Source organism: Janthinobacterium sp. FW305-129 (genome assembly GCF_020858115.1).
In the GTDB taxonomy this organism is placed as follows: domain Bacteria; phylum Pseudomonadota; class Gammaproteobacteria; order Burkholderiales; family Burkholderiaceae_D; genus Janthinobacterium.
In genome coordinates this window covers 227,203-270,773 of the sequence record NZ_JACYMM010000011.1, presented here as the reverse complement: position 1 = coordinate 270,773, position 43,571 = coordinate 227,203, and the positions used below count along the sequence as shown (strand labels likewise).

The 43,571-nt window shown below is 63.1% G+C and carries 46 protein-coding genes and 1 rRNA gene (1 of these 47 running past the window's edge); 27 read left to right on the top strand and 20 right to left on the bottom strand.

Annotated elements, in window-relative coordinates:
* The first annotated feature begins 198 nt into the window (after positions 1-198).
* Positions 199-311: ribosomal RNA gene (gene rrf / locus IGS61_RS22475) — 5S ribosomal RNA — on the top strand.
* 60 nt (positions 312-371) lie between these two features.
* Here the strand turns inward: rrf and IGS61_RS22470 are convergent.
* From IGS61_RS22470 to IGS61_RS22455, 4 genes are all read right to left on the bottom strand, one after another.
* Complete coding sequence (locus tag IGS61_RS22470; RefSeq protein ID WP_071325465.1) at positions 372-716, bottom strand: DUF1840 domain-containing protein; 345 nt, start codon at positions 714-716, stop codon at positions 372-374.
* A 180-nt stretch (positions 717-896) separates the two neighbouring features.
* A complete protein-coding gene (locus tag IGS61_RS22465) occupies positions 897-1,442 on the bottom strand; it encodes a hypothetical protein (protein ID WP_230541639.1) in 546 nt (181 codons plus the stop codon).
* Positions 1,443-1,506: 64 nt separating this feature from the next.
* On the bottom strand, positions 1,507-3,027 hold the full coding sequence (locus tag IGS61_RS22460; RefSeq protein WP_230541638.1) for a YifB family Mg chelatase-like AAA ATPase: 1,521 nt from the start codon (positions 3,025-3,027) through the stop codon (positions 1,507-1,509).
* Positions 3,028-3,137: 110 nt separating this feature from the next.
* Complete coding sequence (locus tag IGS61_RS22455) at positions 3,138-3,386, bottom strand: accessory factor UbiK family protein (protein ID WP_035824443.1); 249 nt, start codon at positions 3,384-3,386, stop codon at positions 3,138-3,140.
* A gap of 270 nt (positions 3,387-3,656) precedes the next feature.
* Between IGS61_RS22455 and IGS61_RS22450 the strand changes: the two genes are divergently transcribed.
* From IGS61_RS22450 to IGS61_RS22390, 13 genes are all read left to right on the top strand, one after another.
* Positions 3,657-4,424, top strand: a complete 768-nt coding sequence (locus IGS61_RS22450) for a TorF family putative porin (protein WP_230541637.1) — start codon at positions 3,657-3,659, stop codon at positions 4,422-4,424.
* An 11-nt stretch (positions 4,425-4,435) separates the two neighbouring features.
* Complete coding sequence (locus IGS61_RS22445) at positions 4,436-4,774, top strand: P-II family nitrogen regulator (RefSeq protein WP_010393464.1); 339 nt, start codon at positions 4,436-4,438, stop codon at positions 4,772-4,774.
* An 11-nt stretch (positions 4,775-4,785) separates the two neighbouring features.
* Positions 4,786-6,324: an ammonium transporter gene (locus IGS61_RS22440; RefSeq protein ID WP_329958084.1), complete on the top strand. Its 1,539-nt coding sequence runs from the start codon at positions 4,786-4,788 to the stop codon at positions 6,322-6,324.
* A 204-nt stretch (positions 6,325-6,528) separates the two neighbouring features.
* Positions 6,529-7,827 carry a glutamate--cysteine ligase gene (gene gshA / locus IGS61_RS22435; protein WP_230541636.1) on the top strand — a complete coding sequence of 433 codons (1,299 nt, stop codon included), beginning with the start codon at positions 6,529-6,531 and terminating at the stop codon, positions 7,825-7,827.
* 97 nt (positions 7,828-7,924) lie between these two features.
* Positions 7,925-8,881 carry a glutathione synthase gene (gene gshB, locus IGS61_RS22430; protein ID WP_070289932.1) on the top strand — a complete coding sequence of 319 codons (957 nt, stop codon included), beginning with the start codon at positions 7,925-7,927 and terminating at the stop codon, positions 8,879-8,881.
* 14 nt (positions 8,882-8,895) lie between these two features.
* Positions 8,896-9,300, top strand: a complete 405-nt coding sequence (locus IGS61_RS22425; protein ID WP_029496035.1) for a PTS sugar transporter subunit IIA — start codon at positions 8,896-8,898, stop codon at positions 9,298-9,300.
* 92 nt (positions 9,301-9,392) lie between these two features.
* On the top strand, positions 9,393-9,662 hold the full coding sequence (locus IGS61_RS22420; RefSeq protein ID WP_010393142.1) for an HPr family phosphocarrier protein: 270 nt from the start codon (positions 9,393-9,395) through the stop codon (positions 9,660-9,662).
* Positions 9,663-9,706: 44 nt separating this feature from the next.
* Positions 9,707-11,449 carry a phosphoenolpyruvate--protein phosphotransferase gene (gene ptsP, locus IGS61_RS22415; protein WP_230541635.1) on the top strand — a complete coding sequence of 581 codons (1,743 nt, stop codon included), beginning with the start codon at positions 9,707-9,709 and terminating at the stop codon, positions 11,447-11,449.
* Between the two features lie 133 nt (positions 11,450-11,582).
* Positions 11,583-12,782: a homoserine O-succinyltransferase MetX gene (metX, locus tag IGS61_RS22410; protein WP_268994010.1), complete on the top strand. Its 1,200-nt coding sequence runs from the start codon at positions 11,583-11,585 to the stop codon at positions 12,780-12,782.
* A complete protein-coding gene (metW, locus tag IGS61_RS22405; protein WP_230541633.1) occupies positions 12,779-13,390 on the top strand; it encodes a methionine biosynthesis protein MetW in 612 nt (203 codons plus the stop codon). Before metX ends, metW begins: the two co-directional genes overlap by 4 nt.
* Positions 13,390-14,649, top strand: a complete 1,260-nt coding sequence (locus tag IGS61_RS22400) for an AmpG family muropeptide MFS transporter (RefSeq protein WP_230541632.1) — start codon at positions 13,390-13,392, stop codon at positions 14,647-14,649. The genes metW and IGS61_RS22400 overlap by 1 nt, the downstream gene beginning before the upstream one ends.
* Positions 14,630-15,532, top strand: a complete 903-nt coding sequence (locus IGS61_RS22395) for a M48 family metallopeptidase (RefSeq protein WP_230541631.1) — start codon at positions 14,630-14,632, stop codon at positions 15,530-15,532. The genes IGS61_RS22400 and IGS61_RS22395 overlap by 20 nt, the downstream gene beginning before the upstream one ends.
* A 1-nt stretch (position 15,533) precedes the next feature.
* A complete protein-coding gene (locus IGS61_RS22390; protein ID WP_230541630.1) occupies positions 15,534-16,433 on the top strand; it encodes an RluA family pseudouridine synthase in 900 nt (299 codons plus the stop codon).
* A 6-nt stretch (positions 16,434-16,439) separates the two neighbouring features.
* Here the strand turns inward: IGS61_RS22390 and IGS61_RS22385 are convergent, their stop codons facing one another.
* Positions 16,440-17,216: an exodeoxyribonuclease III gene (locus IGS61_RS22385; RefSeq protein WP_077399376.1), complete on the bottom strand. Its 777-nt coding sequence runs from the start codon at positions 17,214-17,216 to the stop codon at positions 16,440-16,442.
* A 120-nt stretch (positions 17,217-17,336) separates the two neighbouring features.
* On the opposite strand from IGS61_RS22385, the gene pyrE reads away from it, so the two are divergent.
* A complete protein-coding gene (gene pyrE / locus IGS61_RS22380; RefSeq protein WP_077399379.1) occupies positions 17,337-17,999 on the top strand; it encodes an orotate phosphoribosyltransferase in 663 nt (220 codons plus the stop codon).
* Here the strand turns inward: pyrE and IGS61_RS22375 are convergent.
* Both IGS61_RS22375 and IGS61_RS22370 read right to left on the bottom strand, forming a co-directional pair.
* Entirely contained in the window at positions 17,996-18,250 is a 255-nt protein-coding gene (locus IGS61_RS22375; RefSeq protein WP_230541629.1) for a GNAT family N-acetyltransferase, read from the bottom strand. The two genes, pyrE and IGS61_RS22375, sit on opposite strands and share 4 nt — an antisense overlap.
* Positions 18,238-18,981, bottom strand: coding sequence for a sulfite exporter TauE/SafE family protein (locus tag IGS61_RS22370; RefSeq protein WP_230541628.1), 744 nt, complete (start codon positions 18,979-18,981; stop codon positions 18,238-18,240). Before IGS61_RS22370 ends, IGS61_RS22375 begins: the two co-directional genes overlap by 13 nt.
* A 125-nt stretch (positions 18,982-19,106) precedes the next feature.
* Between IGS61_RS22370 and IGS61_RS22365 the strand changes: the two genes are divergently transcribed.
* The 4 genes from IGS61_RS22365 (at position 19,107) to IGS61_RS22350 (ending at position 21,699) form a co-directional block, all read left to right on the top strand.
* Positions 19,107-20,000: a LysR substrate-binding domain-containing protein gene (locus IGS61_RS22365; RefSeq protein ID WP_070311075.1), complete on the top strand. Its 894-nt coding sequence runs from the start codon at positions 19,107-19,109 to the stop codon at positions 19,998-20,000.
* A 21-nt stretch (positions 20,001-20,021) separates the two neighbouring features.
* The gene (locus tag IGS61_RS22360) at positions 20,022-20,888 is read left to right on the top strand and encodes an alpha/beta fold hydrolase (RefSeq protein ID WP_230541627.1); all 867 of its coding nucleotides are present in this window, start codon (positions 20,022-20,024) and stop codon (positions 20,886-20,888) included.
* Positions 20,889-20,983: 95 nt separating this feature from the next.
* Positions 20,984-21,175 (top strand): YqaE/Pmp3 family membrane protein, encoded by a 192-nt coding sequence (locus IGS61_RS22355; RefSeq protein ID WP_230541626.1) that lies wholly within the window; start codon positions 20,984-20,986, stop codon positions 21,173-21,175.
* Positions 21,176-21,234: 59 nt separating this feature from the next.
* The gene (locus tag IGS61_RS22350; protein ID WP_230541625.1) at positions 21,235-21,699 is read left to right on the top strand and encodes a carboxypeptidase-like regulatory domain-containing protein; all 465 of its coding nucleotides are present in this window, start codon (positions 21,235-21,237) and stop codon (positions 21,697-21,699) included.
* A 19-nt stretch (positions 21,700-21,718) separates the two neighbouring features.
* Here the strand turns inward: IGS61_RS22350 and IGS61_RS22345 are convergent, their stop codons facing one another.
* The 6 genes from IGS61_RS22345 to gatC all read right to left on the bottom strand — a co-directional run bounded on the left by IGS61_RS22345 (position 21,719) and on the right by gatC (position 28,032).
* Positions 21,719-22,756 carry an oxidoreductase gene (locus IGS61_RS22345; RefSeq protein ID WP_230541624.1) on the bottom strand — a complete coding sequence of 346 codons (1,038 nt, stop codon included), beginning with the start codon at positions 22,754-22,756 and terminating at the stop codon, positions 21,719-21,721.
* Positions 22,757-22,840: 84 nt separating this feature from the next.
* On the bottom strand, positions 22,841-24,088 hold the full coding sequence (locus IGS61_RS22340) for a M56 family metallopeptidase (RefSeq protein WP_230541623.1): 1,248 nt from the start codon (positions 24,086-24,088) through the stop codon (positions 22,841-22,843).
* A complete protein-coding gene (locus IGS61_RS22335; RefSeq protein WP_230541622.1) occupies positions 24,085-24,468 on the bottom strand; it encodes a BlaI/MecI/CopY family transcriptional regulator in 384 nt (127 codons plus the stop codon). Before IGS61_RS22335 ends, IGS61_RS22340 begins: the two co-directional genes overlap by 4 nt.
* A 191-nt stretch (positions 24,469-24,659) precedes the next feature.
* Positions 24,660-26,201 (bottom strand): Asp-tRNA(Asn)/Glu-tRNA(Gln) amidotransferase subunit GatB, encoded by a 1,542-nt coding sequence (gatB, locus tag IGS61_RS22330; RefSeq protein ID WP_329958083.1) that lies wholly within the window; start codon positions 26,199-26,201, stop codon positions 24,660-24,662.
* A complete protein-coding gene (gene gatA, locus IGS61_RS22325) occupies positions 26,170-27,666 on the bottom strand; it encodes an Asp-tRNA(Asn)/Glu-tRNA(Gln) amidotransferase subunit GatA (protein WP_230541620.1) in 1,497 nt (498 codons plus the stop codon). The genes gatB and gatA overlap by 32 nt, the downstream gene beginning before the upstream one ends.
* Before the next feature lie 63 nt (positions 27,667-27,729).
* Positions 27,730-28,032: an Asp-tRNA(Asn)/Glu-tRNA(Gln) amidotransferase subunit GatC gene (gene gatC, locus IGS61_RS22320; RefSeq protein ID WP_076568266.1), complete on the bottom strand. Its 303-nt coding sequence runs from the start codon at positions 28,030-28,032 to the stop codon at positions 27,730-27,732.
* A gap of 351 nt (positions 28,033-28,383) precedes the next feature.
* On the opposite strand from gatC, the gene IGS61_RS22315 reads away from it, so the two are divergent.
* From IGS61_RS22315 to IGS61_RS22290, 6 genes are all read left to right on the top strand, one after another.
* Entirely contained in the window at positions 28,384-29,427 is a 1,044-nt protein-coding gene (locus IGS61_RS22315; RefSeq protein ID WP_010393186.1) for a rod shape-determining protein, read from the top strand.
* A 108-nt stretch (positions 29,428-29,535) separates the two neighbouring features.
* Entirely contained in the window at positions 29,536-30,582 is a 1,047-nt protein-coding gene (gene mreC / locus IGS61_RS22310) for a rod shape-determining protein MreC (protein ID WP_230541619.1), read from the top strand.
* Positions 30,579-31,091, top strand: coding sequence for a rod shape-determining protein MreD (mreD, locus tag IGS61_RS22305; protein WP_035824494.1), 513 nt, complete (start codon positions 30,579-30,581; stop codon positions 31,089-31,091). The genes mreC and mreD overlap by 4 nt, the downstream gene beginning before the upstream one ends.
* Before the next feature lie 12 nt (positions 31,092-31,103).
* On the top strand, positions 31,104-33,074 hold the full coding sequence (gene mrdA, locus IGS61_RS22300; RefSeq protein WP_230541618.1) for a penicillin-binding protein 2: 1,971 nt from the start codon (positions 31,104-31,106) through the stop codon (positions 33,072-33,074).
* An 8-nt stretch (positions 33,075-33,082) separates the two neighbouring features.
* The gene (gene rodA, locus IGS61_RS22295; protein WP_230541617.1) at positions 33,083-34,198 is read left to right on the top strand and encodes a rod shape-determining protein RodA; all 1,116 of its coding nucleotides are present in this window, start codon (positions 33,083-33,085) and stop codon (positions 34,196-34,198) included.
* The gene (locus tag IGS61_RS22290) at positions 34,198-35,241 is read left to right on the top strand and encodes a septal ring lytic transglycosylase RlpA family protein (protein ID WP_230541616.1); all 1,044 of its coding nucleotides are present in this window, start codon (positions 34,198-34,200) and stop codon (positions 35,239-35,241) included. Before rodA ends, IGS61_RS22290 begins: the two co-directional genes overlap by 1 nt.
* On the opposite strand, the gene IGS61_RS22285 is transcribed toward IGS61_RS22290, so the two are convergent.
* From IGS61_RS22285 to argS, 7 genes are read right to left on the bottom strand one after another with little or no spacing between them, the layout of a single operon-like run.
* Complete coding sequence (locus tag IGS61_RS22285) at positions 35,242-35,940, bottom strand: SPOR domain-containing protein (RefSeq protein WP_230541615.1); 699 nt, start codon at positions 35,938-35,940, stop codon at positions 35,242-35,244.
* Positions 35,934-36,692: a type III pantothenate kinase gene (locus IGS61_RS22280; RefSeq protein WP_230541614.1), complete on the bottom strand. Its 759-nt coding sequence runs from the start codon at positions 36,690-36,692 to the stop codon at positions 35,934-35,936. Before IGS61_RS22280 ends, IGS61_RS22285 begins: the two co-directional genes overlap by 7 nt.
* 4 nt (positions 36,693-36,696) lie before the next feature.
* Positions 36,697-37,500, bottom strand: coding sequence for a biotin--[acetyl-CoA-carboxylase] ligase (locus IGS61_RS22275; protein WP_230541613.1), 804 nt, complete (start codon positions 37,498-37,500; stop codon positions 36,697-36,699).
* 10 nt (positions 37,501-37,510) lie between these two features.
* Entirely contained in the window at positions 37,511-38,272 is a 762-nt protein-coding gene (locus IGS61_RS22270; protein WP_230541612.1) for an SDR family oxidoreductase, read from the bottom strand.
* A 37-nt stretch (positions 38,273-38,309) separates the two neighbouring features.
* Positions 38,310-38,981 carry a thiol:disulfide interchange protein DsbA/DsbL gene (locus IGS61_RS22265; protein WP_230541611.1) on the bottom strand — a complete coding sequence of 224 codons (672 nt, stop codon included), beginning with the start codon at positions 38,979-38,981 and terminating at the stop codon, positions 38,310-38,312.
* Positions 38,982-38,990: 9 nt separating this feature from the next.
* Positions 38,991-39,704, bottom strand: coding sequence for an SPOR domain-containing protein (locus IGS61_RS22260; RefSeq protein WP_230541610.1), 714 nt, complete (start codon positions 39,702-39,704; stop codon positions 38,991-38,993).
* Positions 39,705-39,724: 20 nt separating this feature from the next.
* A complete protein-coding gene (argS, locus tag IGS61_RS22255; RefSeq protein WP_230541609.1) occupies positions 39,725-41,434 on the bottom strand; it encodes an arginine--tRNA ligase in 1,710 nt (569 codons plus the stop codon).
* 375 nt (positions 41,435-41,809) lie between these two features.
* Between argS and rsmB the strand changes: the two genes are divergently transcribed.
* A complete protein-coding gene (rsmB, locus tag IGS61_RS22250) occupies positions 41,810-43,237 on the top strand; it encodes a 16S rRNA (cytosine(967)-C(5))-methyltransferase RsmB (protein ID WP_230541608.1) in 1,428 nt (475 codons plus the stop codon).
* A 97-nt stretch (positions 43,238-43,334) separates the two neighbouring features.
* Positions 43,335-43,571, top strand: the start of a protein-coding gene (locus IGS61_RS22245; protein WP_226939765.1) for a DUF4390 domain-containing protein. The gene runs 270 nt beyond the window's last position; only the first 237 of its 507 coding nucleotides appear in the window; it begins with the start codon at positions 43,335-43,337; the stop codon falls past the right edge of the window.

Sequence of the window (43,571 nt, the reverse complement as noted above, 5' to 3'; positions counted from 1 at the left end):
TATTTGGTGAAACAGCCCCCGGCTGTTCCACCTAGAGAAAAACCCGATCAGCAATGGTCGGGTTTTTTTTCGTCTGGTGGTTTTTCGCCATAAAATCGCCACTTTTACTCCCATCTTCAGGCAAATTCCTATATAATTCGCCTCCTCAGATCTAATGGTTTGCTGCCCCGTCGGGAGCAGGCTGTTGAAAAAGTTATGCCTGATGACCATAGCAAGTTGGTCCCACCCCTTCCCATCCCGAACAGGACCGTGAAACAACTTTGCGCCGATGATAGTGCTGCAACCAGTGTGAAAGTAGGTTATCGTCAGGCTTGTTATATAAAAAAACCCCGCATCAGCGGGGTTTTTTTTCGTCTGTGGCATTCATCGGACTAGATGCCCCAGGTGATGCTTTCGCCTTCCGCCTTGGCCGAGCGCAGCATCTCCATCAGAGGATAGGCGCGCTGCGAAAAATGCACTTTTTGCGCGCGCGCATGGGCACCCGTTTCACCATCTTCCAGGGTTTCCGGCGTATGCGCATCGTGTTCAATGTCATTTTCCGGATGTAACTTGCTTTCCGCGACTTCTTTTTCCAGCAGGGCCAGGGCATCGCCCGCTTCCGCTGGCGTGATGACGCCGCGCGTGGGGTTCTTGTGCAGGATGTCGAGGATGCGCTGGGCATGTTCCTGGTACATCAGCACTTCTGGGGAGGATTTGGATTTGAATGAGATCAACATAAGCGCTTTCTGAAACTTGTTGTTAGTGTCGAAACAATATCACGACTTGAAATGTCGCACAGGCCGTCCGATTGCCCGGATTGCACAATTGCAAGCCGGATAGAGTCATCTGTTGGACAACGCACGTATTTACAAGGGCTGGCTCACCGTGAAAGCAGCTATTTAAGCGATCATTAAGTCTCAATCCAGTTTCACCGAGTCCATGAAGGTGTCGATGGTTTCACGCGACAGTTTGTTTTCTTCACCGAGAATGATGATCTGGAAGATGCGTTTGTCCTGCGCCACAAAACGGCCGACCAGCAGGACAGGCTTGCCTTGCTGCGTCCCCGTCGCCTCGACGCTCAGCGAGCTGCGTTGATGGCTGCCGGCTGCCGTGCTGCTGGCAGCCGAGGCCAGCTTTTCGCTGCGCACGACGCCATTGATATTTTTCAGCAGCGCCGTCTTCATGGCGGGCAGGGCCGCTTGCGCCTGCTCCGTGCTGTCGAGTATGGCACTGCCGATGGCGAAGGTAGCGCCATCGACCTCGCTGGCCGTCATGGTCAGGCTGACTTTCTTGCCATCGAGATCGATTTCGCGCGTCAGCACGGCCGGCTTGCCTGGAAACAGGGCCGTGAACTGGGCGTCAGGGCTGCGATAGTCGCGCCAGTCGAATTTCGGACTGCAGGCGGACAGGATGCTGGCGGCCGCCAGCGTCGCCAGCAAGAGGGAAAGTGATGTTTTTTTCATCAGCAGATGGTAGCAGCGCCGCCAATCGCGCGCAATCGCGCATGTGTGGCGTTCACTGGCAGCCTTATATTTCACGCAGCACGCGGCGGTACTGGATCGCTTCGGCAATATGCGGCTGTGTGATGGCAGGGCTGCCCGCCAGGTCCGCGATACTGCGCGCCACGCGCAGTACCCGGTGATAGGTGCGCGCCGACCAGTGCAGGCGCGTCATGGCGCCATGCAGCAACTGTTCGCCATGTGGCTCCAGGCGGCAATGCTGTTCGATTTCCGTGTTGCTCAGCCTCTGGTTCGCTTTACCCTGGCGTGCCAGTTGCAAGGCATAGGCTGCCGCTACCCGTGTGGCGATCCGCTGCGTGGATTCTCCGGCACCGGCTTGGCGGCCCAGCGCCGCCGGCGGCATGGCGGCCACTTCAATCTGCAGGTCGATACGGTCGAGTAGCGGGCCGGACAGGCGATTGTGATAACGGAGCACGGCGTCCGGCGTGCAGCGGCAACGGCCGGACGCGTGGCCCAGATAGCCGCACGGGCAGGGATTCATGGCAGCGATCAACTGAAAGCGGGCAGGAAACTCGGCCTGGCGGGCCGCGCGCGAAATGCTGATGACGCCCGATTCCATGGGCTGGCGCAGCACATCGAGCACCCGGCGCTGGAATTCGGCGATTTCGTCGAGAAACAGCACGCCACAGTGGGCCAGCGAGATTTCGCCAGGCCGCGGCACGTTGCCGCCGCCTACCAGGGCCACGCCCGATGCCGTCTGGTGCGGGGCGCGGTAGGGCCGCCGCTTCCACTGTTCCACCTTGAAGTGGCCGCCCAGGGAATGCACGGCGGCCGATTCCAGTGCCTCTTCATCGCTCATGGGTGGCAATACGCCAGGAAAACGGCTGGCCAGCATGGTCTTGCCTGCGCCCGGCGGCCCCACCATCAGGACGTTATGGCCGCCCGCTGCCGCCACTTCCAGCGCCCGCCGCGCCTGTTGCTGCCCTTGTACGTCGGCAAAGTCGGGATACGGGAAAGCGGGGACAGTCAGCATGGGCTGGTGGCGCTGCAGGGCTGTCTGGCTGGCATGCGCGGCAAAGTGCGCGCAGACCTCGAGCAGGCTGTGGGCGGGATAGATGCAGGCATCGCTGACCAGCGCCGCCTCGTCCGCGTTCGCCTGCGGCAGGATGAAGGCGCGCGGTACGCCGCTCTTGCCGCGTTGCATGGCAAAGGTCATGGCCAGGGCGCCGCGAATCGGGCGCAACTGGCCCGACAACGACAATTCGCCGGCAAATTCGTAGTGATGTAATTGGTCGCCCGGCAACTGGCCGGAGGCGGCCAGGATGCCCAGCGCGATGGGCAGGTCGAAGCGGCCCGATTCCTTGGGCAAGTCTGCCGGCGCCAGATTGGCCGTAATGCGCCGCGCCGGCATCTCGAAGCCGCAGTTTTGCAGCGCGGCCCGCACGCGGTCGCGCGACTCTTTCACTTCCGTATCGGGCAGGCCGACGATGGTAAAAGAAGGCAAGCCATTGGCGAGGTGGACTTCGACATTCACCTCGGGCGCCTCCATGCCGGCCAGGGCGCGGCTTTTCAGGACTGCCAGACTCATCAGACCCCCTGCACCGCGAACGCGGGCAGTATCAGTCTAGCCCTTGCAACAGTCTGAAGCTTGATGTGTGCCAGCAAGGCTGCCGATTGCGGTGCCTTGCCTGCCCTGCATTAAGCCTTCGGGTCGTTCAGGCGTGTTTCCAGTTCGATCAGGCGCAATTCCAGTGCATCGAGCTTGGCGCGCGTCTTGGCCAGCACTTGTGCCTGGATATCGAATTCTTCGCGCGTGACGAGGTCCAGGCGGGCGAAACCCTGGGTCATCATCGATTTCACGTTTTTCTCGATATCCTTGGCCGGCGAGTTCTCGATGGCTTGGTGGATCTTGCCTTGCAAGTCGTTAAAGAAGGTATTCATGTCCATGGTCAGTCCTTTTATGGTGCGGCATGTGCATCGCACCATTGCGGTGCACAGCAGTGTTAATCTGGTGCGAAAATAGGCAAATCCACAACGCTCCAGCAGCGTATTCCCGCATGCCCAGCGGCTTGCAGGGTATGTATGGACGGAAATGCACCTATCAAGGTGGCAATGTAGCTGGCACGTATTCTGCTAAAGAAGGTATGAACGCTTTGTGATCTCCAGCCAAGATTTTAAACCTCAACCGCTTTAAAAGTTCAATAAAAGGGAATCGCCATGAAGAATCTGTCCAAGAACATGACTTTAGCAGCCGCATTGACGTTGGCCATGACCGCCCTGAGCGGTAGCGCCATGGCCCAGGATGCAGTGGCGGCGCCTGCTGCGGCCGAAGCCGTTCCTGATAACGTGGTGAGCTACAACGTGGCGCTGACCAGCGACTACCGTTACCGCGGCATCTCGCAAAGCCGCCTGAACCCGGCCATCAGCGGCGGTGCCGACTATACCCATAACCCGACGGGCCTGTACGTGGGCACCTGGCTGTCGAGCATCAAATGGATCAAGGACGGCGGCGGCGATACGAACCTGGAATGGGATATCTACGCCGGCAAGCGGGGCGAGTTCAGCAAGGATTTCACCTATGACGTGGGCGGCCTGTATTACTTCTATCCATCGAATGGCTTGAGCACGAATGCGAACACCTTCGAGCTGTACGGCCAACTGGGCTACGGCCCGATGTATATCAAGTACTCGCATTCGACCACGAATCTGTTCGGTGTCGCCGACAGCAAGAACAGCGGCTACCTCGACGTGGGCGCCAACGTCGAGGTGCATGATGGCTACATGCTGAACCTGCATGTGGGGCGCCAGAAAGTCGAGCACAACGATGCCCTCAGCTATAACGATTACAAGATCGGCGTGACCAAGGACTTCGGCATGGCGACCGTTTCCCTGGCGGCCGTCAAAGCCAACATCACGTCGCTGGCACCGAATGGCAAGAATCTGGCGAAATCCGGTCTCGTGCTGACCGTGTCCAAAACCTTTTAAGCGAGACTGCCATGAAAATGATTACCGCAATCATTAAACCGTTCAAACTGGACGAAGTACGCGAAGCTTTGTCGGCTATCAATGTGCAAGGCATTACCGTCACCGAAGTCAAAGGCTTCGGCCGCCAGAAAGGCCACACGGAACTCTACCGTGGTGCCGAGTATGTCGTCGATTTCTTGCCAAAAACCAAGATTGAAGCGGCCGTCGATGACGCCATTGTCGACCAGGCCATCGAGGCGATCGAAGGTGCCGCGCGTACCGGTAAGATCGGCGATGGCAAGATTTTCGTCTACAACCTGGAACAGGTCATCCGCATCCGTACCGGTGAAACCGGCAACGAAGCGCTCTAAGGGGAATATCGATGCGTAAAAATATAACAAAATTGCTAGCTGGGTTTGCCTGTCTGTGTGCGTTTGGCGTCGCCACGCCGAGCTTTGCCGATGCTCCCGCCAAGACGGAGGCGGCCACGACGTCGGCCGTCGCCGCCCCCGCCGTCACGCCCGTGCCTGACGCAACAGCGCCGGCTGCCGCCGCTCCGGCCCCGGCCGCTGCCGCGCCAGCCGCCGCGCCCGTTGCCAACAAGGGCGACACCAGTTTCATGATGATCAGCACCTTGCTGGTGATTTTGATGACCATCCCCGGCCTGGCCCTGTTCTACGGCGGCCTGGTGCGCTCGAAAAACATGCTGTCGGTGCTGATGCAAGTGTTCATGGTGTTCGCGCTGGTGATCGTGCTGTGGTGCATTTATGGCTACTCGATCGCTTTCACGGAAAAAACCGCCTTCTTCGGTGGCTTCGACCGCCTGTTCCTGAACGGTATCTGGGACCCGGCCAAGGGCACGTTTGCCGCCGCCGCCACCTTCAGCAAGGGCGTCGTCATTCCCGAGTTCGTCTTCGTGGCCTTCCAGGGCACGTTTGCCGCCATCACTTGCGCACTGATCGTCGGCGCCTTTGCCGAGCGCGCCAAGTTTGCCGCCGTGCTGGCCTTCGTCGTGCTGTGGTTCACGTTTGCCTACCTGCCGGCCGCCCACATGGTCTGGTTCTGGACCGGTCCTGACCTGATCACCAACGCCGCCACCTCGGCCAGCGAAGCCCTGAAAGCGGGCTGGATCTGGCAAAAAGGCGCGCTGGACTTCGCCGGCGGCACCGTGGTGCACATCAATGCCGCCGTCGCCGGCCTGGTGGGCGCCATCATGATCGGCAAGCGCGTCGGCTACGGCCGCGAATCGATGGCGCCGCACTCGCTGACGATGACCATGATCGGTGCGTCGCTGCTGTGGGTGGGCTGGTTCGGCTTCAATGCGGGTTCCTCGCTGGAAGCGGGCGACGTGGCGGCATTGGCTTTCGTCAATACCTTGCTGGCCACTGCTGCCGCCACCCTGTCGTGGGTATTTGGCGAATGGATCAGCAAAGGCAAGCCTTCCATGCTCGGTGGCGCATCGGGCGCCGTGGCCGGCCTGGTGGCGATCACCCCGGCGGCCGGCTTTGTCGGCCCGATGGGCGGCCTGGTCATCGGCTTGCTGGCCGGTATCGTCTGCTTGTGGGGCGTGAATGGCCTGAAACGCCTGATCGGCGCCGACGATTCGCTCGACGTGTTCGGCGTGCATGGCGTGGGCGGTATCCTCGGCGCCTTGCTGACGGGCGTGTTTGCGGCGCCGCAACTGGGCGGCCAGGGCATCTTCGACTACGTCACCAACAAGATGTCGGCCGACCCGTATTCGATCGCTCATCAGGTGTGGGTGCAGGCGCAAGCGGTCGGTACTACCATCCTGTGGTCGGCGCTGGTCTCCATCGTCGCCTATAAGCTGGTCGACATCGTCATCGGCTTGCGCGTACCGGAAGAAGAAGAGCGCGAAGGCCTCGACATCACCAGCCATGGCGAGCAAGCATATCATGGCTAAATAGCAATGTTCTGGCATGCCCGCGCCCCGGCGCGGCATGTCCGGCTGGAAAAGGCGCCTCATTGAGGTGCCTTTTTTTCGTTGTGGGAATGGAAAAGGTCTTTAAAACAAGGCTTTTGCCCCGATTTGGGGTACTTACACGGTAATATAGTCGGCAGTTCTGTGTGCTTTTTTGAATACTGCACATAATTTAAGGATGTAACTATGGTTCCCCATCTCGTCACGGCCCTGACCGGACCGCTGCTCGACCTCGAAAAAAAGATTCTGGCCGCGACGCCGGCCATTGAGCGCTGGTTCCGCATGGAGTGGCAAGAACACACGCCGCCCTTCTATTGCTCGGTAGACTTGCGCAATGCCGGCTACAAGCTGGCGCCCGTCGATACCAATCTGTTCCCTGGCGGCTTTCATAACCTGGCCACGGAAATGCTGCCCCTGTCCGTGCAGGCGGCCATGGCCGCCATCGACAAGTATTGCCCGGACGCCCGCAACCTGCTGATCGTGCCGGAATTGCACAACACCACGCCGCAATACCTGCAGAACGTGGCGCGCCTGATGCAGATCTTCCGCCAGACGGGGCTGCACGTGCGCTTCGGTTCGTGGTCGCCCGAGATTACCCAGCCGACACCCTTGGCGTTGCCAGATGGCAACATGCTCGTCATCGAGCCCCTCGTGCGCCTGAACAATGGCCGCCGCCTGGGCTTGAAGGATTTCGACCCGTGCACGATCTTGCTGAATAACGACTTGTCAGACGGCATCCCCGATATCTTGCAAAACATCCATGAACAAAGCTTGCTGCCGCCCTTGCATGCGGGCTGGGCCTTGCGCCGCAAGAGCAACCACTACACGGCTTACGATGAAGTGGTGAAAAAATTCGGCAAGATGATCGATGTCGATCCGTGGATGCTCAATCCCTTCCACGCCAAGTGCAGCGACGTCAACTTCCAGGAAGGCGAGGGCGAAGACGCGCTGGCTGCCAGCGTGGACGTGCTGCTGGCCAAGATACGCAAGAAATACAAGGAATATGGCATCAAGGAAAAGCCCTTCGTCATCGTCAAGCCCGATGCGGGCACGTATGGCACGGGTATCATGACGGTACGCGACGCCAGCGAAGTGCGCGACCTGTCGCGCAAGCAGCGCGACAGGATGTCCATCGTCAAGGACGGCAAGGTCGTCACGGACGTGATCATCCAGGAAGGCGTGCCCACGTTTGAAAGCATCAAGGATGCCGTCGCCGAGCCGGTCGTCTACATGATCGACCGCTATGTGGTGGGCGGTTTCTACCGCGTGCACGCGGAGAAGGGCGTGGACCAGAACCTGAATGCGCCCGGCTCGCAGTACGTGCCGCTGGCGTTTGCCCAGCAGCATGCCGTGCCGGACTTGAAGGCCAAGCCGGGCACGGCCGCGCCGAACCGCTTCTATGTGTATGGCGTGGTGGCGCGCCTGGCCTTGCTGGCCGCGTCGCTGGAAATGGAGCGCACGGACCCGAATCCCGAGGTGTATTGATCCCGCCCTGCGGCTCGCCGGGCGCGGTGACCACTGCGCTTGGCGATCTCGGCTAGAATCAAGCATTCCTTATCCAGGCTCCCCGATTGGACGCACCATGAAAATTGCATTCCTTGCCGACCCGCTGGCAGGCTTCAAGACTTACAAAGATTCCACCTTCGCCATGATGCGCGAGGCGGCCAAACGCGGCCACGCCGTGTACGCCTTCGAGCAGAAGGATATGGCGCTGGAAGAAGGCATCGTCACGGCACGGGTCAAACACATCGCGCTGACTGGCGACGAACACGACTGGTACAAGGTCGTTTCCACCGAGGAAGTGCGCCTGTCCGCCCTGGACGCCATCATCGAGCGCAAGGACCCGCCGTTCGACATGGAATATGTGTACGGCACGTATTTGCTGGAACTGGCGGAAAAGCAGGGCGCGCACGTCTTCAACAAGCCGTCCGCCATCCGCGACAACAATGAAAAGCTGGCCATTGCCCAGTTTTCCGAATTCACCTCGCCGACCCTGGTGACGTCGGATGAAGCGCGCCTGCGCGCCTTCCACGCCAAGCACCAGGACGTCATCTTCAAGCCGCTCGACGGCATGGGCGGCACGGGCATCTTCCGCGTCAAGGCCGATGGACTGAACCTGGGCGCCATCATCGAGACCTTGAGCGAAAACGGCGCGCAGACGATCATGGCGCAGCGTTTCATCGCCGACATCGTCAAGGGCGACAAGCGCATCCTCGTCATCGGCGGCAAGCCGGTGCCGTTTTCGCTGGCGCGCATCCCGCAGGCGGGCGAAGTACGGGGCAACCTGGCGGCCGGCGGCACGGGCGTGGCGCAGCCATTGACGGCGCGCGACCTGGAAATCGCAGAAAAGCTGGGCCCGATCCTGGCCGCGCGGGGCCTGATGCTGGTAGGATTGGACGTGATCGGCGACTATCTGACGGAAGTCAATGTCACCAGCCCGACTTGCTTCCAGGAAATCATGCAGCAGACAGGTTTTGACGTGGCTGCCATGTTTGTCGATGCCGTCGAGCATGGCGTTGCGCAAGCGCAGCAGCGCTAGAAGGTGAAATGACTATGGTAGGGATTTTGCTCATGACACATGCACCGCTGGGACAGGCCTTCATCGCCGCCTGCGCGCATGTGTTTCGCGGGCCAACAGAACGTTTTGAAGCCATCGACGTCGTCGCCGACCAGGACCTGGCGGAAGTGCAAAAGCTGGCCTCCGAAGCCATCTGCCGCCTTGATGACGGCTCCGGCGTGCTGGTGATTACCGACGTGAAGGGCGGCACGCCGTCGAACTGCTGCAACAAGCTGGCCGATGCGGGCCGCGTGGAAGTCATCGCCGGCATCAGTCTGCCGATGTTGCTGCGCGCCATCACGTATCGCCGCGACACGCTCGACGTGGTGGTGGAGATGGCGCTGGCCGGTGCGCAAAGCGGCGCCGTGCGCGTCGATAACCGCATCCGCGTGGGCGAATAAGGAAATGCATGGCCGCCGCCCTGAAGGCGGCGGGTTTTATAGGCCAAGATTGTCATCAGCGTAGCGCATTCAGGGATAGAGACCATACAAAAATGATTCAAAAAGAACTCGAAATCATCAACAAGCTGGGACTGCACGCACGCGCCTCCGCCAAATTTACCCAGCTCGCCGCCAAGTTCAAGAGCGACGTCTGGCTGACCCGCAACGCGCGCCGCATCAACGCCAAGTCCATCATGGGCGTGATGATGCTGGCCGCCGGCAAGGGCGCGAAAGTGACCCTGGAAGCCGAGGGCGATGATGAGCAGGCATGTGTCGATGCGCTCACCGCCCTGATTAATGACAGGTTTGGCGAAGGCGAGTAATGCCCGCCGAACGCAGCCGCAGCCGCATTCCGACAGGTCACCCCATGGCATCTTTCACGCTCCACGGCATCCCGGTTTCCCGCGGTATCGCCATTGGCCGCGCGCATCTGCTGGCGCCGGCCGCCCTTGACGTCAAACACTACCTGGTCGCCCAGGAACAGATCGAAGCCGAAGTCCAGCGTTTGCAAAACGCCATCGCCACCGTCCACAAGGAGCTGCAAACCCTGTGGAACGAGCTGCCCAAGGATGCCCCCACGGAACTGGGCGCGTTCATCGACGTGCATGCGCTGATCCTGTCCGACCCGATGATCGCCGAAGCGCCGCTCGACATCATCCGTTCGCGCCATTACAACGCCGAATGGGCGCTGTTGACGCAAATTGATGAATTATCGGCGCAGTTCGACGAAATCGAAGACCCGTATTTGCGCGAACGCAAGGCCGACATCCAGCAAGTGGCGGAACGCGTGCTGAAGGTCTTGCTGGGCACGGAACAGCTGCTGCCGAAGGCGGCCACCGCGGATGAATTGGTGGCGCAGATGATCGTCGTCGCGCACGACATCTCTCCGGCCGACATGCTGCAATTTCGCGACCGCTCCTTCATCGGCTTCATCACCGACGTGGGCGGACAGAACTCGCACACAGCCATCGTCGCGCGCAGCCTCGATATACCCGCCGCCGTCGGCATGTCGCAGGCGTCGATGCTGATCGAGCAGGACGACTGGCTGATCATCGATGGCGACGCCGGCGTGGTCATCGCCAACCCCAGCGCGCTGGTGCTGGAGCAGTACCGCGAGCGCCAGGTGGCCATGCAGCGCGCGCGCAAGAAGCTGGGCAAGCTGAAAAAGACGCCGGCCGTGACCAAATGCGGCACGCCCGTCACCCTGCTGGCGAATATCGAATTGCCCGAGGATTGCGCGTTTGCGCTGGAGTCGGGCGCCAGCGGCGTGGGCCTGTTCCGCTCCGAATTCCTGTTCATGGGCCGCGCCCACAAGATTCCCACCGAGGACGAGCAGTTCGAGGCTTACCGCAACACGGTGCAGTCGATGAAAGGGCGCGTGGTGACCATCCGCACGCTCGACATCGGCGCCGACAAGCCGCTCGACCAGTCCGACCATACGGCCTTGAATCCCGCCCTGGGCTTGCGCGCGATCCGTTACTGCCTGGCCGAGCCGCAATTGTTCCTGACGCAGCTGCGCGCGATTTTGCGCGCTTCCGCCTTTGGCAAGGTGCGCATCCTGATCCCGATGCTGGCACATGCCTTCGAGATCGACCAGTCGCTGGCCATGATCGCGCAAGCGAAGGCCAGCCTGCGCGAGGAGGGCGTCAAGTTCGACGATGCCGTGGAAGTGGGCGCCATGATCGAGATTCCGGCCGCCGCGCTGGCGCTGCCGATGTTCGTCAAGCGCATGGATTTCCTGTCGATCGGCACGAATGACCTGATCCAGTACACCCTGGCCATCGACCGGGTCGACTACGAAGTGGCGCATTTGTACAATCCGCTGCATCCGGCCGTGCTGCAACTGATCTCCATGACGATCGCGGCCGGCCACAAGGCGGGCATCGACGTGGCCGTCTGCGGCGAGATGGCGGGCGACGTGAAGCTCACGCGCTTGCTGCTGGGCATGGGTTTGCGCGAGTTTTCCATGCATCCGGCACAACTGTTGGCGGTCAAGCAAGAGATCCTCAACAGCGACCTGGGCCTGATCGCACCACAAATGCGCAAAATTATGCGTTCGATGGAACCAAATGTGATCGCGGAAGCCGTACAACAGTTGCAGCTCATGTAAACTGTCACCTTAAGCATCAGGACACCTCGCGCGCGGCAAGAGGTGTCCTGATGTTAAAGTTGCAGCACCTATCATCGCGGTGCTGCATCGACCATGGCCCGTGGGGCCGCCTCCCTTTTATAAACCGACACACATGTCATCCATTGGAATCGTTTCGCCGCAAACTATGTGTTTTGCGCAACCCCTGCAGCTGCAAAGCGGCGCATCGCTGCGGGACTATATGTTGATGTATGAAACCTACGGCACCCTGAACGCCGACAAATCGAACGCGGTGCTGGTCTGCCACGCCCTGAACGCCTCGCACCACGTGGCCGGCGTCTACGCGGACGAGCCGAAAAGCACGGGCTGGTGGGACAATATGGTCGGTCCCGGCAAGCCGCTCGACACGGACAAATTCTTCGTCATCGGCGTCAACAACCTTGGCTCCTGCTTCGGCTCGACGGGCCCCATGCACACCAATCCCGCCACCGGCAAGCCGTATGGCGCCAGCTTTCCTGTCGTGACGGTGGAAGACTGGGTCAGCGCGCAGGCGCGCCTGGCCGATGAACTGGGCATCGCCCAGTTCGCCGCCGTGATGGGGGGGTCTTTGGGCGGCATGCAGGCGCTGGCGTGGAGCATCATGTTCCCAGAACGGCTGCGCCACTGCGTGGTGATCGCCTCGACGGCCAAGCTGTCGGCGCAAAACATCGCCTTCAACGACGTGGCGCGCCAGGCCATCCTGTCCGACCCCGATTATCGTGGCGGCGACTTTTATGCGCACGGCGTGGTGCCGAAGAACGGTTTGCGCGTGGCGCGCATGGTGGGCCACATCACGTATCTGTCGAACGATGACATGGCCGAAAAATTCGGCCGCAAGCTGCGCGATGCGGCGCAGACGGGCGACTACAAATTCGGCTTCGGCATCGATTTCGAGATCGAATCGTATCTGCGCTACCAGGGCGACAAGTTCTCCGAATACTTCGACGCGAACACCTATCTGCTCATTACCAAGGCGCTCGACTACTTCGACCCGGCGCGCGCGCATGGCGGCGACCTGGCCAAGGCCCTGTCGGGCACCAAGGCCAAATTCTTCCTCGCCTCGTTTTCCACCGACTGGCGCTTCTCGCCCGAGCGCAGCCGCGAAATCGTCGAAGCGCTGGTGTGCAACCGCCGCCAGGTGACCTATGCCGAAATCGACGCGCCGCACGGCCACGACGCCTTCCTGCTGGAAGATGCGCGCTATATGAACATGGTGCGTGCTTATTATGGCCAGGTATGGAATGACATCAACGTGGGCGCGCCCGCCGCAGTAAAGAACACCGCCGTCCGCCAGGGCGCGAAGGAGACAGCATGACTTTTGACGAATTGAGCGCGCTGCGCCCCGACCTGGCCTTCATCGCCCACTGGGTGCCGAAGAACGCGCATGTGCTGGACGTGGGCTGCGGCGAAGGCGTGATGCTGCAGTACCTGCAAAGCGACAAGGAATGCAGCGGCTATGGCATCGAGATCGCCGACGACAAGGTATTGGCCAGTACTTTGCGCGGCGTCAATGTGATCCAGCAGGACATGGAAAAGGGCCTGGCCATCTTTGGCGACAACAGTTTCGATACGGTGTTGTGCCTGTCGTCGCTGCAGATGATGAAGCAGGTCGAGCCGCTGCTGCGCGACATCGTGCGCGTGGGCGCCGAGGCCATCGTCTCGTTCCCCAACTTCGCCTACTGGCCGCACCGCGTGGCATTGCTGAAAGGCCGCATGCCCGTGTCGAAGTCGCTGCCTTACCAGTGGTACGACACGCCCAACGTGCGCTGCGCCACCATCAACGACTTCCGCGAACTGGCCGAAGAATGCGGCCTGGAAGTGATCGACTGCGTGGCCCTGGCCGAAGGCAAGATGGTCTCCGTGCTGCCGAACCTGCGCGGCGACCTGGCCGTCTTCCGCCTGCGTAAAAAAGCGGTGCATTGATGACCACAAGCCCGGCGCCTGGCTGGCGTTCCTATGCCAATGGCCGCATGCTGGCCGTGCTGGTGCTGGGCTTCAGTTCCGGCCTGCCCCTGTTCATTCTGCTGTACCTGCTGCAGGCATGGCTGGCCAAGTCGGGCTTGAACGTCAAGGCGCTGGGGCTGTTCGCCCTGGTGCAGTTCCCCTACATCTGGAAATTCCTGTGGGCGCCCCTGATGGACCGCTACCGCATCCTGGGACTGGGGCGCCGGCGCGGCTGGATGGCGGCCACGCAAGTGGCGCTGTTCTTTTCCATCGGCGGCATGGGCATGCTGGACCCGCTCACGCAGATCGGCCTGATCGCGGCCGCTGCCGGCGGGGTCGCCTTTCTGTCGGCCAGCCAGGACATCGTCATCGACGCCTACCGGCGCGAAATCCTGTCCGATAACGAGCAGGGCCTGGGCGCCGCCGTCATCGTCAACGCGTATAAAGTGGCGGGCATGGTGCCGGGCGCGCTGTCGCTGATCCTGGCCGACCGCATGCCGTGGCAGCCCGTCTTCTGGATCACGGCCGCCTTCATGCTGCCGGGCCTCGTGTGCACTTTGCTTATCAAGGAACCCACCGTGTACGGCTCGCCGCCGAAGACCATGCGCGAAGCGATTATTTTGCCGTTCCAGGAATTCATCGCGCGCGATGGTTGGCGTAACGCAATGTGGATACTCGCTTTCGTATTACTCTACAAGATAGGCGACAGCATGGCGACGGCGCTGGCGACGAAGTTTTATCTGGACCTGGGTTTTTCCATGACGCAGATCGGCCTGGCCGCCAATACCACGGGTTTCTGGGCCAGCCTGGCCGGCGGCGTGGTGGGTGGCGTGTGGATGCTCAAGCTGGGCATCAACCGGGGCCTGTGGGTATTCGGCGCGCTGCAGGCGATCGCCATTCTCGGTTTCGCCTGGCTGGCGCAGGTGGGGCCGAACACCATGTTATTGAGTGCTGTGATCGGTTTTGAAGCGTTCGCCAGCCTGGGCCTGGGCGCGGCCGCCTTTGTCGCGTTCCTGTCGCGCAGCACGGACCCGCGCTACACGGCCACGCAATATGCCCTGTTTTCCAGCCTGAGCGCCGTGCCGCGCACCCTGATCAATGCCTCGGTGGGTTTTCTGGTCGCGGAATTGGGCTGGTTCTCGTTTTTCATCGTGTGCTTCTTCCTGGCCTTCCCGGCCATGATGATGCTGCCTAAAATCGCTCCATGGAGGTCTGCCAATGGCACCAATATCCCTTAAACGTTACACCATCCTGGCCAGCCTGTGCGCGGCCACCGCGCTGGCGCCCCTGTCCGTCCACGCCCAGCAGGCGACGGTACAGGATGGCATCGAGGTGCGTCCCTTGTCGACTTCGCGCATCTTTGCCGGCGGCGCCGATTTCAATGCACAGTCGAAGCAGCAATATACGCAGCTGGTCAACGAGGCGAAGGAAAAAAATGCGCTGGTGCCCGACAGAGATCCGCAGGTCAAACGCCTGCGCGCCATCGCCCAGCGCATCATCCCGTTTGCGACGCGCTGGAACGAGGCGGCGGCCAGCTGGAACTGGCAGGTCAACCTGCTCAACTCGGACGAGGTCAACGCCTTTTGCATGCCGGGCGGGCAGATCGCTTTTTACAGCGGCATCATCACCAAGCTGAATCTGACGGACGACGAAGTCGCCATCGTCATGGGCCATGAAATTTCGCACGCCTTGCGCGAACACTCGCAGGCGCAGGCCGGCAAGGGCAACCTGGCCGCCGTCGGCGCCAAGCTGGCCGGCGCGGGCCTGTCGGCCTGGCTCGGCGTCGATCCGAATCTGACCAGCACCGCCACGAATATGGCGGCCAAGGGCGTGATGCTGAAGTTTTCGCGCGATGATGAACGCGAGGCGGACCTGATCGGCATGGACCTGGCCGCGCGCGCCGGTTTCGACCCGCGCGCCGGCGTGGTGCTGTGGCAGAAAATGGCGGCAGTAAGCGCGGGCGCGCCGCCCGAATTCCTCTCGACGCACCCATCGGGCAAGGACCGCATCTCGCAGATGAACAGCCACATGGCGCAAGTGCTGCCCTTGTACGCGCGCAGCAAGGGCGTCAGCGTGGATGCCTTGCCGCCGTACCGCAGCAACGCCATCGCGCAGCGCTAGGATGTCGTCCCGTCACGCCGCCGCTCCCTTGCCCATGCGCGACGGCGTGGCGCCCAGCTATCTGTGGTTGCCGGAGGGGCAGTGGCCGGACATGCTCACCTTCCTGATCGAACGCTATCCGCAGATCAGTGCCGCGCAATGGCTGGACCGCATGGCGCGCGGCGAAGTGGTCGATGGCGACGGCGCCGCGCTGGGGCCCGACAGCGCATACCGGCGCGGCATGCGCATTTTTTACTACCGCGAGCTGGAGCGCGAGACGCCGATCCCCTTCCAGGAAGAGATCCTGTTCCAGGATGAGCATCTGGTCGTGGTCGACAAGCCGCATTTCCTGCCCATGACGCCGGGCGGGCGCTTCGTGCAGGAGACCCTGCTGACGCGCCTGAAGAAAAAACTGGATTGCGCCGACCTGACGCCGATCCACCGCCTTGACCGCGAGACGGCCGGCGTGGTGATTTTTTCGCGCCAGATAGCCAGCCGGGGCGCGTATCAAACGCTGTTCCAGCGCCGCGAAGTGCGCAAGACGTACGAGGCGCTGGCGCCCGTGCTGGCGGGCCGCGATTTCCCGTTTACCTACCGCAGCCGCATGGTTGAAGGCGAGCAGTTTTTCCTCATGCGCGAGGAGGCGGGCGAGCCGAATTCGGAAACCGTCATCGACGTGATCGAAGAGCGCGGCGATGTGGTCTTGTACCGGCTGCAGCCGCACACGGGCCGCAAGCACCAGCTGCGCGTGCATCTGGCCTCGCTGGGCATCCCCATCGTCAACGATGCGTTTTACCCGGTGGCGCTGCCGTGCAAGGAAGACGACATGTCGCAGCCCTTGCAGCTGCTGGCGCGCGCCATCGATTTCACGGATCCATTGACGGGCGAGCCGCGCCACTTTGAAAGCCGGCGCAGCCTGTAGCGGTGCTTATGCCTTGAGCGTGTAATCGATGATCAAAGGCGCGTGATCGGAAAAACGCTCGTCCTTGTAGACGCTGACCGTATGCGCCTGGGCGGCGATGCCTGGCGTGGCGACGTGGTAATCGATGCGCCAGCCCACGTTCTTCGCGTAGGCTTGTCCGCGGTTGCTCCACCAGGTGTACTGGTCTTCGCGCTTGTCCAGGCCGCGGTGCACGTCGACGAAGCCCACTTCATCGAAGACGCGCGTCAGCCATGCGCGTTCCTCTGGCAGGAAGCCGGAATTCTTCTTGTTGCCCTTCCAGTTTTTCAGGTCGATTTCGTGGTGGGCGATGTTCCAGTCGCCGCAGATGACCACTTCGCGGCCCAGCGCCTTCAATTCCAGCAGGTGCGGCAGGAACAGCTCCATGAAGCGGAACTTGGCTTCCTGGCGCTCCGGGCCGGACGAGCCGGAGGGGCAGTACACGGAAATGACGGACAGGTTGCCAAAATCACACCGTACATAGCGTCCTTCGGCATCGAATTCAGGGCTGCCGAAGCCGATATGCACGGCGTCCGGCTCCACCTTGCTGTACACGCCCGTGCCGGAATAGCCTTTTTTCTCGGCATAGTGGAAATGGCCATGATAGCCGTGCGGGTTGAGGAATTCCGGCGTCATGTCGGGCAGTTGCGCCTTCAATTCCTGCACGCAGATGAAATCGGCCGTTTGCGTGCCCATCCAGTTGAAAAAGCCTTTTTTGGCGGCGGAGCGGATGCCGTTCAGGTTGGCGGAGATAATTTTTGGCATAGGTCGAGAGTCAATGGTGAGCGCCAGCGGCGCTGGACGGGGCCGGCGGGCGCGGCATGGCGATTGTCTCGCCGCTGCGCGCGGATTAAAATACAGGCACTTTTAAAAAATGAGGCTAATGTGAATAATTTACGCCAGCAGTTTATCGCGTTTTCAGTATCCAAGGGAGTCTTGCGGTTTGGCGAGTTCACCACCAAGGCCGGACGCCAGTCGCCGTACTTCTTCAATGCGGGCCTGTTCCATGACGGCGCCACTCTGGCCGAGCTGGCGCAGTTCTACGCGCAGACCCTGCTCGACTCGGGCGTCGAATTCGACATGCTGTTCGGGCCCGCCTACAAGGGCATCACCCTGGCGTCGGCCACCGCCGTGGCGCTGGCCGGCAAGGGCCGCAACACCTCGTTCGCCTTCAACCGCAAGGAAGCCAAGGACCATGGCGAAGGCGGCACCATCGTCGGCGCCAAGCTGCATGGCAAAGTTGTCATTATTGACGATGTGATCTCGGCCGGCACCTCGGTACGCGAATCGGTGGACATGATCCGCGCCGCTGGCGCCGAGCCATGCGCCGTGCTGATCGCCCTGGACCGCATGGAGCGTTCGGGCCCGGACGGCCAGCTGTCGCCAAGTTCGGCGGTGCAGGAAGTGTCGAAACAGTACGGCATTCCCGTCATCTCGATCGGCAACCTGGACGACTTGTTCGGCTATCTGAACGGCGCTGGCGCCGATCCGGAACTGCTCCAATATAAGGATGCCGTTTCCGCGTACCGCACGCGCTACGGTATTTAAGTCGTCTTTTCCAGCAGCGCCCGCAACCGCGGGTCGCTGCAGGCGGCGCCGGCTTGCGGGTGGCATTGCAGCAGCTGGCGCAGCAGCGCGCCGCCGATGCCGCGCCGCCGGAACGGCGGTTTCACGAACAGCATGTTCACCGTCACTTCATCCGCATGTCTGCTGATATCGAGCATGGCCACCTGCTGGCCGTCGATCCACGCGCACAGCGCGCCGTCCCCTTGCCAGTCTATCCGCATCACGCCAGCCATGGTTTGAGCGCCGCATGCAGGCCCAGGGCGAACAGGCCGACAAAAAAGCATCGCCTGAACACGTGCTGCGCGATGCGCCCGCGCAGCCATTGACCGGCCAGCATGCCGGCCAGCGCCGGCAGCAGCGCATACGCCGATGCGCCGGCCGCACCGAGGCTGAAGTCGCCGTGCAGGGCCAGGCTGGCCGCCAGCGCCACGGTCGATGCCGTAAACGCCAGGCCCAGGGCCTGCACCAGCGCATCGCGCGCCAGCCCCAGTCCCTGCAGATACGGCACGGCGGGGATCACGAACACGCCCGTGGCGGCCGTCACCAGGCCCGTCACCGCGCCTGCCATGAGCCCCAGCCACGCTTCATGCCGCGCCGGCACGCGCAACTGCAGCGAGAACAGGCCCGCCAGCGCATACAGCATCAGCGCCACGCCCAGCGCGACGACGGCCAAGGTCCCGCTGTCGGCCGGCAGCAGGGCGCCGCCCGCCACGGTGCCGGCCATGACGGCGGTCAGCATGGGCCACAAACGGCGCAGCAGCGCGCGCAGGCCGGGGCCGGCCGCCAGTTGCCAGATATTCGTCACCATCGACGGCACGATCAGCAGGGCTGCCGCCTGCACGGGCGGCATGACGAGGCTGAGCGTGCCCATGGCCACCGTCGGCAAGCCCAATCCGACTACGCCTTTGACGAAGCCAGCGACGAGGAAGCTGGCGCCGACGGCCAGCAGGTATGACGTCTCCATTTTTCTATTCCACACTGATTTTGCGTGAATTCTGCGCGCGCTGGGCGGTTTCGCCAAGGTGGATTATTTTGAGTCAGCCTCAGTAAAATACGAAGGCTGGTAAGATGGCGAAAAGGAGAGCCGCCATGCGCTTTGATCTGGTCGATTTGCAGCTGTTCGTCAACGTGGTGGAGGCGGGCAGCCTGACGGCGGGCGCCGCGCGCAGCCATCTCGCCTTGGCCTCCAGCAGCGCGCGCGTGCGCGGCATGGAAGAGATGCTGGGCATGCCCTTGCTGCTGCGGGGCCGGCGCGGCGTGGAACCGACCCCCGTGGGACAGACTTTGCTGCATCACGCGCGCCTGGTATTGCTGCAAATGGAGAAAATGCGCGGCGAACTGGGTGAATTTGCGCGCGGCTTGAAAGGGCAGTTGCGGCTGCTGTGCAATACGGCAGCGCTCAGCGAATTCCTGCCCGAGGCGCTCGGTGCTTTTCTCGACCGCCACCCGAACCTGACCATCGACCTGGAAGAGCGTCTCAGTTACGATATCGTCAAGGCCGTCGCGGAAGGGCTGGCCGACATGGGCATCGTTTCCGACTCGGTCGACATGCGCGGCTTGCAGACGTTTTTGTTCCGCCCCGACCGGCTGGTGGTGATCGCGGCGGCCGACGGCGTGCACCACCGTGCCTTGGGCCAGGACGGCGTCGTCGACTTTGCCAGCGTGCTGGATCACGATTTCATCGGCCTGGCCGACGACAGCGCGATGCAGCAGTACCTGGGCATGCATGCCGCGCGCCTGGGCCGCCCGTTGAAGGTGCGCGTGCGCCTGCGCAGCTTCGATGCCGTCTGCCGCATGGTGGCCAGCGGCGTGGGCATCAGCGTGGTGCCGTTGGCAGCTGCCAGCCGCTGCCAGCAGACGATGGCGCTGCGCTGCCTGGAATTATCCGATCCCTGGTCGGTACGCAATCTGACGATTTGCGTGCGCCAGTTCAGTGAATTACCCCTGTATGCGCGCCAGTTGATCGATCACCTGAAGGCGTGACAGGGCATGACAGGAGCAGCGATGCGTTTTTCAGAAGACAAGATGGCCAGCCTGCGGTGCAGCGACCAGGTCGAGCGGCCCATCCACATCTGGCAGCCCGAGCATCCTCGCGCCGTGATCCTGGCGATCCACGGCGGCATGGCGCATGCGGGCGACTACGTCACGCCGGCGCTGTATTTTCGCCAGCACGGCATCGCCACCGTCAGCTTCGACATGGTGGGCCACGACGGCCAGCGCAAGGTCGATATTCCCTCGTTCGAGGCCTTCCTCGACGATGAAGAACTGTTCCTCGCCTGGGTCAAGCAGGCGTATCCGGGCGTACCGATCTTCGTCATGGGCCATTCCATGGGCGGCCTGATCGCCACCCACCTGGGCTTGCGCCGTTTTGCGGGCGACCCGGCGATCAAAGGCTTCATCATCTCATCGCCGTATTATGTGAATGCGATTCCCGTGCCGAAGGTGCTGCAGATGCTGTCCGGCTGGCTGGCGCAGCGCTTCCCCACGATGAAAGTGCCATTGGGCAACTTGACCATGCTGCTCACGCACGATCAAACCATCACCGCGCGCCACTTCCAGGATGAGCGCGACGGCATCCGTGCCAGTGCCGCGTCGGTGCGCTTCGCCCATGCGCTGACGTCGGCGCAAAAGGCGCTGGCGGGCGGCTTGTCGGGCTGGCGTTTCCCCTTGTTCGCCGTGGTGGCGGGCGACGACAAGCTGGCCGATAGCCGCGCCACGGAAAGCCTGCTGCGCAGCGTGCCCGATGGCTTGCTCGACTACCATTTTTACCCGGCCAACTATCACGAGAACTTCAATGAAGTGAACCGCGAGGCGATCTTTGCCGCCATCCTGGCCTGGATGGAGAAACTGCTGGCACCCGTGCAGGCTTGAGGGCCAGGTATCGCTATAATCGGATTCACTGAATTTACCGTCGGCGCATGCCGGCCCGGTCCCCGCGGCACAGGGGTTTACTCAAGGAACGAACGATGCGCTTGCTGATTGCCCTGTTACTGCCGTGGCTGACCTTTTTTACCATCGGCCGCCCCATTGCCGGCATCATTTGCCTGATACTGCAGATTACCTTGATCGGCTGGCTGCCAGCGACGATCTGGGCCGTGTATTCGCTGAGCCAGTTCAAGACGGACCAGAAGATCGCCGAGGCCATGCGCCGGCGCTAAGCTAAGGCTGGCCTAAGCTGCGCTTCCTATCTTGATTCAACCAACACGAGGAGAGTGAGATGGCACCAGACAGACGCGGTACCTTGACCCTGGCGGCGGCAATGCTGGCCGCCGGGTTGTTGCTGGGAAGTGCGGCGCAGGCGCAAACCGACGGCGCACTGCCGCCCGTGCAGAAGAGCGGGGCGGTGGAGTACCTGAGCGGCGGCATCGGTCTCGAGGAGTCGACGGCCATCAAGAGCGCCAGCCGGCATTGGCCCTTGAGCCTGGTGTTTTCCGTGCAAGCGGCGGGCAAGGCGGAATTTGCCTCCGACGTGAAGCTGGACATACGCGACGCCAAGGGCGCTCCGGTGCTGGACACGACGGCCAGCGGCCCGTTCCTGCTGGCGAAACTGCCGCCGGGAAGCTACAGCCTGCGCGCCACCCTGGCCGGCAAGACGCTGGAACGCAAGGTGCAGGTCAAGGCGGGCAGTTCCGCACGCGTGGAACTGGTCTGGCCGGCGGGAACGAACCAGGGCCGGCCTTGATGCGGCGACGGCAGCCCGATCAGCTGACCGCGAGCACGCGCCCTTCGGCAGCGCTTTGCAGCGCCAGTTCGATCAGGCGTATCGTCGCTGCCGCATCCTCGGCCGCCACGGGCGCCGCTGCGCCATGGCGGATGGCGTCGGCCATGCCCTGGTAAAAGTCCTGGTAGCGGCCCGCCTGCATCTCGAGGTGTTCGCAATGGCCGTCCGGCTGCGTGCCCAGGTGCAGCGCGCCGCGCACGGGGTCCACGCCCCAGCCGGGCTGGCCCGGCCTGCCGCCCGCCTTCAGGGCATCTTCCTGCGGATCGAGGCCGAATTTCACGAAGCTGCCCCGGTCTCCATGCACGGCGAAGCGCGCCGTCGGCGCCTTCACCAGGCAGCCGGCTTGCAGCACCACGCGCAGCCGCTCGTAATACAGAACGATGTGCATGTAGTCGACGGCTTGCGCGCCATCGCGCTGCAGGACGATATCGGCATACAGCTTTTCCGGCTTGCCGAACAGCTGCATGGCCTGGTCCAGCATGTGCGGCCCCAGGTCGTACAGCAAGCCGCCGCCCGGCGCGCCGGATTCGCGCCAGCGCTGGCGGATCTCGGGGCGGAAACGGTCGAAGTGCGATTCGACGCTGGCGATGCGCCCCAGGGTGCCTTGTGCCAGCAGCGCTTTCAGGGTCAGGAAGTCGCCATCCCAGCGCCGGTTGTGATACACGCTGAGCACCAGCTGGCGCTCTTTCGCCAGCGCGATCAGGCTCTGTGCTTCAACGCTGGAAATGGTGAAGGGCTTGTCGACCACCACGTGTTTGCCCGCCTGCAGGGCCGCTTGCGCCAGGCTGAAATGCGCCTCGTTGGGCGCGGCGATGACGACCAGCTCGATGGACGGATCGGCAAACAGTTGCGCCGCATCCGCATACACGGTCGCGTGCGGCCAATCCTTGTGCACGAGCTCCGGCTTGCTGGAGGCGACGGCCGCCAGTTCCAGGGCATCGATGGTGGACAGGACGGGAGCGTGGAAGGTGGAGCCGGCAAAGCCGTAGCCGACGAGGCCGGTTTTGATCTTGTTCATGGCGGGTTCACAGGTGCGTGGAAGAATCCATGATCATACCCGCAAGCGGCGGCGGCAGCGCTGCTGCCTGCCGCCGCGCAGACATTAGTTCAGGCGCCAGACGTATTGCACCTTGACGCTGGCGCTGACAGGCTTGCCGCCAGCGAGGGCCGGCTTGAACGTGCACTTGGCGATGCCAGTGCGCGCCGCTTCGTCGAGGGCCGGATGGCCGCTGCTCTTGACCACGCTCGACCCTTGGACCTTGCCGGTGGCGTCGACATCAAAGGACATGTCGACCGTGCCCGTTTCCTTCGCCTGCAGCGATGCGGCCGGGTAGACCGGTTTGCCGCACACGCCAAAGTCGATGACGGGGCGGCGCTCCAGCACGGGTGCGCTGTCGGCGGCGACGGCCTGGCCGTAGATGCCGAGGCAGGCGCCGGCCAATGCCAGCAGCGGCACCGCCGCCTTCCAGTTCAGGGCTTGTGGTGCGGGGCGCAGCAATCGTTTGATACGTGACATGAGATCTCCTCCGTTGGCCGCCTGGGCCAGGTGGTGGGTTGAGAACTGGAGACGTTCCAGTTCCGAGAGTGCAAGAGCCAGACGCCGCGGTTCGCCCAGTTGTCTTGCTGCGAAATCGTCTGCAATGTGTTCGCGTTCGAGGCGCACGCCGCGTGAAATCCACCAGACGGCCGGGTGGAAGAACAGCAGCGCCTCGATGGCGTTTTGCAGCAGGTTGAGCAGATAATCGTGGCGCCGGATATGCGCCAGTTCATGCGCCAGCAGCGCATCGAGCAGGTGCGGCGGCATGCCGGTGAGCAGCGCCGCGGGCACCAGCACCATGGGGCGCCAGATGCCGGCCGTGAGCGGACTGGCGATGTTGTCGAGCACGCGCAGCCGCACGGGCCGCGTCACGCCGGCATCGTGCGCCATGCCCGACAAGCGCGTTTGCCAGAGGGCATGCGTGGCCCCGTTCTTGCTGGCGCTGCGCGCTATCCACAGCATGCCCAGTGCCATGCGCACGGCCAGCACGGCGGCGCACAAGGCCCATGCACCGACGACGGCGCGCAGCAGCAGGTCCAGGTCTGGCAGGCTGTCGGGTGCCAGCAGGGCGGCGGGCAGCAAGGCGCTGGAGAACAGGGCGCCCGTGGCATCGGCCCCGGCCAGGCGCAGATACAAGCCCGCCGCCGGCCATGCCAGGCAGGCCAACAGGGCGCCGCAACCGACGGCGTAGCGCGCCTCCGGACGTGCATTGCGCAAGGCCCCCCACGCCAGCGCCGTGGCGCAGCCGATCAGCAGCCCTTGCCACAGGAAGTGCAGCAGGGTCCAGCCGAGCGCCGGCACGAAGCCGCTCATGACAGATCGTCCTTGAGCATTTTTTCGATTTCCTCGCGTTCGGCGCGCGACACGCCCGTGCGCAGCGCCGCCAGCACCAGCGCCTTGGCCGAACCGGCAAAGGCCTTCTGCATCAATTCCTTGAGCAAATTCGTTTGCAGGCTGTCCTGCGCCTGGGCCGGCGCATACACGTGCGAACGCTGGCTTTCGTCGCGGATCAGCAAGCCCTTGCCGTGCATGATCTGCATCAGGCGCAGCACCGTGCCATACGTGATGGCCGGCTTGGCCAGCGCCATCGCCTCGTGCACCTGCTTGGCCGTGGCGGCGCCCAGCGGCCACAGCGCCTGCAGCAGATCGAGTTCGGCTGCCGTCGGTTTCGGGATGTCGTGCGTCTTGGCCATGCTGTTTTCCTCTTGCCTGAAATTCAATAAGGCTAGATTAAACCTTGTAGACAAAAATGTATACTTTAATTTTCAAAGCCGCATAAACGTCTTTCAGGCAAGGGATAGAAGCTAGACAAACTTGTTTATGCGCGGATCGTTTAGACGAAAAAAAAGACGCCGCAGCGTCTTTTTTTTGGGGCGAGTGAAAATTATCCCGCCAGCTTGGCCTTCAGCAGTTCCGTCAGCTGGGCCGGATTGGCCTTGCCCTTGGACGCTTTCATGGCCTGGCCGATCAGCGCGTTGATCGCCGCTTCCTTGCCGGCGCGGTACTGCTCCACCGACTTGGCGTTCGCCGCCAGTACTTCATCGACGATGGCTTCCAGGGCGCCCGAGTCCGAGATCTGCTTCAAGCCCTTGGCGTCGATGATGGCGTCGACCAGGTGCTCGTCGCTGGACTTCGCTTCCCACATGCCGGCGAAGACTTCTTTTGCCGCCTTGTTCGAGATCGTGCCGTCGGCGATGCGCTTGAGCATGGCCGCCAGCTGCGCGGCGGAGACGGGCGCCTCGTCCAGGTCCACGCCTTCGCGGTTCAGGGTCGACGATACGTCGCCCATCAGCCAGTTGGCGGCGGCCTTGGCGTTTTCCTTGCCGGCCTTCTCGACCACGGCGACGAAGTAGGTGGCCATCGCTTTCGACTGCGTCAGCACCAGCGCGTCGTAGTCCGGCAGCGCGTATTCGCTGATGAAACGGGCGCGCATGGCGGCCGGCAGTTCCGGCATCGAGGCCTTGACGGTATCGATCCACGCTTGCGAGATGACCAGCGGCGGCAGATCAGGGTCCGGGAAGTAGCGGTAATCCTGGGCGTCTTCCTTGCTGCGCATTTCGCGCGTTTCCTTGCGGTCCGGGTCGTACAAACGCGTTGCCTGCACGACCTTGCCGCCGTCTTCGATCAGCTCGATCTGGCGGCGCACTTCGACGTGCACGGCTTCTTCGATGAAGCGGAAGGAGTTCAGGTTCTTGATCTCGCAGCGGGTGCCGAATTCCTTCTGGCCGACGGGGCGCACGGAAACGTTGACGTCGCAGCGGAACGAGCCTTCCTGCATGTTGCCGTCGCAGACGCCCAGCCACATGACCAGCGAGTGCAGGGCCTTGGCGTAGGCCACGGCTTCGGCGGCGCTGCGGATTTCCGGCTCCGAGACGATTTCCAGCAGCGGCGTGCCGGCGCGGTTCAAGTCGATGCCGCTCATGCCCGCGTAGTCTTCGTGCAGCGATTTGCCGGCGTCTTCCTCCAGGTGGGCGCGTGTCAGGTTCACCGTCTTGGTGACGAATTCGCCATCCTTTTCATAGCCGAAGGTCAGGGCGCCGCCGATGACGACGGGGTCCTCGAACTGGCTGATCTGGTAGCCCTTGGGCGAATCGGGATAAAAATAGTTTTTACGCGCGAAGACCGAGTGCGGCGCCACGGTGGCGCCCACGGCCAGGCCGAAGCGGATGGCGCGGTCGACGGCTTGCTTGTTCATCACCGGCAGCACGCCGGGCAGCGCCAGATCGACGGGGCTGGCCTGCGTGTTGGCTTCGGCGCCGTACTTGATCGGCGAACCGCTGAAAATTTTGGATTCGGTCGTGAGCTGCACGTGGTTCTCAAGACCGATGACGACTTCCCATTGCATAGTGTTCTCGCTTAATTTGGTGGCGCCGCCAGTGGCGGCGCGTTTGTTCTTAGATGCCGGCCGTTGCGTTGCCTGGAGCACGCGTATGCCAGTCCGTCACTTGCTGGAATTGGTGGGCCACGTTCAGCAGCTTCGCTTCGCCAAAGTAGTTGCCGATGATTTGCAGGCCGACAGGGCGCTTGCCATTCTTTTCTCCTGCGCCGAAACCACATGGTATCGACATGCCGGGCAGGCCGGCCAGGCTGGTCGACAGGGTGTAGATGTCGGCCAGGTAGTTCGCTACCGGGTCGTCCGTCTTGTCGCCCAGGTCCCACGCGACGGTCGGCGCGACGGGGCCCATGATGACGTCGCAGACGGCGTTCGGGCCATTCAGCACGGCCTCGAAATCCTGCGCGATCAGGCGGCGGATTTTTTGCGCCTTCAGGTAGTAGGCGTCGTAGTAGCCGTGGCACAGCACATAGGTGCCGACCATGATGCGGCGCTGTACTTCCGGGCCGAAGCCCTGCGCGCGCGACTTCTTGTACATATCCTGCAAGTCCTTGTACTCGGTGGCGCGGTGGCCGTAGCGTACGCCGTCGTAGCGCGACAGGTTCGACGACGCTTCGGCTGGCGCGATCATGTAGTAGGCGGGAATCGACAGGGCCGTGTTGGGCAGCGAGATGTCGACCAGGGTGGCGCCCAGCTTTTCATACTGCGCCAGCGCGCCGCGCACGGCCGCTTCCACATCTTTGGCCAGGCCCTCGCCGAAGTACTCGCGCGGCACGCCGATGCGCAATCCCGTCAGGGGGAGCTCCAGGTCGCGCGAAAAATCTTCCGCCACGCCGCCCTGTTCCGGCGACAGGCTGGTCGAGTCGCGCTCGTCGAAGCCGGCCATGGCGGTTAGCAGCAGGGCGCAGTCTTCGGCCGAGCGGGCCATCGGGCCGCCCTGGTCCAGCGACGAGGCAAAGGCGATCATGCCGAAGCGCGACACGCGGCCGTAGGTTGGCTTGATGCCGGTGATGCCGCAGAAGGCGGCCGGCTGGCGGATCGAGCCGCCCGTATCGGTGCCGGTGGCCGCTGGCGTCAGGCCGGCCGCGACGGCGGCGGCCGAGCCGCCCGAGGAGCCGCCCGGCACGGCCGTCTTGTCCCACGGATTGCGCACGGCGCCGAAGGCCGAGTTCTCGTTGCCGGAACCCATGGCGAATTCATCGCAGTTGACCTTGCCCAGGGTGACCATGCCGGCCGCCTGGAATTTTTCCACCACGGTGGCGTCAAACGGGCTGGCGTAGTTGGCCAGCATTTTCGAGCCGGCCGTCGTGCGCCAGCCTTTCGTGACGAACAAGTCCTTGTGCGCGATCGGCACGCCCGTCAATGGCGTGGCCGTGCCGGCGGCGATGCGCGCATCGGCGTCGGCAGCTTGCGCCAGGGTCAGCGCACGGTCGACGTGCAGGAAGGCGTTCGAGTTGTCCGCTTCGATGCGGTCGAGGAAATGCGTCGCCAGTGAAACGGCGGAAATTTCCTTGTTCTGCAAAAGCGTGGACAGCTGTTTGATGGATTTTGTATGCATGGCGTTTCTAGTTGATTTTATTCGGCGGAAGACAAGCGTATTCGGCGAGGGCGTGAAAGATGCTTATTCGATCACTTTTGGCACGAGGTAGAGTCCATCTTGTACCTTCGGTGCCACGGCCTGGTAGGCGTCGCGGCGATTCGTTTCCGTGGCGACGTCCTCGCGCAGGCGCAGGGCGATATTGTCCATGTGGGCGGCCAGCGGGTGGCTCAGGGGCGCCACGCCATCGGTATTGACGGCTTGCATTTGCTCGGCCAGTGCAAAAATCTTGTTCAATTGGGCCAAAGACGTGACGGCCTGGTCGTCGGCCATTTCAAGTTGGGCCAGGTGGGCGATGCGTTTTACGTCGGAGAGTGTCAGGGACATGGCGAATGGCGCGGAGTGCCGCGCATTAGTATTAAGTTGGCGTTTTGATAAAACGCGGGTATTTACTGCTATTTTGCTCACAAAAATCGAGGAATGCCGCGTAACTCGCGGCTGCAAGAGTCGCACTTTTCCATGGTTTTTGAGCAAATCGCATTCAAATTATAAGGTAGAATGGCGGGTTAATGCGTTGCCGGCGCTGATGGACCGCTGCCGCAGCATAGAAAAGATTGCGCAAGCGCCAAGCGAAACCCGGAAAAATCGCCTTCATGGATTTTCAGGGTGCCTGAAAGCGCCCGCTTTGAAACTCCCCATAAACAGCTTTTGCGCAGCTCGATGCGCTACAGGACACTCATGTTTGGTTTTTTACGCAGGTATATCTCCACCGATCTGGCCATTGACTTGGGCACGGCCAACACCCTTATTTATGTGCGCGGCCTCGGTATCGTCCTGGACGAGCCATCCGTCGTCGCCATCCGCCAGGAAGGCGGTCCGAATGGCAAGAAGACCATTCAGGCAGTCGGCAAGGAAGCCAAGCAGATGCTGGGCAAGGTGCCGGGCAATATCGAAGCGATTCGTCCGATGAAAGATGGCGTGATCGCCGACTTCACCGTGACCGAGCAGATGCTCAAGCAATTCATCCGCATGGTGCACGACTCGAAATTCTTCCGTCCATCGCCGCGCATCATCATTTGCGTGCCGTGCGGTTCGACCCAGGTCGAGCGCCGCGCGATCCGCGAATCGGCCCTGGGTGCCGGCGCCTCGCAGGTGTACCTGATCGAGGAACCGATGGCAGCGGCCATCGGCGCGGGTCTGCCCGTGTCGGAAGCGACCGGCTCGATGGTGGTCGACATCGGCGGCGGCACCACCGAAGTGGGCATCATTTCGCTGGGCGGCATGGTCTACAAGGGTTCCGTGCGCGTCGGCGGCGACAAGTTCGATGAAGCCATCGTCAACTACATCCGCCGCAACTACGGCATGCTGATCGGCGAACAGACGGCCGAAGCCATCAAGAAGGCCATCGGTTCGGCCTTCCCAGGTTCGGAAGTGAAGGAAATGGAAGTCAAGGGCCGCAACCTGTCCGAAGGCATCCCCCGTTCGTTCACCATTTCCAGCAACGAGATTCTCGAAGCGCTGACCGACCCGCTGAACAACATCGTCTCGGCCGTGAAAAACGCGCTGGAACAGACGCCGCCGGAACTGGGCGCCGACATCGCCGAAAAAGGCATGATGCTGACAGGCGGCGGCGCACTGCTGCGCGACCTGGACCGCCTGCTGATGGAGGAAACCGGCCTGCCGGTGCTGGTGGCCGAGGACCCGCTCACCTGCGTGGTGCGCGGTTCCGGGATGGCCCTGGAACGTATGGACAAGCTCGGCTCGATCTTCTCCTACGAATAATCTGACAGAAGGGCCGGAAACCATTCCGGCCTTTTTTTGGTTTTGGCGCCGGCGTCTGACCGGGGCCTGCACGTTGGCGCACTGCGCCTGGCCTGATTATTGGAAGTCATGGAATACAGTCCTCCGCCACTTTTCAAACAAGGCGCTTCCGCCCGCGTCAAGATGATGGTGTTCGCCGGCATTTCTATCGCCCTGTTGCTGGTCGATTCGCGCATGCACGCGCTGACGGCCGTGCGCCAGGCGGTCGGCACCGTGCTGTATCCGGTGCAGATGGCGGCCCTGGTGCCGCGCGACGTGGCGCTGGGCGTCGGCAATTATTTTTCATCGCTGTCCGCCCTGGAAAAACAGGTGCGCGACCTGAAGCACGAACAGATCGCCTCGGCGCAGATCATGCAGCAGGCGCAGCTCAATATCGTTGAAAACAACCACTTGCGCAAGCTGATGGAAGCGCGCGAGCGCGTGCCCGTCAAGACCATGATGGCCGAAGTGCTGTACGACACGCGCGATTCGGCCTCGCGCAAGATCGTGCTCGATCGCGGCATCCAGAACGGCGTGGAACTGGGCCGCCCCGTGATCGACAACCTGGGCGTGGTGGGGCAGGTCACGCGCGTGTTCCCGTTCACCTCCGAAGTGACCTTGCTGACGGACGAAGAGCAGGCCATCCCCGTGCAACTGCTGCGCAATGGCGTGCGCAGCGTGGCTATCGGCCGCGGCAAGTCCGGCACCATGGAGTTGCGCTTCACGGCCCCTAGCGCCGACATCCAGATCGGCGACATTGTCATTACCTCGGGCCTTGATGGCCTGTACCCGGCCGGCTTGGCCGTGGCGCGCGTGACCCTGGTAGAGCGCAATGCACATGGCCCGTTCGGCCGCGTCGTGTGCCAGCCGCTGGCCGGCATCGAACGCAACACTCAGCTGCTCATCCTGATGACGTCGCCCGAGATTCCGCCGCGCCCACCGGCCGAAGAAGTCAAGACGGGCCGCAAGATCGCCGGCAAGATGGCGCCGATCAAGGACCCGGCCAAGGAGCCTGCGGCCGCCGCCGCAACAGCGCCGGCCGCGAAACCGCCCGCCACCCCCGCGCCGAAACCCGCGGCGCCTGCAGGACCTGCACCAGCGCCTGCTGCCGTGCCACCGAAGGAAGCGACACGATGAACCGCCCGCATTACATCCTGCTGCCGGTCAGCCCCCTGTTCATCGGTTTTTCCCTGCTGTGCGCTTTTCTGCTGAATCTGCTGCCATGGGGGCAATTCGTCGGCGTGCCCGATTTCGTCGCCCTGGTGCTGGTCTTCTGGGGCATACACCAGCCGCGCAAGGTCGGCATCGGCGTGGCGTTCTTCATGGGCCTGATGATGGACGTGCACGACTCGACCCTGCTGGGCGAGAATGCGCTGGCCTATACCTTGCTGTCGTATTTCGCCATCATGATGCACCGCCGCGTGCTGTGGTTCCCCATCCTGACGCAGGCGCTGCACGTACTGCCGCTGCTGCTGCTGACGCAGGCGCTGCAATTGCTGACGCGGCTGATCGTCTCGGGCCGTTTCCCCGGCTGGCTCAATTTCATCGAGAGCTTCGTCGCCGTCGCCCTGTGGCCTTTCGTGACGTGGATCCTGCTGGCGCCGCAGCGCCGCGCCGTGGACCGCGACCATAACCGGCCGATCTGACGGGCGCCTGCCATGACCGAACTGAAAAATACCGAGCGCGAACTGCATTTTTTCCGCATGCGCCTGACCATCCTGGGCGCGCTCGTCTTCGTCTGCTTTTCGCTGCTGCTGGCGCGCTTCATCTGGCTGCAGGTGATCAAGCACGAGGACTACGCCACCAAGGCCGAGGACAACCGCATCGCCGTGGTGCCCATCGTGCCCACGCGCGGCCTGATCCTCGACCGCAACGGCGTGGTCCTGGCGCGCAATTACTCGGCCTACACGCTGGAAATCACGCCGTCGAAATTGAGCGCCAGCCTCGATTCGGTGATCGATGAGCTGTCGACACTGGTGCAGATCGACGTCAAGGATCGCCGCCGCTTCAAGAAGCTGCTGGAAGAATCGAAGAACTTCGTCAGCGTGCCGCTGCGCACGCGCCTGACGGACGAGGAGGTGGCGCGCTTCACGGCGCAGCGTTTCCGTTTCCCCGGCGTGGAGGTGCAGGCGCGCCTGTTCCGCCAGTATCCGATGGGCGAGGTGGCGTCGCACGTGGTGGGCTTCATCGGCCGCATCAACCGCAATGAGGCCAAGGCGCTGGAAGAGGGCGAGGACGCGGCCAACTACAACGGCACCGACCATATCGGCAAGGAAGGCCTGGAAAAAAGCTACGAAAAGCAGCTGCATGGCACCACCGGCTATGAAGAGGTGGAAGTGTCGGCCGGCGGGCGCGCCATGCGCACCCTGTCGCGCACGGCGGCCACGCCCGGCAATAACCTGATCCTGTCGATCGACATCGAGCTGCAGAAGGTGGTCGAGGAAGCGTTCGGCGAATGGCGCGGCGCGGCCGTGGCGATAGATCCGGCCACGGGCGACATCCTCGCCTACATCTCCAAGCCAGGCTACGATCCGAACCTGTTCGTCGACGGCATCGACCAGCAAAGCTGGAACGAACTCAATACCTCGCTGGACCGGCCGATGGTCAACCGTCCCCTGTCCGGCACCTACGCGCCCGGTTCGACCTTCAAGCCCTTCATGGCGCTGGCCGCGCTGGAACTGGGCAAGCGCACGCCGAGCCAATCGATTTCCGATCCCGGCTTCTTCATCCTCGGCGGCCACACCTTCCGCGACGACAAGGTGGGTGGCCATGGCACGGTGGACATGCACAAGTCCATCGTCGTCTCGTGCAACACCTATTATTACCAGCTGGGCCGCGACATGGGCATCGACGCCATCCACGACTTCATGAAGCCGTTCGGCTTCGGCCAGCTGACGGGCATCGACCTGAATAATGAAAAGACGGGCGTGCTGCCGTCGACGGAATGGAAGCGCAACCGCTTCAAGACGCCGCAGCAGAAAAAATGGGTGGGCGGCGACACGATTTCGGTGAGTAACGGCTCCGGCTACAATTCCTACACGCCGCTGCAGATCGCCCACGCGACGGCCAACCTGGCCAATAACGGCGTGGTGATGAAGCCGCATCTGGTGAAAATCATCGAAGACGCGGCCACGCGCGCGCGTACCCTGACGGTGCCCAAGGAAAGCTACCGCATCGCGCTCAAGCAGGAAAACATCGACATCATCAAGCGCGCCATGGTGGGCGTGACCAGCGAACAGGGCGGCACGGCAGCGCGCATCTTCACCGGCGTGCAGTACACGGTGGGCGGCAAGACGGGTACGGCGCAGGTGGTGGGCATCAAGAAAAACGAGAAGTACAACGCCAAGCTGCTGGCCGAACGCCTGCGCGACAATGCCCTGTTTACGGCATTCGCGCCGGCCGACAAGCCGCGTATCGCGATCGCCATCGTGGTGGAAAACGCGGGCTTCGGTGCCGGCGTGGCCGCGCCGATCGCGCGCAAGGCGCTCGACTACTACCTGCTGGGCAAGCGCCCGAGCGACAAGGAAAAGGACACCACCAAGGTGCCCAAGGAAGATGTCGACGAAGTGCGCACCCTGGAAGAAATCACCGACGAGCAGGCCGCCCCGGCGCCGCCTGCCAGGCAATAAGGAAGCACATGCCCATTAACGAGAGGCGCTCGCTGTGGCGGCGCGCCAAACCCTACCTGGCGGTGTTCGATCCGCCGCTGATGATCATCATCCTGATGCTGCTGTGCACCAGCCTGCTGACCCTGTATTCGGCCAGCATCGGCATCCCCGGCAAGATCGAGGACCACTTGCGCAACATCCTGCTGTGCTTTTTCGTCATGTGGGTGGCGGCCAATGTCACGCCGCAGATGATGATGCGCATCGCCGTGCCCGCGTATACGGTATCGGTGATCTTGCTGGTGGCCGTGGCGCTGTTCGGCACCATCAAGCTCGGTGCGCGGCGCTGGCTGCATATCGGCGTGATCGACATCCAGCCGTCCGAATTCCTGAAGATCGCCACGCCGCTGATGCTGGCCTGGTTCTTCCAGCACAATGCGGGCGCCCTGCGCTGGAAGTCGTTCCTGATGGCGGCCGTGCTGCTGCTGGTGCCCGTGTACCTGATCGCGCGCCAGCCCGACCTGGGCACGGCGCTGCTGGTGGTGGCGGCCGGCTTTACCGTCATCTTTCTGGCCGGCTTGTCGTGGAAGGTGCTGGCCGGCTTGCTGATCACCTTTGTCTCTTGCCTGCCGATCGCCTGGTCGCACCTGCATGATTACCAGCGCGACCGCGTGATGATGCTGATCGATCCGACCAAGGATCCGCTGGGCAAGGGCTTCCATATCATCCAGTCCATCATCGCCATCGGTTCCGGCGGCATGACGGGCAAGGGCTGGACGCACGGCACGCAGGCCCACCTGGAATTCGTCCCGGAGCGCACGACCGATTTTATTTTTGCCGTATATTCCGAGGAATTCGGCCTGGTGGGTAACTTGATCCTGATGCTGATGTATTTGCTGCTGGTGGGACGGGGGATGATGATCGCCGCCAATGCCCCCAGTTTTTTCACTCGCCTGCTGGCAGGAGCGATAACAATGATTTTCTTTACGTATGCGTTTGTAAACATGGGCATGGTCAGCGGCATCGTGCCGGTGGTCGGCGTTCCCCTGCCATTCCTCAGCTATGGCGGCACCGCGCTGCTGACCCTGGGCGTGGCCACCGGTATCCTGATGAGCATTCAGCGCCACCGCAAGCTGGTGCAAACCTGATGCGGGCGCCTTTCGATACCTTCGCCATGCGCGGGCTGAGCCTGACGATCCTGCTGACCCTGGCCGCCTGCGGCACCACGCCGCACAAGCCCGCATCGAACAACGTGCCGCTGCCGTCCGGCGGCAAGGTCAAGGTGCCGGTGCGCCAGGATCCCACCTTGCCGGTATTGCCGGCGGCCGGTTCCGGCCGTGGCGGCTACTACAAGGACGATGGCCCGGGAGACAATCCGCCGGCCAACCTGCGCGACGTACCCGACGCGGAAGTGCGCAACGAGCCGTATTCGACGCGCTCGAACCGTCCGTATGTCGTCTTTGGCAAGACGTACACGCCGATCACCGACAACGAACCGTTTACGCAGAAGGGCACGGGCACCTGGTATGGCAAGAAATTCCATGGCCAGCGCACCTCGTCGGGCGAAATCTACGATATGTACAAGATGACGGCGGCCCATCCGACCTTGCCGATCCCGTCGTATGCGCGCGTGACGAGCATCGACAGCGGCGAGCAGGTGATCGTGCGCATCAACGACCGCGGCCCGTTCCACGCCACGCGCGTCATCGACGTGTCCTACACGGCGGCGCTGAAACTGGGCTTCCTCGGCAAGGGCAGCCACCAGGTGGTCGTCGAACGCCTGCTGCCGGCCGATATTGATGCCATTCTCGCGGCCCGCGCGGCGCCAAAGCCGGTGCCGTCGGTGGTGGCCATCTCCATCGACACGCCCGTGGAAACGGGTGCCGTGGTGCAGCCGGAAGTATCGTCGCAGATGCTGCCCGTCGATGCGACAGTGGCCATGCCAGCCCCGGCAGCGCTGGCCAGCGGCTTCTATTTGCAGCTGGGCGCCTATTCGCGGGCCGACAATGCGGAATCGGGGCGTTCGCGCCTTGCGCCGTACGCGGCGGCCTTGGGTACCCTGGGCGTGGTGCAGGCCGGTAACCTGTTCCGCCTGTACGGCGGACCGTTCTCCAGCCGCGCCGAGGCGGCACGCGCGGCGGCGAATTTGCCGGAATCGACGGGCATCAAGCCCATCGTGATCCAAAGGTAGTTATTTACAATTGCGCAGGTCTTGTTCCGGGAACTGCGCCTTGATCTTCTCCAGGCGCGTGCGCGTGGCGGCGTCGAGGTCGCGGAACTGGTAGGCCAGCTGCTTGCTGGCGCTGTAGCGGGGGGCGATGCGCGCGCTGTGCACGCCCTGTTTGTTGAGCGATGCCAGCTGGCTTTGCGCACCGCTTTCCGACTTGAATACGCCCAGTGAAATGCCCCAGCGCAGCGGGCTGCTTTCGTTCATGATGAAGTAATTCGTCACGCCCAGCTGCTTCAATTCGCCGGCCTTGCGGTCGGCGCCTTCCTTGCTGCCCTGCGGCGGGATGTACACCATGTAGCTGGAAATGTCCTGGCCGGCCACGTTGCGGCGCGACTGGCGGTCGCCCAGGTCCAGCGCGGCCACTTGCGCCTCGAAGCGGCGCCCGTCGGCCAGCAGGAAATTGCCCACTTCCGTGCAGGCATACGTCGTCGGCGGTGCCGGCACGGCCGCCACCGGCTTCTCCGCCTCTTCGGCGGCCGGCGGCGCGGCGGGCGCCGTGGCCTGCTCCTGCGTCAGCAAGGTGAGCTTGCCCGCCTGCAGCTGGTTTTTCAGGCGCGCCGGTTCGCGCGTCTCCGTGCGAAAACTGCCCAGATAACCCTGGCCGATGGCCAGCACCAGCAGGTTGACGCCGGCCAGCAGCCAGAAGACGAATTTCAGCATACGTGGTTTCCTTGTGTTCCTGGGGCTCCGGCGCGCGCGGCCGCTTGCAGGCCGAGCATGACGATATTGTCCACCAGGTGCAGCGGTACCGCCAGCGCCAGGGCCGGTGCAATGCGCGCTGCGGCGCCGCCCGACAGCAGGCAGGCGCTGGCGCCGTGCATGCGCACGGCCCTTTCGATGGCGCCCGCCTGCGCCGCCAGGCAGCCGGAGAGGATGGCGTCGTCCGTATTGTCGGCAAAGCCGGCCGGCAGCACGGCATCGCTGGCGATGTGCGGCAGCTGCGCCGTATTGCGCGCCAGCGAGCTGGCCATCAATCCCAGTCCCGGCAAGATCATCCCGCCGAGGAAAACGCCATCGGCCGTGATGGCGTCGATGGTGGTGGCGGTGCCGCAATTGGCGACGATGACGGCCTGGCCTGGCGCCAGCGCGTGCGCGCCGATGGCGGCGGCAAAGCGGTCGCAGCCCAGCTGCGATGGTACGCGATAGCCGTTCGTCAGTCCGGCCAGTTGCGGCAGCGAGGCAAAATCGCCGGGGGCCACCGGCAGCATGGCGCGCAGGCGCGTGCCGATGACGGCGCCCGCCACGTTCGACAGCAGCGCCTCGCTGATGGCAAGTGGCGCCCACTGCGCGGCCAGGGTATCGATCTGCGTGTGCGTGACGGCGCCGCTGGCCAGCCAGCCGCCGGCGGCACTATCGGCGGCCACGAGCGCCCATTTGATGCGCGTATTGCCGGCGTCGATCAGCAGCAGCATGCGCTTACTCCCCGGCCAGGCGCAAGGACACGTCGCCGGACATGATTTCCTGCAGGCCGCCATCGGTACGCAGCAGCAAACGGCCCAGGTGATCCACGCCGGCCGCCACGCCTTGCTGCAGCAGCTGGCCGTTGTCGAGGATTTTCACGTGCTGGCCCTGCCATGCGTGCAGTGCGTTCCAGCGTTCCGTAAACGGCGCAAAGCCCGTGTCGTCGAATTCGGCCAGCACGCCGGCCAGGCGGCTGAGCAGGGCCGCCACCAGGGTATTGCGCTCCATCTGCGCCAGCCAGGGCACGGCCGAGACGCTGCGCCCGATCTGCCGTTCCAGCGCATCGGGCATCAAGAGATTGATGCCGCAGCCGATGACGGCCCACACGCCACCACTATCGTTGCCCTGCGCCTGCTGCGTCTCGACGAGGATGCCCGCCAGTTTGTGGCCATCCTTGAGCAGATCGTTCGGCCATTTCAGCTGCACTGGCACGCCCAGCGCCGTCATGCTTTCGGCCAGCGCCACGCCGACGGCCAGCGGCAAGCCGACCAGCCGGTGCAGCGGTCCCTTGAAGCGCCAGGCCAGCGAAAACATCAGGCTGGCGTCCGGCTGCGACACCCACGGCCGTCCGGCACGCCCGCGTCCGGCAGTCTGCTGGCCGGCGATGCGCAGGGTGGGGCCGGCCAGGGTGGCGCAGCGCGCCAGCAGGTCGGCGTTGGTCGATCCCGTTTCGTCGACCACTTCGATGGCAACGTGGGAAGCGCCCGTGGCGCAATGGGCGGCGATGGCCGCGCTGTTCAAGTCTGAGTGCTTCGTCATGGTGATCAGTTCAGTTGCGCGCCTTGTGCGGCGCATTCGCGAAGGCCCGGTCGTAGATGGCATTGGGCAGCGCGCGCAGCAGCTTGGCGACGACGCTCATCTGCCACGGGATCACGCGGTAGCTGTCGCCGTCGGCGATGGCGCGCGCGGCGCGTAGGGCGAATTTTTCGGCCGGCATCAGGAAGGGCATGCGATAGGCGTTATGGCGCGTCATCGGCGTGTCGATGTAGCCGGGCGTGATGGTGACGACCTTGATGCCCGCCGGTTTCAATTCCAGGCGCAGCGATTCGCAGTAGCTGATGACGGCCGCCTTCGAGGCGCTGTAGGCTTCGGCGCCGGGCAGGCCGCGTATGCCGGCCACGCTGCCGATGCCCACCAGGCGTCCGCTGCCCTGGTTTTTCATGGCGGCGATGAAAGGCGCGAAGGTGGCGACGGTGGCCGTGACGTTGATGGCCATCAAACGGGCGAAGGCGTCGAGGTCTTCCGCGTGTTCGCTCAGGGTGCCGTAGGACACGCCGGCGCTGGCGATGACGACGTCGATGCGGCCGGCGTGGGCGATGAAGTCACCTGCCGCGCTTTTCAGGGCGGCGTGGTCGCATACATCGACGGCGTAGGCGCGGTGGCGTTCAGGGTGGGGCAGGGAAGCGATCAGTTGCTGCAGGGTGTCGCCGCGGCGGGCCAGCAAGCCCAGTTGGGCGCCCTGGCGCGCGTACTGCAGCGCCAGGGCGGCACCCAGTCCGCTCGACGCGCCCGTGATGAAAACGCTGTGCATCAGGCGATGCCCGGGCGCGCCAGGGAAGTGGCCATGCTTATTTCTTTTCCGCTTTGGCTTTCGCGACCAGCACGTCCATCACGCTGAGCGCCTGGGCGTTCAGCTGCTCTTCGTTCTTGGCCGACTTGCTGCCCTGGTCGGCCTGCGAAGGCGAGGTGATGTAGCGGCCATCGATGGCGATCATGGGCCAGAACGTGACGTTATAGCCCTGCATCATGGCGTCCGCGCGGCGCACGCGGGCCGAGATACCCATCGAACGGTAGGTGTCGATGAATTTCTGGCGGTCCACGCCCTGTTTGGCGACGAAGTCGAAGACGGCATCGTCGGTGGCCAGGCGGTTGCGCTCCACGTGCATGGCGTGGAAGACGCTGGTGTGCAGCTTGTCGACCAGGCCCATGGCTTGCAGGGTGAAGAACAGGCGCTGCTGCGGCGCCACGCTGTCATCGCGCGACACGTGCACGCGCTTGAAGACGATGTTGTCGCCCTGTTTCTTGACCCAGGCCGCCAGTTGCGGTTCGAGCACGTTGCAATGCGGGCAGTAATAGGCGAAGAATTCCGTCACTTCGATTTTCTTGCCCGATTCCGTCGCCTGCGGCGTGGCCAGGGTTTCGTATTCGACGCCATTCTTCGGCTCGGCCGGCGAGGCCGACGCGCCCATGGCGGCGCCGCACAGGGCGGCGGCCAACAACACCTTCTTCAGAAAACGCATGCTGGTTCCTTATTTTTGGTTGCGGACGACGGCGACATCGATACCGTTTTCAGACAGTTTGGTGCGCGCGCGGTTCATCGCTTCGAGCTGGTTGAACGGTCCGATGCGCACGCGGTGCAGCACGCCGGCATCGGTGCTGCGGTCGCTGATGGCCGCCTCGAAACCGAGCAGCGCCAGTTTGCCGCGCGTGCTTTCGGCGTCCGACATGTCATGGAAGGCGCCGGCCTGCAGATAATAAATCCATTTGTCGCTGGCTGCATCGGCCTTGGCTTCGGCTTTCACATCGGCCTTGGCTTGCGGCGCTGGCGCTGCTGCCGCCGGCGTTTTCGGCGCCGGTTTGTCTTTCAATGTGCCGATCAATTCCTGCAGCGCGTCCGGCGGCGGCGCCTTCGGCTGCTGCGCGGTGGTGGGCGCGGGTGCCGGCGCGGCAGGTTGCGCCGGCGTGACGATCTCGCGCGGCTCTTTGGAGAAGTCGCGCGCCGCTTCCTTGGCCGCTTCCTTGTTGCCGTACATTGGCTTGTTCGGATCGGCGATCTGGCCGGCCGTCGGTTCGGCCGACTTGCCGGCCTTGCCCGACTTGTCGGTGAAGGGCGAGGCGCCCTTGCTGATCACCAGGGCGACCACCACGGCGATGCCCAGGCCGATGACCAGGCCGATGATGATGCCGACCAGGGTATTGCCCTGCTGGCGCCGGGTCGAAGAGAAGCGGGAAGCATGATTCATTGACGATTAGACCTTCGCGATTACATTTTGTTTGGCGCGGACACGCCGATCAGTGCCAGGCCGTTGCGCAATACCTGGCGCGCGGCGATGACGAGGGCCAGGCGGGCCATCTTGACGGCTTCGTCCTCGACCAGCACTTTTTCGGCGAAGTAGAAGCTGTGCAGGTTGGCGGCCAGGTCGCGCAGGTAGAAGGCGACTTGATGCGGTCCCAGTTCGGCTTGCGCGCGCGCCAGCATTTCAGGGTAGGCGGCCAGGGTCGCCAGCAGGGTCGCTTCGGTCGGTGCCGTCAGCGGGGACAAGTCCACGCCAGCGACCGTGCTTTCATCGCCGCCCCAGTTTTCCAGGATGCGGCAGATGCGCGCATGCGCGTACTGTACGTAATAGACCGGGTTTTCATCGGTGGTTTTCAGCGCCACGTCGACGTCGAAGACGAATTCCGTGTCGGCCTTGCGCGAGATCAGGAAGAAGCGCACGGCGTCGCGGCCCTTGGCGATATCGCCGCCGCCCGACCATTCGATCAGGTCGCGCACGGTCACGTAGGAGCCGGCGCGCTTGGAAATCTTGACTTCTTCGCCGTCCTTCATGACGGTGACCATCTTGTGCAGTACGTAGTCGGGGTAGCCTTGCGGGATGCCCATGTCGACCGCCTGCAGGCCGGCGCGCACGCGCGCGATGGTGCCGTGGTGGTCGCTGCCCTGGATATTGATGGCCTGCACGAAGCCGCGCTGCCATTTCACCAGGTGATACGCCACGTCTGGCACGAAATACGTGTAGGTACCGTCCGTCTTGCGCATGACGCGGTCCTTGTCGTCGCCGAAGTCGGTGGTGCGCAGCCACAGCGCGCCGTCCTGCTCGTACGTATGGCCCGCCTTGATCAGGGTTTCCACGGCGCTGTTGACCTTGCCGTCCGCGTACAGCGACGATTCCAGGTAGTAATTGTCGAACTTCACGCCGAAGGCCTGCAAGTCGATGTCCTGCTCGTTGCGCAGGTAGGTGACGGCGAACGGGCGGATCGAATCGATGTCGTCGACGTTGCCATTGGCCGTGGCGGGCAAGCCATCGCTTGCCGAGACCGTCTTGCCGGCCTTGAAGTCGCTGGCGATGTCGGCGATGTAGTCGCCGTTGTAGGCCGACTCCGGCCATTCGGCGTCGCCCGGCTTGAAGCCGCGCGCGCGCGCCTGCACGGAATTGGCCAGGGTCTGGATCTGCACGCCCGCGTCGTTGTAGTAAAACTCGCGCGTCACCTGGTAGCCTTGCGCGTCGAACAGCGACGACAGGGCGTCGCCCAGGGCCGCCTGGCGGCCGTGGCCCACGTGCAGCGGGCCGGTCGGGTTGGCCGAGACGAATTCCAGGATGACTTGCTTGCCGGCGCCTGCCGTGCTGCGGCCGTAGCTGTCGGCCTCGCTCAAGATGGTTTTCACCACGGCCTGCTTGGCGGTGTTTGACACGCGCACGTTGATGAAGCCGGGACCGGCGATTTCCACTGCCTCGATCAATCCCTTGCCGGCCGGGTTGGCCAGCACGGCCGTGACGATGGTTTGCGCCAGTTCGCGCGGATTCTGTTTCAGCTGCTTGGCCAGTTGCATGGCGATGTTGCAGGCGACGTCGCCATGCGATGCATCGCGTGGTCGCTCGAGCACCACGGATGGCGTCAGCGAAGTGCCGGCCAGGACGGGAGCGAGGGCGGCCTGGAACAGGGCGATGATTTCTTGTTTCTGTTGGGCGAGCATGAGCAGGATGGCGGTGGAACCGCGTTAAGAATGAATAGAATGTATCGAAAAGCAAAACGGACGGCCATGACATCGCCGCCCAGACTGCGTTAATTATACTGGTTTGCCGCCGGGAACAATACGCTTGCCGCCAAGCTTCCCGTGCCGGCGCATTTCACGATATTATCAGGACAGCATGCCCATGTTTGTGCACGAAAACATCAGCATGGCGCATTCTGCTTGTATATATGCAGTTTTTTGCCGCAATTTACAGGTATCGCTGCAATCGCTTGGGTCAGAGGGCGCCACAAACGCTACAATCGACCCTTTATTGATGACGCGCGGCCGCGACTTTGCCACCATGCAGCCCGCCGCGCGCAGCCACACCGGATAACTATGAACAAGCGCCCCACGCTGAAATTGAGAACCAAGCCGGCGCCAGGCCAGGCTTCTGCCCCTGCCGCACCGAAATTGCGCCCCAGCTATCATCCTGACCTGAAACCGGTCTTGCAGCCAGGCTTCCAACCCGATTTGCGCACCGACTCGCTGGCGTTTTGCCTGCTGGGCGCCGCCAATGCCGTGGCGCAAGTGCGCACGGGCACGGCCCTGCCGCAGGCGCTGGCCAAGGTGTTTGCGCAATCGAACGCCAGCCCGCAGGCGCGCGGCGCCATCCAGGATATTTCCTATCGCACCATGCGCCAGCTGGGCCGCAGCGAAACCCTGGTCGGCCTGATGACGTCGAAGGCGCCTGAGCCGCCGATGCTGGCTGCGCTGCTGTGCTGCGCGCTGTCCTTGATGTCGGCCGAACCAGGCGAACAGCCGTACGAAGAATTCACCGTTGTCGACCAGGCTGTCACAGTGGCCACCTCGCACCCTGACCTGGCGCACGCCAAGGGCATGGTCAACGCCGTTTTGCGCCGTTTCTTGCGCGAGCGCAAGTCCTTGCTGGAAGCTGCCCTGCAGCAACCTCTGGCGCAATGGAATTATCCACAGTGGTGGATCGACTCGCTGCGCCTGGCTTACCCGCGCGACTGGCAAGCCATTTTGACGGCCGGCAACGCTGTGCCGCCACTGACCTTGCGCGTGAATCGCCGCAAGAGCACGGTCGAGGCGTATCTGGCCGTGCTGGCTGAGGCGGGCATTGCCGCGCGCCAGGTGGGACCGTTTGCCGTGCGCCTGGACAAGCCGATCGGCGTGGCGCTGATCCCCGGCTTCGAGCAGGGCGTCGTCTCCGTGCAAGATGCCGGCGCGCAACTGGCCGCGCCGTTGCTGGACTTGCAGGATGGCATGCGCGTGCTGGACGCTTGCGCGGCACCCGGCGGCAAGACGTGCCACATCCTCGAGCTGGCCGACGTGCAGGTGACGGCCATCGATGCGGACGCCAAGCGCCTGCCGCGCATCGCGGAAAACCTCGAGCGCCTGGGACTGGAAGCCACCCTGAAGGCGCAAGATGCGCAATCGAGCGCCTGGTGGGACGGCCAGCAGTACGACCGCATCCTGGCCGACGTGCCATGCACGGCTTCGGGCATCGTGCGCCGCCATCCCGATATTCGCTGGTTGCGCCGCAAGGGAGATGCGTTCCAACTTGCAACACTTTCCTCCAAAATTCTGGACAACCTGTGGCAGATGCTGCGCCCCGATGGTAAATTGCTGTTCGTGACATGTTCATTGTGGCCGCAAGAGTCCGAGGCACAGGCGGCGGCATTTGCGGTGCGCAATAATGCGACCCGATTGACAGCGCCTGGCCAGCTGTTGCCGACTGGCAGCGCGGAGCAGGACCATGACGGTTTGTTCTATGCGCTATTCCAAAAAAATGCGGCTTGAGCGATTCCTCGAACCTTTTCCTACGGACTACACCGGCACACTTGTGACAACACGACTCTTCCGACTCCTGGCCCTGCTGCTGATGCTGGCATGTACCATGCCACGCGCGCATGCCGCCGATATGGTCGAGATCACGCGTGCTTACATCGAGGCTAGCGAAGAGGGCTACAAGCTGGCCGCCACGTATTCCTTCGAGCTCAATCACGACCTTGATGATGCCGTACAGCATGGCGTGCCGCTGTATTTCACGACGGAAATCGAACTGACCCGGCCCCGCTGGTATTGGTTCGATGAAAAAGCCATCGTGGCGCGCCAGACCAGCAAGCTGTCGTAC

Excerpts from the sequence above, each read along its gene's own strand:
- IGS61_RS22470 (WP_071325465.1), bottom strand. The coding sequence starts at position 716 with ATGTTGATCTCATTCAAATCCAAATCCTCCCCAGAAGTGCTGATGTAC.
- IGS61_RS22465 (WP_230541639.1), bottom strand. The coding sequence starts at position 1,442 with ATGAAAAAAACATCACTTTCCCTCTTGCTGGCGACGCTGGCGGCCGCC.
- IGS61_RS22460 (WP_230541638.1), bottom strand. The coding sequence starts at position 3,027 with ATGAGTCTGGCAGTCCTGAAAAGCCGCGCCCTGGCCGGCATGGAGGCG.
- IGS61_RS22455 (WP_035824443.1), bottom strand. The coding sequence starts at position 3,386 with ATGGACATGAATACCTTCTTTAACGACTTGCAAGGCAAGATCCACCAA.
- IGS61_RS22450 (WP_230541637.1), top strand. The coding sequence starts at position 3,657 with ATGAAGAATCTGTCCAAGAACATGACTTTAGCAGCCGCATTGACGTTG.
- IGS61_RS22445 (WP_010393464.1), top strand. The coding sequence starts at position 4,436 with ATGAAAATGATTACCGCAATCATTAAACCGTTCAAACTGGACGAAGTA.
- IGS61_RS22440 (WP_329958084.1), top strand. The coding sequence starts at position 4,786 with ATGCGTAAAAATATAACAAAATTGCTAGCTGGGTTTGCCTGTCTGTGT.
- gshA (WP_230541636.1), top strand. The coding sequence starts at position 6,529 with ATGGTTCCCCATCTCGTCACGGCCCTGACCGGACCGCTGCTCGACCTC.
- gshB (WP_070289932.1), top strand. The coding sequence starts at position 7,925 with ATGAAAATTGCATTCCTTGCCGACCCGCTGGCAGGCTTCAAGACTTAC.
- IGS61_RS22425 (WP_029496035.1), top strand. The coding sequence starts at position 8,896 with ATGGTAGGGATTTTGCTCATGACACATGCACCGCTGGGACAGGCCTTC.
- IGS61_RS22420 (WP_010393142.1), top strand. The coding sequence starts at position 9,393 with ATGATTCAAAAAGAACTCGAAATCATCAACAAGCTGGGACTGCACGCA.
- ptsP (WP_230541635.1), top strand. The coding sequence starts at position 9,707 with ATGGCATCTTTCACGCTCCACGGCATCCCGGTTTCCCGCGGTATCGCC.
- metX (WP_268994010.1), top strand. The coding sequence starts at position 11,583 with ATGTCATCCATTGGAATCGTTTCGCCGCAAACTATGTGTTTTGCGCAA.
- metW (WP_230541633.1), top strand. The coding sequence starts at position 12,779 with ATGACTTTTGACGAATTGAGCGCGCTGCGCCCCGACCTGGCCTTCATC.
- IGS61_RS22400 (WP_230541632.1), top strand. The coding sequence starts at position 13,390 with ATGACCACAAGCCCGGCGCCTGGCTGGCGTTCCTATGCCAATGGCCGC.
- IGS61_RS22395 (WP_230541631.1), top strand. The coding sequence starts at position 14,630 with ATGGCACCAATATCCCTTAAACGTTACACCATCCTGGCCAGCCTGTGC.
- IGS61_RS22390 (WP_230541630.1), top strand. The coding sequence starts at position 15,534 with ATGTCGTCCCGTCACGCCGCCGCTCCCTTGCCCATGCGCGACGGCGTG.
- IGS61_RS22385 (WP_077399376.1), bottom strand. The coding sequence starts at position 17,216 with ATGCCAAAAATTATCTCCGCCAACCTGAACGGCATCCGCTCCGCCGCC.
- IGS61_RS22375 (WP_230541629.1), bottom strand. The coding sequence starts at position 18,250 with ATGGCTGGCGTGATGCGGATAGACTGGCAAGGGGACGGCGCGCTGTGC.
- IGS61_RS22370 (WP_230541628.1), bottom strand. The coding sequence starts at position 18,981 with ATGGAGACGTCATACCTGCTGGCCGTCGGCGCCAGCTTCCTCGTCGCT.
- IGS61_RS22365 (WP_070311075.1), top strand. The coding sequence starts at position 19,107 with ATGCGCTTTGATCTGGTCGATTTGCAGCTGTTCGTCAACGTGGTGGAG.
- IGS61_RS22360 (WP_230541627.1), top strand. The coding sequence starts at position 20,022 with ATGCGTTTTTCAGAAGACAAGATGGCCAGCCTGCGGTGCAGCGACCAG.
- IGS61_RS22355 (WP_230541626.1), top strand. The coding sequence starts at position 20,984 with ATGCGCTTGCTGATTGCCCTGTTACTGCCGTGGCTGACCTTTTTTACC.
- IGS61_RS22350 (WP_230541625.1), top strand. The coding sequence starts at position 21,235 with ATGGCACCAGACAGACGCGGTACCTTGACCCTGGCGGCGGCAATGCTG.
- IGS61_RS22345 (WP_230541624.1), bottom strand. The coding sequence starts at position 22,756 with ATGAACAAGATCAAAACCGGCCTCGTCGGCTACGGCTTTGCCGGCTCC.
- IGS61_RS22340 (WP_230541623.1), bottom strand. The coding sequence starts at position 24,088 with ATGAGCGGCTTCGTGCCGGCGCTCGGCTGGACCCTGCTGCACTTCCTG.
- IGS61_RS22335 (WP_230541622.1), bottom strand. The coding sequence starts at position 24,468 with ATGGCCAAGACGCACGACATCCCGAAACCGACGGCAGCCGAACTCGAT.
- gatA (WP_230541620.1), bottom strand. The coding sequence starts at position 27,666 with ATGCATACAAAATCCATCAAACAGCTGTCCACGCTTTTGCAGAACAAG.
- gatC (WP_076568266.1), bottom strand. The coding sequence starts at position 28,032 with ATGTCCCTGACACTCTCCGACGTAAAACGCATCGCCCACCTGGCCCAA.
- IGS61_RS22315 (WP_010393186.1), top strand. The coding sequence starts at position 28,384 with ATGTTTGGTTTTTTACGCAGGTATATCTCCACCGATCTGGCCATTGAC.
- mreC (WP_230541619.1), top strand. The coding sequence starts at position 29,536 with ATGGAATACAGTCCTCCGCCACTTTTCAAACAAGGCGCTTCCGCCCGC.
- mreD (WP_035824494.1), top strand. The coding sequence starts at position 30,579 with ATGAACCGCCCGCATTACATCCTGCTGCCGGTCAGCCCCCTGTTCATC.
- mrdA (WP_230541618.1), top strand. The coding sequence starts at position 31,104 with ATGACCGAACTGAAAAATACCGAGCGCGAACTGCATTTTTTCCGCATG.
- rodA (WP_230541617.1), top strand. The coding sequence starts at position 33,083 with ATGCCCATTAACGAGAGGCGCTCGCTGTGGCGGCGCGCCAAACCCTAC.
- IGS61_RS22290 (WP_230541616.1), top strand. The coding sequence starts at position 34,198 with ATGCGGGCGCCTTTCGATACCTTCGCCATGCGCGGGCTGAGCCTGACG.
- IGS61_RS22285 (WP_230541615.1), bottom strand. The coding sequence starts at position 35,940 with ATGCTGAAATTCGTCTTCTGGCTGCTGGCCGGCGTCAACCTGCTGGTG.
- IGS61_RS22280 (WP_230541614.1), bottom strand. The coding sequence starts at position 36,692 with ATGCTGCTGCTGATCGACGCCGGCAATACGCGCATCAAATGGGCGCTC.
- IGS61_RS22275 (WP_230541613.1), bottom strand. The coding sequence starts at position 37,500 with ATGACGAAGCACTCAGACTTGAACAGCGCGGCCATCGCCGCCCATTGC.
- IGS61_RS22270 (WP_230541612.1), bottom strand. The coding sequence starts at position 38,272 with ATGCACAGCGTTTTCATCACGGGCGCGTCGAGCGGACTGGGTGCCGCC.
- IGS61_RS22265 (WP_230541611.1), bottom strand. The coding sequence starts at position 38,981 with ATGCGTTTTCTGAAGAAGGTGTTGTTGGCCGCCGCCCTGTGCGGCGCC.
- IGS61_RS22260 (WP_230541610.1), bottom strand. The coding sequence starts at position 39,704 with ATGAATCATGCTTCCCGCTTCTCTTCGACCCGGCGCCAGCAGGGCAAT.
- argS (WP_230541609.1), bottom strand. The coding sequence starts at position 41,434 with ATGCTCGCCCAACAGAAACAAGAAATCATCGCCCTGTTCCAGGCCGCC.
- rsmB (WP_230541608.1), top strand. The coding sequence starts at position 41,810 with ATGAACAAGCGCCCCACGCTGAAATTGAGAACCAAGCCGGCGCCAGGC.